Consider the following 55,522-nt stretch of genomic DNA (forward strand, 5'->3'; position numbering starts at 1 on the left):
TTTGACCAGGCGCTCTCGACCGAGCGGCGTCAGACGGGCATTCTTGTGGATGTCCATTCGGCTCTCCCAAGGATTATTGAAGTCTCGACAACCTCAGCTTCCTCGGCCCGGGCCGGATGGACAACCTATTGAAAGCTCACATCTAGCAGGCTGCTGAAACAGGCTTTCAGGAGTACTGCCGAGCAAAATTGACCCGCCCACAGTCACCACGCCCCCTGATCCGGGGGTTGCGACTCCGGCTTCGTTTGGTTTGTTTATTTCGTTTGTTCGCAAGGAGTCCGACCTTTTCAACGGCCTGCCAGCCGACACTCAGGCCCCCTTGCGGCTCAGGCTCTTCAACGCGCGGATCGTCTCGCGCAGGCCGAGATGCAGGACCTTGTCGCGCCGGATCACGATCGCCAGCTTGCGGTAGAGACGCGGCGAGAGCGGCCGCACCACGAGGTTGGCCCGATCCGCCGCCTCGCGGACGGCGACCGCCGGCAGGATGGCGCAGCCCAGCCCCGCCTCCACCAGCCGCTTGATCGCCTCGACGCTGTCGCGAACTGCTGACCACGCTGATCAAGTGCTGCGAGGCCGGCCCCTGGCGCCAGATACTGGCCGTCATCGGCGACAGCGAGAACGCAGGCTCGACCGGGCTCCATGGCAGCCAGGGCTTCCGTCAGATCGGCAAGCTCGAGGCCGTCGGCTTCAAATTCGGCCGCTGGGTCGATTCGATCTTGATGCAGTGGCCTCTCGGGAAGGGCGACCTGGCCCTTCCCTGAAGCCTGCAGACTTACTTCTTCGCCGGCGACCAGCCGTAGATCTTCTGCAGCGAGCCGCCCATCAGCGTTGCACGATCGCTGTCGGACAGGCGATCGGTGACGCGGAAGGCATCGACGCCCTCCTTGTAGGTGAGCAGCGCCACGGCGCGGGTCCAGTCGGTGCCCCACATGCAGCGATCCAGGGTGAAGGCATCGAAGATGCGGCCCAGCGGATCCCAGATGTCCTTGTAGGGAAACTTCTCGTGGCTGAGCGTGCAGGCGCCGGTGATCTTCACCACGACATTGTCGTGCGCAGCCAGCGCCAGCAGCTTCGGCAGCTCATGCCACGGGTCCTGCGGGGCCGGCGGCGCCATCGGCTGTTCCAGGCCGAGATGATCGATCACCAAGGTGGTGTTCGGGTTGCGCTTGGCGAGTTCGGCGACCTGCTCCAGCCGGCCGCGCGCCATCAGGTTGACCGGCAGATCATGTTTGGCTGCGGCAGCCAGCACGCGGTTGATGCCGGCATCGGCCGCGTCGGTCGAAATCTCCGGCGTGAACATGATGCGGATGGCGACCGTGCCGTCCATCGCCGCCCAGTCGGCGATCGTTCCCTCGACCTTGGGATCGTTGGCATTGACGGGCTTGATGACGCCGAACCGGCCGGGATGCGCCTTCTGCACGCCCACGGCGTAGCTCTCGTCCCAGCGGTACATCGTATAAACCGAGACCAGAAGGGCGCCGTCGACGCCGACCTCGTCCATTGCCTTGATCATGTCCTCGGCGGTGACCTCGGGCGGGCCCGCCAGCACGGCCGTCCACGGGCGGCCCGGGTGATTGCGCTCGTAGCAGTGAACCTGGGCGTCGATCGTCGGCATGCGCTTCTCCCGTGGTGAGTTGACCGACGGTACCGCCGCCCCTGCAATTGTCATCGAAATTCGCAGACACCGCCCACCATGCGGTACGATTCCCGCGGGTCGGCTGCCCGGTTCTCCGATAGGCTTGTCCGTCTCTTCTTTCTCAGGCGGTTCGGAAATGGCTTTTCAACACTCCGGCAGATGTGCCGGTCCCCAGGTACGGCAGGCATGACCGTCGAAGCCGTGCGCGCCTTCTTGTCGGCGCATGCGCCTGATCTCGAAGTCGTCGAACTGGAGGCCAGCACCGCCACCGTCGAAATGGCGGCGCGGGGCCACGGCGTCGCGCCGGCGCAGATCGCCAAGACGCTGTCGCTGCGCATCAAGGATCGCACCCTGCTGGTCGTCACCTCTGGTGACGCGCGGCTGAACAATCGCAGGATCAAGGACGTGCTGGGCGGCAAGCCGCGTATGCTGACCGCCGACGAGGTCGTCTCCCTCACGGGCCATCCGGTGGGCGGTGTCTGCCCGTTCGGCCTGGCGACGCCGCTCCCGGTCTATTGCGATGTCTCGCTGAAGGAATTCGACGAGGTCGTTCCCGCCGCCGGATCGATCAACTCGGCCGTACGCATCGCACCCGAGCGCATGGCCGCCTTGGTGAACGCCGAATGGATCGACGTCTGCGACCGACGGGAGCCCGCATGAGGGTTTTCAGCGCCATCGCGGTCCAGGGCGTCGTGGAGCCGCTGATCCCTGCCTTCGAGAAGGCGCACGGCTGCACGCTCGACGTCACCTGGGCAACGGCGCCCCTGCTCCTGAAGCGGCTGCAGGCCGGCAAGACGGCGGATGCGCTGATCCTCAATCGAGCGACGACCGACACGCTGCTCGCCACGGGCGGGATCGTCGCCGGATCGGATGTCGTCATCGCCAGCTCCGCTACGGCCATCGCCGTGAAAGCAGGTGCGCCGAAGCCCGACATCTCAACGCCCGAAGCGCTGAAGCGCGCGCTGCTGGAGGCCCGGGCGATTTCCTATACCGACCCCGCGGCGGGCGGTGCGAGCGGGATCTATTTCGCGAAGCTGCTGGAACGCCTGGGCATCGCGGACGCGATCAACGCAAAGACCAGATTTCCGCCGCCCTCGGGCTACGCGGGCATGTTCCTGCCGACCGGCGAAGCCGACCTCGCCGTCCAGCAGGTGCCGGAGCTGCTGCATGTTCCCGGCGTCGAGATCGTCGGGCCGCTGCCCGGCGACCTGCATATGGTCACGGTGTTCGTGGCCGGCATTCCGTCCGACAGCGCTCAGCCGGTGTTGGCCACGGCGCTGATCGAAAGCCTGCGCACGCCCGAGGCGAAGGCGCTCTTCCGGGCGAAGGGATTGGAGCCGGGCTGAGCCGCCTCAGGCCTTCAAGACCTTCTGCTCTTCCAGACGGTCGGTGGCCGGCGGCGGGGTGCGCGAGAGTGCGGCGATCTCGGCGCGCAGCTCCGGCGTCATGTCGACGTTCACCGACGCGAGCGAGTCCTTCAGCTGGTCGATATTGCGCGCGCCGATGATGGGCGCGGTGATCGCCGGATGCGCCCCCACCCAGGCGATGGCGGCGCTGACCGGGTGTAGTCCCTTCTGCCGGCAGAGCGCGACGTACTTCTCGGCCGTCTCGAAGGCCCATTCCTCGCCGTATCGCGCCTCGTACATCTTGTTGGTGTTGAGCCGGCCAGAAGCATGCCCAGAATACTTGCCCGACAGGAGACCGGCCGCCGCCGGACTGTAGGGGATGACGCCGATGCCGTTGGCCGCCGCCATCGGCAGCAGCTCGACCTCGGCCTGGCGCTTCACCAGATTGTACATCGGCTGAATGACCTGCAGCCGCGCCCAGTCGTTGCGCTCCTGGATGTCGACAGCACGCTGGGTCTGCCAGGCCGACCAGTTGCTGACCGCGGGATAGATCACCTTGCCCGAGCGCACAAGGTCCTCGAGGCCGCGCATCATCTCGTCGATCGGCGTCACCGGATCGAAGCGATGCAGGAACAGCACGTCGATCCGGTCGGTCTGCAGCCGGCGCAGGCTGGCCTCGACGGCCTGCACGACATGGCGGCGGTTGGCACCGCCTGCGTTCACGTCGGGACCCGTCTTGTTGAAGCACTTGGTGCTGATCACCAGGTCGTCGCGATGATCCTTCGCCAGCCGGCCGAGAATCTCCTCGGACCTGCCCTTGTTGTACTCGTTGGCCGTGTCGAAGAAGTTGATCCCGGCGTCGCGCACCGCCTTGTACATCGAAGCCGAAGTGGCCTCGTCGGCGTCGCCGCCGAAGGACATCGTGCCGAAGCAGAGTTGGGAGACGTGGATGCCGGTGCGGCCGAGGAGCTTGGTTTTCATGGCTGCCTTCTAGCATGCGGCGACACGGTTCCGTAGCCGCCATGGAAAACGCTGCGACTTGGCTCTATGAGAAGCCCGTCAATTTTCAGCAGGATGCGTCGTGGCGAGAAAGACAATCGCGAAGAAACCGAAATCCGCTGCCGCGCGGCGCAGGAAGGCCAGCCGTCCCAACCTGGCGGAACGCATTCTCGATGTCGCCGAGGAACTGTTCGGGCGCGTCGGCTATGGCGGCGCGACCACACGAGCCATCGCCAGCCGCGCCCGCGTGAACGTGGGTCAGCTCCACTATTACTTCGAGTCCAAGCGCGCGATCTTCGAGGCGGTTGTGGCGCGGCATGGTACCGAGGTAACCGAGCGGCGGCGCCAGCTCCTGCAGGAGGCAGAGGCCCGCTATCCGCGCGGCATCGTTCCGCTCGACGTGCTGGTCGATGCGCTGGTCCGCCCGCTGCTGATGGCCGAGCCGCGGGCCGGCGGGCGGCGGACTTCGATGCAGATGCATGCGCGCCTGTTCACCGATCCCGACGATACCGCCAGCATGGTGCGCGCCGACATCTACGACGAGACCAATGCACTCTATGTCGCCGCCATCCGGCGCGCCCTGCCGAAGATCCCGGCGAAGACGCTCTACTGGCGCTACTATTTCATGATGGGCGCCTACGTCTGGACGCTGCTTCAGCCCGGCCGCCTGGAGGCGATCTCCCAGGGAAGCTGCGATCCCGCGGACATGGAAGCCGCCATCCGCGAGATCGTGCCCTTTGTCTGCGCGGGCCTCGCCGCGCCGGCGGGGCGCTAGGCCGGCTTTACGCGGCTCTTCAAGCGGCAGCGGCATTTGTCGAACTGGTGGAGTTCCACCATGTTGCCGCACGGGTCCTTGAGGAACAGCTGTTCGGCGTCGGGGCCGGTCGCGCCCTTGAGCGACCAGTAGTCCGCGCCAAGCCGGTCGAGCTCTGCCTTGGTCTCGACGATGTTCTCGACGGCCAGCGCGACATGCGGCGCGGTCGGATCCTTGCCCGGCCCCTGGGCGAAGGGCGACGGCAGGTCGCCGCCGATCAGGTGGATCTGCCCCACTTCTCCGATGTTGATCCACATGCCCGGAATGCCAGGGATCTCCGGCCGTCCGGTGTCGTGCTCGAGGCCCAGCACGCCGGTATAGAAATTCTTCAGATCTTCGATCGTCTTGTCGCCGGCGCCGATCCGCACGCCCTGATGATGAAGTTCGAGCACCTTGATTGCCATGTCCGCTCCTCCCGAGAGCTGTTTTGTTGAGGCGAAGTATCGTGGTCGCACACGACATGGTCAATCGACCAACAACTTAGGTCACTTGACCTGACCGCATGACACAAGCATCGTTGCGGCAAGAACAAGCGCCGAGGCGCCGGGAGGAATTCGATATGCGGACCAAGCGGGCCGCCGACTGGACACCGTCGGCGACGTTGCCCAACACGCCGGTCTCGTTCACGGGCGTCAGCTACGCGGAAATGCTCGACCGCGCCCGCGCGCTGGTGCCGGCGATCGCCGCCCGGGCCGGGGACTGCGAGAAGCTGCGCCGACTGCCCGACGACACCGAGCGCGACCTCCACCGCACCGGCCTCTTCCGCATGGTCCAGCCGGCGCGCGTCGGCGGCGCCGATCTCGATGTCGGCATCCTGGTCGACACCTGCGCGGAGATCGCGCGCGTCTGCCCGTCGACCGCCTGGAACCTCGGCAATCTCTCCAGCCATCACTGGATGCTGGGCTACTTCCACCCTGAAGCACAGGACGAGATCTGGGACGCCTCGCCCGACGTGCTGATCGCCACCTCGCTCATCTTCCCGGCGGGACGCGGCCGCAAGGTGGAGGGCGGCTACGAGATCTCGGGGCGCTGGCCGCTTTCCTCCGGCGTCGACAATTCCGACTGGAACATGCTGGGCTTCATGCTGCGCGAGCGCGACGACGGCCCGCCCGTCGACCAGCGCTTCGCGCTCGTCCATCGCTCGCAGTACGAGATCATCGATACGTGGCATGCCGTCGGTCTCTCGGGGACCGGCTCGAAGGACGTCGAGATCAGGAACCTCTACGTGCCGGAGTTTCGCACGATCTCGGCCCGGTCGATGAACGGCAAGCCGCACGCCGGCTCCACCGTCAATCCCTCGCCTCTGTTCCGGCTGCCCATGCTCGCCCTCGGCCCCTACGTCCTTTCGGGCGTGATGCTGGGCTGTGCCCAAGGCGCCTACGATACGGTTGTGGGCGCGGCCCGCACCCGGAACGCGACGACGACAGGGCAACCCTTCGGCGCGAGCCAGGCCGTACAGATCAAGGTCGCAGAGGCGAGCGTCCGCATCGACACGGCCGAAGTGCTGATGCGCCGGGCCTGCGAGCATGCGATGGCGGCGGCCCGCGCAGGCACTGACGCCGTCCATGAAGATAAACTGCGCTACCGGCGCGACGCTTTCTTCTCCGCCCGTCTTTGTCTCGAGGCAGTCGACATCCTGATGGGTATCGCCGGATCGAGCGGTCTCTACCTCAGCGGCCCGATGCAGCGCCTGTTCCGCGATGCGCACGCAGCCAATGCCCACGTCATGTTCTCGACCGACGTCCAGGGTGCATTGTTCGGGCAACACGAACTCGGCATGGCCGGGCCACCGCCGCTGCTCTGACGCACTGGCGGCCATAAAGAAGCTCAACGTGTGGGAGGAAAGAAAAATGTCATTGTCATCGTTCATCGCAAGGTTGGCGGGCGCCACGGCGCTGGTCGGCCTCTCGGCCCTGTCGGTCCAGGCGCAAACCTCCGGTGAGCCGGTCAAGATCGGCGCGATCGTTTCCGCCACCGGCGCCGGCGCCGGCCTCGGCGTGCCCGAGCGCAATGGCCTGCTGCTGGCCGAGAAGGACATCAACGCCAAGGGCGGCATCAAGGGCCGTCCGATCAAGTTCATCGTCGAGGACGACGCCTCCAATCCCGACACGGCGCTCAGCAAGGCGAACGACCTGATCTTCGGCCAGAAGGTCCAGGCCCTGCTCGGCCCCTCCCTCACCGCCAGCACCGTCGCGGTCGGCGGGGTGACGCACGCCAACAAGATCCCGCAGATCGCCTTCACCGGCATCGGGCCGGCGGTCGAGCGCGAGCGCAAGTGCGTGGCGCACGTCCTGCCGCCGCAGCGACTCAACGCGACCGCGCTGCTCGAATACGCCAAGAGCATCAAGGCGACCAAGGTCGGCGTGCTGCACGATGCCGGTTACGGCAACGTCGTCATGGCCGAGTTGAAGCCGCTCGCCGACAAGTACGGCGTCAAGCTGGTCGCGATCGAGAAGTTCGAGATCGGCGCCACCGACACCACCACCCAGGCCGCCAAGGTGAAGGCTTCGCAGCCCGACGCGGTGTTCATCATCGCCACCTCGGCCACGCCGTTCCGCAACGTCAAGCAGATCCAGATCACCCAGCCGGTGATCGCCGCGATCGGCTCCTCGTCCTACGAGTACGTGAACGCGATGGGACCGGCCGCCGACAACATCGTGATCCCCGAGTTCGTCGTCGGAGAGGACCCGCTGCCGCACCAGAAGGACTTCGTCGAGCTCTACAAGAAGACCTACAACTCAACGCCGAAGAACTACGAAGCGGCGGCCTGGGATGCCGCCCACATCATCGCCGCCGCCCTCAACAAGGCCGGCGCCGACGCCACCGGCGAGAAGCTCTGCGAGGCCATGAAGGCGCCGTACACCGGCGTGCTCGCCAGCTACAACTTCTCGGCCGACGACATGACCGGCATCCCGATCTCGAGCTTCATCTTCTCGAAGCTGGTCGGCGGCAAATACACCCGCACGCCGTTCCGCGTCGCACAGTAGCGCTCATAGGCGGCGCAGGTCCCCTAACGGATCCTGCGCCGCTCCTTCTTTTGCGCGGAAGCATTCCTTCATGACACTCAGCCTGATCCTTCAGGCGCTCTTCGCGGGCGTGACGAACGGTATCGTCTACGCGCTCGTCGGCATGGGCCTGTCCGCCATCTTCAAGGGCAGCCGCGTGATCAACGCCATGCAGGGCGAGTTTGCCGTCATCGGCGCCATGACCACCGTGCTGCTGCTGACCAGGACGGGCTGGCCCTATGCCGCCGCCATCGCCGGCGGAGCCGTTGCGGGCGCCCTGGTCGGCGCCTTCATCGAGGTGGCCTTCGTGCGCTACATGGCCAAGAAGAATGCGAGCGAGGACAGCTTCCTGCTGCTCACCATCGGCCTCGCCCTCACCCTGTCGGCCAGCGTGCTGTTCTTCATCGGCCGCGACGGCCACCTGCTCCCGCCGCTCGGCGGCGCGGGCGTGCTGATCATCCTCGACGCCGTGATCCAATTCCACGCGCTGTGGCTGATCGCCATCGGCATTGGCGCCACCTTGGCGCTGCGCGCCTTCTATCACCGCACCACGATCGGCCTTTCCATGATGGCGGCCTCGATCGACGCCGACGGCGCGGCCACCACCGGCATCAATGTCTCGCGCATGCGCACCTATACCTTCGTCCTGGGCGGGCTGCTTGGCGCGCTGGGCGGCATCCTCGTGACGCCGCTGATCGGCGTCGACTACCAGCTCGGGCTCAACCTCACCCTCAAGGGCTTCGCCGCCGCCGTCCTGGGCGGGCTCACCAACCCGCTCGGCGCCGCCGTGGGCGGGCTCACGCTGGGCCTGGTCGAGTCACTCGCCATCATCGGGATCTCGTCGAGCTACAAGGACGTCGTCGCCTTCTCCGTGCTGATCGTCATCATGATCCTGATGCCGCAAGGCATTCTCGGCCGCGCCGGCCGGCGGGGAGGCTGAGCGCATGAACCCGCGCACCCTCCTCTGGCTCGCCATCGGCCTCGTGGTCTGGGCCGTGCTGCCCTTCGTTGTGCCGCGCTACATGGCCGATCTTCTCGTGTTTACCGGCATCTACACGGTGGCAGGCCTCGGCATCGGGCTGCTGCTCGGCCATTGCGGCATCGTCAATCTGGCGCAGGCGACATTCTATGGCCTGGGCGCCTATGCCAGCGCCTACTGCACGGTGATGATGGGCCTGCCCAGCATCGTGGGCTTCCTCGTCGGCGCCGCCATCAGCATGGTGCTGGCCTATGTCATCGGCCGGCCGATCCTGCGCCTCACCGGCTACTTCCTGGCGCTCGGCACGCTTGCCCTCAGCGCCATCGCGAGTGCCCTGTTCTTCGAGTGGGACTGGCTGACCGGCGGCACCCTGGGCATCGGTGGCATTCCCAAGCTCGACCTGTTCGGCTTCCTGCTCGACCGGCCCTCGCGCTACTACTTCTTCGTCTGGATCGTGGCCTTTGCCTGCATGGCCGTGGCGCGCAACCTGGTCGACAGCCGCACCGGCCTCATGCTGCGGGCCATGCGCGACTCCAGCACCGCCGCGGCGGCTCTCTCGATCGACCTGCAGGCGCTGCGCACCAAGGTCTTCGTGGTCTGCGCGCTGTTCGGCAGCCTGGCCGGCAGCCTGTTCGCCCACCACGCCTCGTTCGTCAGCACGCAGAGCTTCACCGTCGACCGCTCGATCAGCTTCCTGCTGATCCCGGTGATCGGCGGCGCGACCTCGATCCCCGGCATCGTCGTCGGCGCACTGTTCGTCACCTTCCTGCCCGAGCTTCTGAGCAAGCTGGGCGACATCCACCAGATCCTGTTCGGCCTGGCCCTCGTCGCCGTCGTCGTCCTGATGCCGGAAGGGCTGGTGGGCGCGTTCGGCAAGCTGCGGGCGCGGCTCGCCAAACGGGGCAGCGGCCATGGTTGAGCCCCTCCTCGCCCTCCGGGAAGTCGGCCACTCGTTCGGCGGACTTTCGGTCCTGCGTTCCGTCACCTTCGACGTGCCCGAGGGCGGCATCATCGGTCTCATCGGGCCAAACGGTTCGGGCAAGACCACCCTGTTCAACATCGTGACCGGCTATATCCGCCCGCTCGCCGGCACCGTCACCTATCGCGGCGCCGCGCTGGAGCGCGACACGATCCAGCAGCGCGGCCTGCAGGGGCTCGTGCGCACCTTCCAGACTCCGCAGGTCTTCGAACAGATGACCGTGCTGGAGAACGTCATGGTCGGCTGCACCAAGCTCACGCGCACCACCATGTTGCAGGACCTGCTGCGCACCCCGGCCGCACGCGGCCAGATGCGCGAGATCCGCGAGCGTGCCGAGGCCGCCTGCGAGCGTTTCCGGCTGGGCGCGTTGCGCGACCTGCCGGCCGCCAGCCTGACCGCCGGCCAGCGCCGCCTCCTCGAGATCGCCCGCGCCGTGGTCGGCGAGCCGCGCCTGCTGCTGCTCGACGAGCCCTCGTCCGGCCTCAACGTCCAGGAGATCGACGATCTGCGCGACTGGATCGTGCGGCTGAACGAGGAAGGCATCACCATCCTGCTGGTCTCGCACGACATGGGCCTGATGACCGTCGCCCGCACCGTGCACACGCTCTATTTCGGCGAGATCATCGCCAGCGGCGACATGGCCGCCATCCAGCGCGACCCGCGGGTCCGCGAAGTCTACCTCGGGGTCTGAGCCGTGCTGGAAGTGACCTCCCTCTCCGCCGGCTACGGCGCCCTCTCCGTCCTGCGCGACGTCTCGCTCAAGGTCGGCGACGGCGAGGCCGTGGCGCTGGTCGGCGCCAATGGCGCCGGCAAGACCACCCTCGTCCGCACGGTCTGCGGCCTGCTGCGGTCCCGAAGCGGCCGGATCGTCAAGAACGGCACCGACATCACCGCCACGCCGGCGCATGACCTGGCCAGGCACGGGCTGGCCGTGGTGCTCGAGAACCGCCGCCTGTTCGGCGAACTGTCGGTGCGCGAGAACCTGATCCTGGCCGAGACGGTCGGCCGAAAGGTGCGCGGCGCCGACCTGCGTTTCTCGTGGGACGAGGTGACGGCGCTCTTCCCGGTGGTGAAGGAGCGCATGGCCTCGCCGGTCGAACTGCTGAGCGGTGGCCAGCAGCAGATGGTGGCGATCGCCCGCGCGCTGCTGCTGCAGCCCGACCTGCTGATCATGGACGAGCCTTCGACCGGTCTCGCCCCCAAGGTGGTGAAGGACATCCTGCTGGTCATCAAGGCGCTGCGCGAGCGCGGCATGGGGTTGCTCCTGATCGAGCAGAATGTCGGCATCGCCTCGGAGATCACCGACCGCGCCTACGTCATGTCGGTCGGCAGCATCGTCCACGAGATCGGCCCCGGTGAGTGGCAGTCCTTCCTCACCGACGAGCGGCTTGTGAAGGCCTATCTCGGCTGACAGGGCCGCGCTACGCTCCCGAAAACGAACGGGGGAAACAGCGTGCAAGGCGAAGCTTCCTACGATTTCATCGTGACCGGCGCGGGTTCGGCCGGCTGCGCCGTCGCCAGCCGTCTCAGCGAGGACGGGCGCTTCTCCGTGCTGCTGCTCGAGGCCGGCCCCCGTGACACCTATCCGTGGATCCACGTGCCGCTCGGCTACCACAAGACCTTCAACAATCCGAAGGTCAACTGGATGTTCGACAGCGAGCCCGAGGCCGAGCTCAACGGCCGCATCATGTACCAGCCGCGCGGCAAGGTGCTGGGCGGCACCAGCTCGATCAACGGCATGGTCTATATGCGCGGCAATGCCGCCGACTATGACGAATGGCGCCAGCGCGGCTGCGAAGGTTGGGACTATGCGTCCGTCCTGCCCTATTTCAAGCGCGCCGAGGACCAGGAGCGCGGCGCCGACGAATTCCACGGCATAGGCGGGCCGCTGAAGGTGCAGGACCATCGCTGGAAGCCCACGCTCGCGCGCGCGATGCACGATGCGGCCGTGCAGGCCGGCATACCCGCCAATCCCGATTTCAATGGCGCCACGCAGGACGGCGTCGGCTTCTACCAGACCACCATCAACCGGGCGCGCCGTTGGTCTTCCGCCCGCGCCTATCTCGGCGCCGCCAAGGGCCGACGCAACCTCACGGTCGCCACGTCGGCACATGCGACCAGAGTGCTGATCGAACGCGGCCGCGCCATCGGAGTCGAGTATCGCACGCCCGGGGGCCTCGTCCATGCCCGCGCCAACCGCGAGGTGATCGTCTCGGGCGGCGTCTACGGCTCGCCGCAGCTCCTGATGCTGTCGGGCCTCGGCCCGGCCGAGCACCTGATGCAGCATGGCATCGGGGTCGTGCGCGACATGCCGGGCGTCGGCAGCCACCTGCACGACCATTTCAATACCTACATCGCCTATCGCTGCAGCCAGCCCGTCACCATGAACGACCTGACTCTCAGCCTGCCACGTCGCCTGATGGCCGCGGCGCAGTATGCGTTCGGCCGCACGGGGCCGCTGGCCAGCATGGGCCTGTTTGTCGGCGCGCTGGTGCGCAGCGACAAGCGGCTGGAGCGGCCCGACCTGCAGATCAACATGTTCGCCTGGGCGATCAAGGACCGGAACAAGTCCGGCATCGTCCCGCAGCCCTTCTCGGCGTTCGGTCTCAGCCCCGTCCATCTCACGCCGTCTGGCCGCGGCACAGTCCGGCTGAAGTCCGCCGATCCATTCGCGGCGCCCGAGATCAAATTCAATTTCCTGAAGAACGCCTCCGATTTCGACGCGCTGCTGCACGGCATGCGGATCTGCCGCGAGATCGCCAGCCAGCCGGCGCTGAAGCCCTTCATCGTCGAGGAGATCCTGCCCGGCGCCGGTGTGACCAGCGATGCCGACCTCAAGGCCGACATCCGCGCCCGCGGCGTCTCGAACCTGCATCCGGTCGGCACCTGTCGCATGGGCCGCGAGATCGATGCCGTGGTCGATCCGCAATTGCGCGTCCATGGCATCGCGGGGCTGCGCGTCGCCGACGCCTCGATCATGCCATCCATTGTCGCGGGCAACACCAACGCGCCTGCCATCATGATCGGCGAGAAGTGCGCAGACATGGTGCGCGCCGGCGCAACGGCCTGATGCTACTTGTTGCGAAGGCCGGGATTGAGGGCGACCGACTCGCCCGCCGCGCCGCCGGCATCGAAGGCCGTCGGTGAGATCAAACGCCCCGGCCCGGCCTCGACGGTGCGCAGTTTAAGGCCGAGCCGCTCCAGTTCGCTATCGACCACGGCAGCCTTCAGCACGACCAGCCCGCGGCCGCTGCTCCGGATCACACCGTCGCGCTCTTCCTTCATCGCGACCAGCCGGTCGGCGACGGACGCGCACATGCCCAAGGTGAAGGACGCGTTCGCGAGATGCCGCTCCTGGTGCCGGAAGCGCCTGTAGTCGGCCGAGACCTTGTAGCGACCCAGTTCGGCCCGGACCGCGCCGTCGATCAACTCGGTCAGGTAATGCGCCACCTCGACGTCGGCCGGCAGGCCGAAGAAGACGTAGCGCGCCTCGCCGGCTGCGTTCTTCTCGCGCCAGACGCGGCAGTCGCAGAACGAAGCGATGGCGCCGATGCATTCGTCGATCGGGATGCGCTTCTTCAGGTGAGTCTCAAAGACCCGCTCCTCGCACGGCGTCTCCCGGATCTCGACATCGCTCAGGGACAGTTCGTAGCGGTCGAGCAGCTCGGCCACCTTGGCCGCCGCCGCCAGCGCCTCGCCCTCGGTGCAGCCATTGTCGATGGTCTTCGCGCGCAACGCCTGAATGCGGCCTCGGAGCTTCTCGAAGGCCGAAGCGTCCGCCGCCCTCACGGCCGCACGACAGGCGGCGAGGGCGGCGTCGCGCGCTTCCGACGGAAATGCCGGTACAGCGCGAAGGCGACACCGATCGCCAGGCCGGGCAGCGCCGAGAAAATGCCGATCGACGCCGCCCCCATTTCACATCCGCCCGAATCCCCCGGCGTCCCGCAGCGCGGATCGAACAGGTGCGCGAGGGTCAGCACAGTGATCGTCACAACGATCGGCGTCGCCACCAGACCGAGCAGGCCGAAGCCCACGATCCGTCCCACAAGGCCAAGCATCAGCTCATCACCCGCCGGCTCGCCGCTTCGAAGCGCTTGCGGCGCATCTCGACTCGCGGATCATCCATCTCGGCTCCCCTCGGCTCGGGCACCCAGCCGTCGCGTCCCGGGATATAGCAGCGATTGGTCTGCAGGGGATTGCGGTTCACCAGGGGCCTCGCATGGAGCGGGTGGCGCAGGCTGCGCACCTCGTGCTCGATCTCGAACAGCGCCCGGCCTGTGGCCGGGTCCGCGATGTGCTGGAAGCGGTACTGATGCTGGTTGCTCTCCTCGGTCAGCAGGCCGCGCTCTACCAGCCCCCGATAGGGTCCGGAGAAATTCGCGACATAGACCTGGATGTGGTGGCCATCATAGGCCTCGGCGGCGGCGTCGCTTTCGCGGAAGATCAGCTCCTGGCCGATCCCGACCGAAACATGCGCCGCCGTCCCCTCGACGCGCGCGCCGGTCGCGAAGACCTCGCGATAGAAGCCGGCAATACCGCCGGCCGTGCCGCGCGGCACGTCGAACTCGACATAGGCCATGCCCAGCGTCATGCCCTCGAACCGCGAGGACGGATCGTGACAGAGGATTCGGTTGCCCCACGGACAGGTCGTCTCGACATGGTCGTCGCGCTCCACGAAGGCGAAGCACGTGTCGCCGAGCAGCGTCTTCACCCGGTCGAGCCGTTGCAGCAGGGCCTCGCGATCGGGAACCACCAGCCCGACACGCCCGCGCAGACGCTGCGCCCCGGCCATCGTCGGCAGGTGGAACTGGCTCTCCCCGGCATTGACCCACATATTGTCGATGCCGGTCATCATGTAGGGATCCCGCGTGAGGCCGAGGCCGCTCATGTAGAAGACGGTCGCCACCCCCTGGTCCGCGACCCCGAGATTGACATGCTCGAGTGCCACGATGTTGCCGACGTCCTCGGCGGCGCGGTCGTACTGTCTCACACCTGGATCGTGCATGCCCCGTCCTCCTCAACCCTGCCCAGTATAGGGGTGCGAGAGCATCCCTGACAGAAGTCGATCCGGGTCCGTCAAACCTCGATCTCGACCCCTGGGGAGCGGCCGGGCGGAGGCTCTTCGCCGTTGCGCTCGAAGGTGAAGTGATCGCGAATGTACCGGTTGAAGAGTTCGCCCTTGGAAAAGGCCGCCTTCATCGCGTCGAAGGTCTTTTCCGGGACGCCGAGATAGGTGTAGCGACGTCGCGACTGGAACACGATGTCGAGCGCACGCCGACGGCGGTCGTAATGGTAGGAGCGAATGACGGTCGAGGGCATGATTGCACAACGCCCGGCGCCCTCCCGGGATACGCAAAGGAGAAAGCCATGAATTCGGGGTCCGAAGTCAGCCTGGCCGGCGCCTTGGCGACGGGGCCGCTTCGCCCCTCCTTTCCCGTCTGGCGCCTGTTCGGCCGTTCTCTTCTATACCTCGTCGGCCAGATCCTGGTCGTCCCGGCGCCGTGGACGGCCACGGGCTATTACAGGTTCCTCTGCGAACAGGTCGCGCTGCCCGACGGTCGACGACTCCGCTTCTCGGGGCAGCCTGGCGACATCTGGTACGTCTTCATCGCGCTCGCCGTGCTGGGATGGCTTCACAATACCCGCCATCCCGGCGTGACCGCCGCGGTGATCCTGGTGACCGCACTCCTCACGGTTCCCGTGATCCGATGGTTCTGTGCAAACATTCGCACCGAGGATGGGAAGCTCCAGACGTCGTTCAACGGCGAGACCCTGGCCTATCTCGGCTGGAGCATCCTGTTTGTCGTCTCCCTCGTCACGATCATCGGCTGGGCCTGGGTGATCAAGGCGACGATGCACTGGCTCTGCCGCAGCATCGACGGCACCATCGGCTTCACCTTCACCGCCAGCGGGTCGGCGATCCTCGGCCGCACGGTGCTGCTGATCCTGCTGTGCGCCCTGATCCTCCCGATCCCTTGGGCGTTGCGCTGGTACGCCAACTGGTTTGCCAGCCAGGTCTCCGTGGTCGCGCCTAGCGCTGGCGGCTGACCCGTCGCCACAGGCCGTACAGTCCGACCCCGAATGCGAGCGTTGCGCCAATGAGGAAGCCGGTGGCGTACCCTCCGGTCAGCGAAAGCGCCGCGCTGAACAGCAGAGGCAGCACCAGCGCGCCGGCATCGCCAAAGGCCAGGACGGCGCCGGTTGTGGCGCCGATCCGGCCGACCGGCGACAGCCGCGCCACCTCCGCCAGCAGCACGCCATGCCAGCTCACGCCGGTAATGCTCAAGGCGGTGGCGATCACGGCCGCGGCCCAGGTGGGCCAGTCGGGATCGATCGACGCCGTGAGCACGGCCGCGGCGGCCATGCCAATGCCGAGGAAGGCGAGCAGGGTCGCGGGCGGCACGAAGCGTGAGGCGAGCCAGCCCCAGCCGATGCGCGCCGGGACCGCCATGACGATGGCGATGGCGAAGACCTGTCCTGCGCGCTCGAGGTCGTAGCCCAGTCCACGCACCAGATAGAGCACGAAGAAGCCGGTGAAGAGCGACTGCAGGCCGACGAAGCTGAACATCGCAACGCACAGGATGCGCAGCGCGGGGTCACGCAGGACTCCGAGCACATTGGCCCGGATGTCGGCGGGTGAAAGCGGTTGGGCGGGATTGCGATCGACGTCGAAGCCCGCCCGCAGCGGCTGCAATGCCAGCACGATCAGGAAGGAGGCCTGGGCGATGACCAGCAGCGCCACTCGCCAGCCGGCTTCGACGACCAGCGCCGGCGCCACGACGCCCGCCAGCATGAGTCCCACCGGCACGCCGCACTGCTTGATCGAAAAGACCAGCGGCGCCAGGTGCCGGGGGGCCAGCCGGCCGAGGAGGTGCGAACTGGAAGGTGTCGAAACTGCCTGCCCCAACCCGCCGATGAAGGCGCCGGCCGCAAAGAGCGGCAGCCAGCCAGCCGTCGTGATGGCGAGGCCGATGCCCAGCGCCGCCATGCCGACCTGGGTCATGCGGACCGCGCCGTAGCGCAGGATGAAGCCGCCGCAGCCCAGGGTCGTGAGGAAGGCAGCGACCGAACCGATCGCGAGATAGACACCGACCAGGGCCGCTTCGATTCCGAGATCGACCACGATGGCGGCGGCGATCAGCGGCACCGTCGACCGGCCCAGCGTTGCGAAGGTCTGCTGGATCGTCATGGCGCCGAGCGCGACGTAGAGAGGATTGGCGATGAGGCGGCTCCGGCGATGCTTCGATCGAGAGTGCCGCCCGCCGCCTAGAATGCAAACAGATTGTCGCGGAAATGCGCGTGCGTGTACGCTGTGCGAACCAGGCCGCGTCGTTGCAGCTCGGGCACCAGCCCGTCCGTAATCTCGGCGACATACCGCCGGCTGAGCGGCCCGCTGAACATGAAGCCGTCGCCGCCCACCTGCTCCATCGCTTCTTCCATCACGTCGGCGACGCGCCGGGTCGTTCCGACCACCGGGTGCTCGAAGCCGAAGCTGTAGTTGCTCGCCACCTCGCGCAAGGTGCGGCCCTGAGCCAGGAAGCGCTTCAGCGTGCCCTGCTGGCCGTTGGTCGTCAGCTCGGCCAGCGGCGCGTCGAGATCGAAGGTCGAGAAGTCGATGTCGGTCAGGCTGCCCATCATCGCGAGCGTCACCTCCGGCGCGGCCTCGCGCTGCGCCTGCCGGCGGCGCACGCGATCCTGCGCCTCCTCGTCGGTCTCGCCCAGGGTCGGCGTAACGACGAACAGCACTTTGCAGCTGCCGGGATCGCGGCCCTGTTCGGAAAGGCGCGCGCGCATGTCGTCGCGAAACGCCTTCATCTCCGCGACCGTGCCGAGAGCGGCGATCACGATATCCATATGCCGGGCGGCAAAGGCCTTGCCCTGTGGCGAGCCGCCCGCCTGGACCAGCACCGGCCGGCCCTGCGGCGGCTGCGCCGTATTGAGCGGGCCGCGCGACGAGAAGAACCGCCCCTTGAAATCGATGGCACGCACCTTGGCCGGATCGACGAAGGTGCCGCCCCTCTCGTCCATCACGATGGCGTCGGCATCCCACGACGACCAGAGCTTCGTCGCCAGTTCGACGAACTCGTCGGCCATCTCGTAGCGCAGGTCGTGTTCGAGATGCGCGTCGAGGCCGAAATTCTGCGCCGCCCGTTCCGCCGTCGACGTCACGAAGTTGCAGCCGACGCGCCCCTTCGACATCAGGTCGAGCGTCGCGATCAGGCGCGCCAGCAGGAACGGCGGATAGAAGCTGGTCGAGATGGTCGGCACGATGCCGAGGTGCGTCGTTGCCTGGGCGATCAGCGGCACCAGCGGCAGCGGGTCGTTCTTTGGCGCGCGCAGGGCCCGCTTGAGATAGAAGTCCATCGACCCGCCGTAATTGTCCGGGACGAAGACCGAGTCCTCGAGCAGCACGCAGTCGAAACAGGCGCGTTCCAGCGCCTTCGCCAGTTCGATGTGAAGATCAGGCTGCGCCCATTCGCGCGCATCGACGCCCGACCAGGGCTGGTTCCAGCCGTGCACGCCGAAACTGTTGCCGAGAAACCAGCCGAGATGGAATTGCCGTGCCGCCAAGGTGAGCCTCTCCGCCGTTGCTTCGAGCGTGGATGCAATCGACGGACCAGCTGGAAAAATTGTCGTCCTGAACGAAGTGAATGACCTAACGGATCGGGCAAAGCACTCCGTGAGTGGCGTGAGATCCTTCGCTGCGCTCCAGGGCGGGGGTTACCCCGCCCGCGATGACAGGAGGCTGACAGGCGTCAGCCCTTTACCGTCATGTCGACGGTGCGCGCCTTGTGGGCGTAGAAGTCGATCTTGGCCCACATGCGGGCCAGCGCGACTTCGTCCGCTTCCTTTTCGGTCGCGTAGGGCCCATGCCATGCCATGGTCTCGGGCACCGGCTTGTTCCAGTTGGCCCGGCGGTCCTCGATCTCATACTCGGCTTCGAACACGAACCACATACCCGGCATCGTCGGCTCCAGTTCCTTACGCGGCTTCCTTGTCCTTGCCCTCGCCCACGCGGGCGGCGAGCGAGGCGGCCATGAACTCGTCTAGGTCGCCGTCTAGCACCTTCTGGGGATCCGAACGCTCCACGTTGGTCCGCAGGTCCTTCACCATCTGGTAAGGTTGCAGCACGTAGGAGCGGATCTGGTGGCCCCAGCCAATATCGGTCTTGCTGGCCTCAGCCTCCAGGCGCTCGGCCTCGCGCTTCTGCAGCTCGACCTCGTAGAGGCGCGCCTTCAGCATCTGGATCGCCTTGGCGCGGTTCTGGTGCTGCGAGCGCTCCTGCTGCACGGCCACGGCGATGCCGGTCGGCAGATGGGTGATGCGCACCGCGGAGTCGGTCTTGTTGACGTGCTGGCCGCCCGCGCCCGACGCACGATAGGTGTCGACGCGCAGATCCTTGTCGACCAGCTCGATCTCGATATTGTCGTCGACCTCGGGATAGACCCAGACCGACGCGAACGAGGTCTGCCGCCGCGCATTGCCGTCAAACGGCGAGATGCGCACCAGCCGGTGCACACCGCTCTCGGTCTTCAGCCAGCCATAGGCGTTGGGGCCCTCGACCTTGTAGGCGCACGACTTGATGCCCGCCTCTTCGCCAGCGCTCTCCTCGAGCCAGCTCACCTTGAAGCCGCGGCGCTCGGCCCAGCGCGTATACATGCGGGCCAGCATCTCCGCCCAGTCCTGCGCCTCGGTGCCGCCGGCGCCGGCATTGATCTCGATATAGGCGTTGTTGGCGTCGGCCTCGCCCGACAGAAGCGTCTCGAGCCGTGCCGCCTTGGCCTCACCCGTGGCCTCACGCAACGCCTTCTCGCACTCGGCAATGGTGGCCTCGTCCTTCTCGGCCTCGGCCATCTCGATCAAGCCGACATTGTCGTCGACTGCCGCGCGCAGGCGCTTGATCGCACCGATCGATGCTTCGAGCCTGGTGCGCTCGCGCATCACCTTCTCGGCTTCCTTCGGATCGTTCCACAGCGCCGGATCCTCGGCGCGCGCGTTCAACTCATCGAGACGTACGACCGCACGGTCGTAGTCAAAGACGCCTCCTGAGGAGTTCGAGCGACTCCTCGATCTCGTTCACCATCGACTGGGCTTCGGCGCGCATTACGGATCCGTTTCGAACTGACTAATAGGTCTCGCCGGTGCCCGAGAGACCCGGACGCCGGGGGCTGCCCGCCTGCTGCGGGCCCTGCGTGGGGTCTATAGCGGAATATGGGGCCGACCCGTCAAGCGGTGTGACCATATAGCCTTCGGAGCCCGGCTCGGTGCCCGGCTTGAAGACCTCGTCGATCGTGCCGCCCTCGTAGCTGAAGCGGACCATGCGCAGCCCCGGCGGCACGCGGAACGGAGTCGGCGGCTTGCCCTTGAAGATCTCCCTGGCGATCGCTTCGTAGATCGGCGCGGCGTTGCCGCCGCCGGTCTCCTGCGAACCCAGCGTCCGCGGCTCGTCGAAGCCGATATAGACACCGATGGTGATGTCGGGCGTCGAGCCCAGGAACCAGTTGTCGTGTGCGTCGTTGGTCGTGCCGGTCTTGCCGGCGATCGGCCGGCCGAGCGCGGCCAGGCGTCCGGCGGTGCCGCGGGTCGTAACGCCCTGCATCATGCTGACGACCTGATAGACCGACGCCGGGTCATGGAAGGGCTTGCGCGAATCGACCAACTCGGGTGCGGCGGGCCTGGCGCTGCCTGGGGTTTCGCCACAGCCACGGCAGGTGCGCGGCTCGTGGCGATAGACCGTCCTGCCGTTGCGGTCCTGCACGCGATCGACCAGCGACGGCGTGATCTCGAGCGCACCGTTGGCCAGCATCGCATAGGCCATGGTCATGCGGAGCAGCGTCGTCTCGCCGGCGCCAAGCGCCATCGGGAGGTAAGCGCCCATCTGGTCGGTGACGCCGAATTCCTTGGCGACCTCCACCACGCGCTTCATGCCGACCTGCTGGGCCATGCGCACCGTCATCAGGTTGCGCGACAGTTCGAGGCCGCGTCGGACAGTGGTCGGTCCCAGCATGTCGCCGCCGTAGTTCTTCGGCGTCCACAGCGGCTGGCCGTAGCCCGGGTCATAGACGAACGGCGCATCGAGCACGATCGAGGCCGGCGTGAAGCCTGCATCCATCGCCGCGAGGTAGACGAACGGCTTGAAGGCCGAACCCGGCTGGCGCGCGGCCTGGACGGCGCGATTGAACTGGCTGCGCCCGTAGGACCAGCCGCCGGACATGGCCAGCACGCGGCCGGCCTGGGTGTCCATGACGACGACCCCGCCCTCGACGTTGGGGACCTGGCGCAGCGCATAGGTCTTGGGCGGATAAGGCTTGGCGTTGGCGCCGGCGGGCTTCTCGACCTTCTCGACGACGATCACGTCGCCCACCGAGACGACGTCGCGCGGCCCGCGTGGCGCGGCGCCTACCGTCTGGTTCTGCAAGGTCGGGCGAGCCCAGGTCATCTCCGCGAAGGGCACGGTGCCCTCGCCGCCGTCCGGCAGGCCAACCAGCTGGACCGACTGCGCCTCGACCTTGTTGACGACCGCAAGCTGCCACGCCGACGGACCCGCCAGCGGACGGCGCTGGACGATGCGGGCGAACTCCTCCTCCCAGACCGTCATGTCGGGAATCTTGGCGTAGGGTCCTCGCCAGCCGTGGCGTCTGTCATAGGCGATCAATCCGTCGCGCAGCGCATTGTCGGCGGCGGACTGGATGGCGGGATCGAGCGTCGTGCTGACGGTCAGGCCGCCTTCGTAGAGGCCCTTCTCGCCGTAGGCTGCCATCAGGTTGCGGCGCACTTCCTCGGCGAAGAAGTCGGCCTGCGCCACTTCGGTGGCGCTGCGGCGGCGATACTGAAGCTTCTCAGCTTTCGCGGCCTGTTCCTCGGCCGCGGTGATGTAGCCGTCCTCGGCCATGCGGTGCAGGACGTAGTCGCGCCGGGCGTAGGCTTCCTTTTCGTTGCGGTTGATGTGGTAGCGGTTCGGCGCCTTCGGCAGGGCCGCGAGATAGGCAATCTCGGACAGCGAGAGCTCGTCGAGTGACCGGTCGAAGTAATTGAGGGCGGCCTGGGCCACGCCATAGTTGCCCGAGCCGAGATAGATCTCGTTCAGATAGAGTTCGAGGATGCGCTCCTTGGAGTAGGTTTCCTCGATTCGGAACGCGAGGATGGCCTCCCGGATCTTGCGCGAAAGCGTCGCCTGGTTGGTGAGCAGGAAGTTCTTGGCGACCTGCTGGGTGAGCCCCGACGCACCCTCCGGCCGTTTGCCCGGATTGGCGACGTTGGCAATCATGGCGCGAACGACACCGATGAAGTCGATGCCCGGGTGGGTGAAGAACCGCTGGTCCTCGGCGGCGACGAAAGCTTCCAGCACGCGCCTGGGCATGGCGGCAACCGGCACGAAGACGCGCTTCTCACGTGCATACTCGGCCAGGAGCTTGCCGTCGGCGGCGTAGAGCCGGGTCAGCGTCGCCGGCTGGTAATCGGCGAGTTGCTTGTGGTCGGGCAGTCCGTGGCTGAAATGCCAGAAGAGGCCTGCGACGGTGCCGGTGCCGACGATGAGAGCGGCGGTGGCAAAAGCCAGACAGATCTTGATGAAATTGAGCACGGTCACTTTCTACGCGGCGCCCGGAAGGCCTTCAACGCCGCAGGATGTCCTCGACTTATGCCTTTCTTGTGGCGCCTGTCCCGAAATAGGCATCCACGGATGCCCTGAGCGCCCGAGCGAGCGCCAGCTGGTGCTGACGCACGGTGAGCAGCTTTTCGTCCTGTGTGTTTGACAGGTAACCGAGTTCCACCAGCGCCGCCGGGATCTCAGGCGAGGTCAGCACGGCAAAACCCGCCTGCCGATGCGTCCGCGGCAGCAGGCGGACGCCGTTGCGGGCGAAGGTGGCGACGACCGTGTCGGCCAACCGCCGGGAATCGTTCACCGTGCCGCGCTGGCTCATCGCCACCAGTGTCTGCGCCACGTTGTCCGGCTGCTCCGACAGCCTCATGCCCGAAAGCGAGGCGCCGGCGCGGTTTTCCCGAGCCGCGAGTGCGGCGGCCTCGCGGTCCGTCGCCTCCTCCGAAAGCGTGTAGACCGAGGCGCCGCGCACGTCGCGGTCGCTATGCGCGTCGGCATGCAGGGAAAGGAAGAGATCCGCCCTCGCCGCCTGGGCCCTTGCCACGCGCTCGCGCAGGGGTACGAAACTGTCGGTGGTGCGTGACAGCAGGACCCGGTAGCGATTGCCGGCCAGCAGCTCGCGGCGCAGGTCACGTGCGATTGCCAAGACGACCGTCTTCTCCTGCGTGCCGCGGCTGCCGAGCGCGCCCGGATCGCGCCCACCATGCCCCGGATCGAGGAAGACGAGCTTCGGCTTGTCCATCGGGACGGAGGGCGTCGGCTTGGACATCGACTTGGGCCGCCGCTTCGAGGGGGCTGCAAGGGCCCCGCCCGAGCCCATTCCAAGCACGCTCACGCCGGCCAGAACGGCGAGCAGATGACGGCGACGGAAGTCGGACATGGCAAACGCCAAGGGTGAAAGAGGGACGAAATGAATTGAATATTGTTAAAGCAATATCAGAATTACGCACGTAATTCCAAATATTTTCAATAGGTTAAAAGATCAAATTCACACGACACAATGTTTTGATTGTCGGCCTGTTTCTAACCCCGTATGTTGCGTCCGCGAGCAGTCGCCGTCGTTCGTAGCGCGCCTTAGGGTCGCGCTCCGACGGCAGTTTCCGAGCCAGGCTGGGCTCGCGCCCTTGCAGCAATGGGGGCGCGGCCGGTCTGCGGAGGGACTGTCAGGCAGGCGGTGGCTATCAGGAAACTCGAGGTTGGCAGGACCCTGTCGTGGTCCGGCGGCGCGAAGCTTCCCCGTCTTGGCCGGAGTTGGCCGTTCGACGGGTCGATGACGCGGCGCTCCCCTCGCACGACGGAGGCGGCATGGCCGCCGGTCGCTCGCACCGGTTGGGATCGGACGCCTCGGAGCGAGCCCATGGCAAGGCGTATGCTCATCGACGCAAGTCACCCGGAGGAGACCCGGGTCGTTGTGGTCGATGGAACGAGACTTGAAGAATTCGACTTCGAAACCGCGAGCCGCAAGCCCCTCAAGGGCAACATCTACCTCGCGAAGGTCATCCGCATAGAACCGTCGCTCCAGGCGGCGTTCGTCGAGTATGGCGGCAACCGGCACGGCTTCCTCGCCTTCTCGGAAATCCATCCCGACTATTATCAAATACCTGTCGCCGACCGCGAACGGCTGATCGCCGAGCAGCAGCGGCTTCACGCCGAAGCCGAGGAAGACGAGCCGCGGCGGAGCAACCGGATCGATCGCACCGACATCGAGGAAGCCCGCGCCGATATCATCGAAGCCGCGGCGGATGAGTTCATCAATGCGGCGGTCGTCCCTGACGAAGCCCCTGCGGCCGAGGCCGCCGCCGTCGACCCCGTTGCATCGGAGACACCCGCGCGCGAGGCCCCGGCCGTCGAGGCTGCGCCCGCCGATTCGATCGTCGCCGAAGCCGCCCCGGTCAGCGAGCCCGAGCCGCAGACGCAGCCCGCGGAAATCCCGGTCGAGCGTCTCGACGGTCCGGTTCACGTCGAAACCGCCGAAACCCCGGTTTCCGAGCCGGCAGCCATGCCCGCGATCGACGGCGAGATGACCGCTGTTGCCGAAAGTGCCGAGCAGACGGCCGAACAGTCCGTCGAGCTCAACGGCGAGGCCTCCCCGTCCGAAGCGACGGATCCGGCCGAAGCGCCGCAGCCCGACGTCACGGTCGAGACGCTGGGTGGTGACGACGTGGTCGAGGAGCGCGAGACGCGCGAGCGCCGCCGCCGCAACCCGATCCGTCAGTACAAGATCCAGGAAGTCATCAAGCGCCGGCAGATCCTGCTGGTGCAAGTCGTCAAGGAGGAGCGCGGCAACAAGGGCGCCGCCCTTACCACCTATCTCTCGCTGGCCGGCCGCTACTGCGTGCTGATGCCCAACGCCGGTCGTGGCGGCGGCATCTCGCGCAAGATCTCCAATCCGTCCGATCGCAAGCGCATGAAGGAGATCCTGAGCGACCTCGACGTGCCGCAGGGCATGGGCGTGATCCTCCGCACCGCCGGTCTCGAGCGCTCCAACATCGATATCAAGCGCGACTACGAATACCTGTCCCGGCTCTGGGATTCGATCCGCGAGATCACCATGCGCTCGACGGCGCCGGCGCTGATCTACGAGGAAGGCGATCTCATCAAGCGGTCGCTGCGCGACATCTACGACACCGACATCGCCCAGGTCCTCGTCGAGGGTGAGGCGGGCTTCCAGAGCGCCGCCGAATTCATGCGGCAGCTCGTGCCTCACCAGGCCAACAAGGTCGAGCTGTACCGGGAGCCGATTCCCCTGTTCCACCGCTATCAGGTGGAGAACCAGTTCGACGCCATGCATTCGCCGACGGTGCAGCTCCGTTCCGGCGGCTACATCGTGATCAACCCGACCGAAGCGCTGGTCGCGATCGACGTCAACTCGGGCCGTTCGACCAAGGAACGGAACATCGAGGAGACGGCGCTGCGCACCAACCTCGAAGCCGCCGAGGAGATCGCCCGCCAGGTCCGCCTGCGTGACCTCGCCGGCCTGATCGTGATCGACTTCATCGACATGGAGGAGTCGCGTCACCAGCGTCAGGTCGAGCACAAGGTGAAGGATTCGATGCGCAGCGACCGCGCCCGTATCCAGATCGGCCGCATCTCCGCCTTCGGCCTGCTCGAGATGTCCCGCCAGCGGCTGCGCCCCAGCCTGCTGGAGCATTCGACCGAGGTCTGCCCGCATTGCGCCGGCACCGGGCGCATCCGTTCGCTGGAGTCCGCCGCGCTGCACGCGCTGCGCGCCATCGAGGAGGAAGGCGTGCGTCGCCGCGCCAGCGAGATCGCCGTCAGCGTCCCGCCGAACGTCGCGCTCTACCTGCTCAACCAGAAGCGCCATTCTCTGTCGGAGATCGAGCAGCGCTACGGCTTCACGGTCATCGTCGAGGCCGACGAGGACCTACACGCTGCCGATTGCGAGATCGAGCGCGTGCGCTCGCGTCGCGAAGATCATCGCAGCGGCGAGAGGCCGGCTCCCGAGCTGGCGCGCGCCAGCTACGAGGAAACGTCGGGCGACGAGGTCTCGGCAGACGAAGCCGAAGTCAGCGAGGCCCGCGAGGGTGAGGAGCGTGACGACGAGCGCAGCTCCGGCGAGGATGGCGAAGGCCGCCCCCGCAGCCGCCGACGCCGCCGCCGGCGTCGCACCAGCAGCAGCACCAGCCGTCGTGAGGACGGCGAAAACCCCGATCAGCCGCAAGCGTCCGGCGAGGCCCGCGAAGTCGAAGCCGCGCGCACCGACGAGCAGCCCGTCAACGGCGACGACGAAGATGAGCCCGAGGACAACGCGACCGACGGCGATTCCGAGATCGCTCGCGCCGACGATGATGGTTCCGAGGCGGAAGCCGAGGGTGATCGCCCCGATGGCGAGCGCAACGGCGAAGACCGTAGCGGAAGCCGCCGCCGGCGCGGTCGCCGCGGCGGGCGCCGCCGGCGCCGCGAGCCCGGCGAAGGCGAGACCGCGCAGAGTGATGCCGAGTCTTCGGAGACCCAGACCGCCTCCCAGGGCGACGAGCTTGCCCGGAACGGTCACGACACGAGCGAGCCAACCGGTAGCCACGAGCCACCGCCCTCGCCGCCGACGCCGCTGGAAAGCATGCCAGTCGAGCACACGCCGATGGAGCGCGCGCCCTACGATCCCGGCCCGCCGGTGAACGTAGAAGCGGCCCCGCCGCCTCCTCAGCCAGCACCGGAACCAGAGCCCGTGGTCGCCTCGGCTCCGCAGCCGATCGCCGTCCCCGAGCCGGAACCGGTCCCCACGCCTCCGCCGCCGCCGGTCCCCGTGATCGACGCGCCGCCAGAGAAGCCCAAGCGCGGCTGGTGGCGCCGCTAGGCGGGACCCCGACCATGCGTCGCCGCTCCCTGATCGCCGGCGCATTCGCGCTGCCGATCAGCGGCGCGGCAACCGCGGATTCCTTTCCAAACGGCCCGTTCCGGATCATCGTGCCGTTCGGACCGGGGTCGGCCACCGACCAGAGCGCGCGCCACGTGGCCGAGGGGCTGAACAAGGCCTTCGGTGTTCCGGCCGTCGTCGAGAACAAGCCTGGCGCCAGCGGGGCGATCGCGGCCGAAGTCGCCGCCAAGGCGAAGCCGGACGGCCAGACCATCTTCGTCTGCTCCAACACCGCGGCGGCTTCGAACGTCGCGCTGTTCAAGTCCCTGCCCTACGACCCGCTGAAGAGTTTCGAGCCGGTCACAATCATTGGCCGTGCGCCGGTGTTCATGATCGTCAACCCGAAGATCGAGGCGCAGACGGCACAGGAGTTCGTGGCCCTGTGCAAGCGCCAGCCGGGCCGGATCAATTTCGGCTCCGGCAGCGCCTCGACCCGCATTTCGGGCGAGCTGCTCAAGGCCAAGGCCGGCATCGACATGCTGCACGTGCCCTACAAGAGCACGCCCGCGGCGCTGCAGGACACGATGGCCGGCCACGTCCAGATGTGCTTCGCCGATCCGGTGACCAGCCTGCCCCAGGTCAAGGCCGGCACCGTGCGCTGCCTCGGCGTCGGCAGCCGCGGCCGCTACAAGCTCACGCCCGACATTCCCACCCTCATCGAACAGGGCATCCCCGATTTCGAGCTGATGACCTGGACCGGCATCCTCATGCCGCGCGGCGTGCCGCAGCCGGTCATGGCGAAGCTGCGCGAGGCCATGCTCAAGGCCATCACCGATCCCGCCTATGTCGAGCGTCAGGCCCAGGGCGGCTCGGAGATCGCGCCCTGCTCCCCCGACGAGATGCGCCGGATCATGGTCGCCGAGATCGAGCTCTAGCGTGAGATGATGAAGGTCGCCGGCATCGAGCCGGAGTGACACGGCGGCCGGGAGCGCCGAGGCATCGCACCTCGGTTGCTGGCCTTCGCGGCAAAGCATCTGCCATACTTCGGCGATGCAGCATTCCGAATCGTCTCATTCGCCCGTCGACATTGCCATCGTCGGCGGCGGCGCCAGCGGCGTGCTGCTCGCTGCACAGCTCGTCCGCAAGGGCCGCCTGCGCGTCGCCCTGATCGAGCGCGACGCCCATCCGGGACTGGGGATCGCCTATTCGACGCACTGCCTCGGCCACCTCCTCAATGTCCGCGCCAGCGACATGACGGCCCTCGCCGACGAGCCCGACCACTTCGTGCAATGGCTGACGCGCGACGGCCGCGGCTTCGGACCAACCGATTTCGTTCCCCGCGCCATCTACGGCCAGTACCTCCAGGACCTGCTGGCCGATGCCGTCCGGCGTTCCGACGGCCGCCTCCAGGTGATCCGGGGCGACGTCGTCGCCGTTCGCCACAAGCAAGACGGTGTCGAAGTAGACATCCAGGACCATGTCCCGCTCCGGGCCCGCAAGGCCGTCCTGGCGACCGGGCATCGCCCGCCCTCGAAGGATTCCGGCGCCTATCACGGCAATCCCTGGCACGACGAGGCCATCGCCGGCCTCGCACCCGATGCGTCAGTCCTGCTGATCGGCACCAGCCTGACGATGATCGACGTGCTGATCTCGTTGCTGGAGCACGGTCACAAGGCCCCCATCGTCGCGCTGTCGCGGCGCGGGCTGGTGCCGCATTGCCACCCTCCCGCTCCCGTCCCGTCGCCGAAGCTCGACACCAGCGATCTCTTCGCCGGTAGCCTTTCCCAGCGCATGGCGCGGTTCCGCGGCATAGTCCGCGCCGGTGTCGAATGGCCCGGCCTCATGCAGCTTCTTCGGCCACACAACAACGAACTCTGGCATGGGCTGGACCTCGACCAGCGGCGGCGCTTCCTGCGCCACCTCCGGCCGTGGTGGGATATCCATCGGCACCGTGTCGCGCCGCAGATCCGTGAGCAGATCGACGCCGCCCGGGCGCGCGGGCAGCTTTCGATCATCTCGGGCCGGATCGAGATCGGCCGCACGACGGACAACGAGGTCGCCGTCACCATCATCCGTCGCGGGTCGACAGAGCGTGAACAGCACAGCTTCGACCGCGTCATCGACTGCCGTGGCCCGCGCAACGAGGTCGAAATGCAGGTACCGCTGCATGCCCAGTTGGTGAAGGACGGAAAGCTGCGATCCGATGCGCTCAACCAGGGTCTCGACGTCGCGGTCGACGATGCACTGATCGGACGGGACGGCACGCCGTCGGACCGCCTCTTCGTCCTCGGCCCTCCGACCCGCGGCCGCTACACCGAGATCGTGGCGATCCCGGATATCCGCCTGCAGGTGGCGGACGTCGCCAATGGGCTGATCGCCGCCCTGCAAGAGCCATCTGGCCTTGTCGATAGTCCGCCCGCATAATTCCAGAATGGGACGCCGACCCGCCAAGGCCGCGGCCAAGCCGGCCGAGAAGACCTCCTTGCATCTCCGGATCGATTTCGGCGGCGAACGCTCGATCGGCCCCGGCAAGGTCCGGCTGCTCGAGCTGATCAACGAGACTGGATCGATCTCGGCCGCGGGGCGGGCCCTTGCGATGTCCTACCGCCAGGCCTGGCTGCTGGTCGACGAAATGAACCAGATGTTCCGCGAACCCGTGGTGACCGCCCAAACCGGCGGCGGCGGCGGCGGCGGCACGGCGGTCACGGAAACCGGCAACGACATCGTGCGGCTCTATCGCGAGATGGAGCGACGGGCCTACGGAGCCTCGTCGCCGGAAATCCGGTCGCTGGCGCGCCTGCTCACCCCTCCGGACGGCAAGCTCCACTAGCCCTCGGGGATGCCTGCGTGAACCGCCGAGAATCGTAGGCAGCGACGCGGCAGGTGCTACTTCAGTACCGTGAAGCCATGCTTCTCGAAGAACGGGCTTGCCGCTGGCATCTTGAGATAGTCGACCAAGGCCTGCGCATCAGGGTTGGTCGAGCTGGCCAGCAGCGCCATCGGATAGATAATCGCGGGATGCGAATCGGCCGGAAAGGCGCCGACGATGCGCACCGCTGGATCGGAGGCCGCATCGGTCTTGTAGACGATGCCGAGCGGCGCCTCGCCGCGGGACACCAGTGTCAGCGCCATGCGGACATTCTCGGCCTGCGCCACACGGTCGGAGACCGACGACCAGACGCCGAGGTACTCCAGCGCCGCCTTGCCATATCTGCCCGCTGGCACCGCGTCGACGTTGCCCATGGCGAGGCGGCCGTCCTTGCCTAGCGCGCCGCGCAGGTTGAAGCTCTTGTCGATCCTGAGGTCGATCCTGGAGTCCTTGCCGGCGACAAGGACGATCTCGTTGCCGAGGAAGTTCGAGCGGCTCGCCGATTTGATGAGCTTGCGCTCCGCGACATAGTCCATCCACGGCACGTCGGCCGAAATGAAGATGTCGGCCGGAATGCCGCCCTCGATCTGCCGGGCCAGCGCCGAGCTGGCGGCGTAGGAAATCCTCGTGGCCTTGCCGGTCTGCCTGGTCCAGGCGGCGGACGCCTCGTCCAGCGCGTTCTTTAGGCTGGCGGCGGCAAGAATGACGACATCCTTGCCCTGCGCGGCGGCCTGTTGCGCGAGTCCGCCCGCCGAAAGGATGAACGGGACCGTCGCGAGGGCAGACGTGAATGCGCGACGGGTACCCAGCATGAAACGCTCCAGCGGCAGATCAGGGTCGATATATCCCATTGGATATAGCGACAGGCCGTCGACTACGCCATGGGTCTCTCCGGCTACCTCAATGGAGCAAGACAACACGAGGCTACAGCCCGGGATTCCCGGACTGCAAGTGCCCGCTCGGCGTCACGCCCTGCCGAAGTCGGCGGCGCGATGGCTACCAGTCCTGGTCTGCCGCACCGGTCGATCAGGCTGCGTCAGGCGGCGTAGCGGCTTTCGCTGAGCGCCGGCCACAGCTCGTCCTTACCGGCCCTGGCGTAGGATTCGCCGATCTTCTCGCCCCAGAAGCTCTCACTGCCGAAGTCGCGGCGCCACACCCAGAGCCTGCGCGTGTAGTGATGCAGGATGTGCTCGTGGGTGAAGCCCATGGCACCCATCGACTGGTGCGAGAGGGCCGCGATCCGGTGCGCGAAATCGGAGCCCTGGGTCTTGGCGGCGGCGATCGAGAAGCTGCCCCCCTTCTCCAGCCCGCCCTCGTCGGCGTCGCGCGCCGCGGACTCTGCCGAGGCGATGGTTGCGGCCACGTAGCTCGCCAGCTCGGCCAACATGTGCTGGATCGCCTGGAACGTCGAGATCGGCCGACCAAACTGGACGCGTTGCTTGCAGTATTCGGTCGCCGTCGCCAGCACCTTGTCGGCGGCACCCGCCATCTGCATGGTGCGGGCGAGTGCGGCGAGTTCGAGTGCACGCTCTGCGCTGATCGGTGTAGCCGCTGAGAATTCGGGCGTCGCACCGTCGAACGTCACGGTGCCGTAAGGTTCGCCGGCGTGGCTCGGCGTGTCCTCGATCGCGACCGCCTCGCGTGGCACGACGACCAGCGTCGACGTGCCACCCGCCGTGACGATCGAGACGAAGCGCTCGGCGACACCCGCGAAGGGTACGCGGGCGACCTTGCCGGAGACACGATTGCCCTGGAACGACAGCTCGCCCAGCGCCACCGTCGACGGGCCGCCGGCGGGCTTGCCGCCCGCGGCCGCGACCAGCAGGTTGGCGAGCGCGGTCTCGGCGACCGGCACGGGCACGGCATACTCGCCGGCCACCCGCAGCAGCGCCATCAGGTCGGCCAGCGTTCCGCCGACCCCGCCCTGTTCCTCAGGCACGGCGATCAGCGGCAGGCCCATCTCCTCGATCTCCTTCCAGAGATCGGCGGGCCATACGCCCTTCTCGACGCCGTTCACGATGTCCTTGCCGGCGCGCTCGGCGAAGAAGCGGCTGGCGGTTTCCAGCAGCATGTCACGGGTATCGCGGTCCATGATCGTCCTCCTTCAGCGCAGACCGAGGCCGCGGGCGACGATGCCGCGCAGGACCTGAGTGGTGCCGCCCTGGATGGTGTAGCTCGGCGCCATCATCGACGCGTACTGGGCGACGTCGAGGAAATCGGCGAGATCGTCCTCAGTGGTAGCGTCGGATTCGGCCAGCGTGCGCGCGATCTCGGGCAGGTCCTGCTGGTAGATCGTGCCGAGATCCTTCACCAGCGACGCCTCGATGGCCGGTGACTTGCCGCCCTGCATCATGCCGGCGACGGCGGTCGACATCTGCCTCAGGGTCCACAGGCGTGCGATCAGGCGGCCCAGGATGGCGCTCGTGCGCTTGGCTGGCTGGCGGCCGAGCACCCGTACCAGTTCGCGCAGCACGTAGACGTTCTGCATGAAGCGTTCGGGACCCGAGCGCTCGAAAGCCAGCTCGCTCGTGACCTGCAGCCAGCCGTCGCCCTCGTTGCCGATCAGGCAATCCTCGGGGATGAAGGCGTCCGAGAAGGTCACCTCGTTCCAGTCGTGTCGGCCGGCAAGGTTGATGATCGGCCGAATGGTGACGCCCGGGGTCTTGAGGTCGACCAGGAGCTGGCTCAGTCCCTTATGGCGATCGCCGTGCTGCCCCGAGGTGCGCACCAGCGTGATGCAGTAGTGGTTGCGATGCGCGCCCGACGTCCAGACCTTGGTGCCGTTGACGCGGAAGCCGCCGGGCACCGGCTCGGCGCGGGTGCGCACGGAGGCCAGATCGGAGCCGGAGTCGGGTTCGCTCATGCCGATGCTGAAGTAGCACTCGCCGCGCACGATGCGCGGCAGGATGGCCTGGCGCTGCTGTTCCGTGCCGAACTTGAGCAGCAGCGGCCCTGATTGGCGATCGGCGACCCAGTGCGAGCCGGCCGGCGCGCTGTTTCCGAGAAGCTCCTCGGTCACGACCAGGCGGTCGAGGAAGGAGCGCTCAGCACCGCCATACTGTTTGGGCCAGGTGATGCCGAGCCAGCCCTTGGCACCCAGCGCCCTGCTGAACTCGGGCGACGGCGTGTTCCAGCTCGCGAAGCGATCTTCGGACTGGATCTTGGGCAGCGTCTCCTTGAGGAACGCGCGAACCTCCCCGCGCAAGGCCTCGGCCTCGGCGGGCAGGTGGAATGGCGGGAATTCGAGCTTGGGAATGGACATCATCATCTCGATGGTTGGATGCCTCATCTGTGTCGGCTAATCCTGTGCCGCGCAACCCGGGAGTTTCGAGGGTCGAATGCCCCGCCGTCCACCACGCCTGCCGCCGCTCTTGGCGGAATTCGACGATGACGAACGCGACGCCGTCCTGGCCGCGAACCGCGCCTTCTACAAAGCCTTCAACGATCGCGACGCCGCTGCCATGGACCAGATCTGGGCACCCACCGGATCGGTGATCTGCCTGCATCCCGGCCAGGCCGCCCTCCTCGAGCGCGCGGAGATCATGGCGAGCTGGCGCGCCATCATGAAGCACCCCGAGGCACCCCGCGTGCGCTGCACCGAGGAATGGGTCGTCGGCCGGCCGGGCCTCGCGCTCGTGATCTGCCGCGAAGTCCTGCGCAATGGCCAGCTCATGGCCAGCAACCTCTACGTTCGCCTGGCCGACGGGTGGCACATGGCAAGCCACCATTCCGGCCCTGTGCCGCCGGTCGCGACCGAACGCGCGACGCCGCCCGCCTCAGCGATTCCGGCGCGGGACCGGCGCAGGCTGCACTAGCGGGAGATGGGGCCGCCGGCGCGCAGCAGCGGCTTCAGCCGACTGTAGGGAATGTCGACCGTGTAGGGCCCGGCCGAGTAAGGACCGACCTCGTACTGGTTGAAATAGATCTGCAGCTTGTCGGCCTGCCAGCAGAAATGGCCGCTGGTGTTGACCGTCTTGGTGAGCTTGTTGGGCTGCAGCGCATCCTCGAAGCCGGGATTGTCGACGAACTGCTTCTTGAGATCCGCGCCGACGGTTGCGACCACCTCCTGAAGCCATGGCGCGCCGGGAGCAAATACCCCTTCGGGCGTGACAGCCTTGCCTGTACGCAGGTCGACGAGCGTGCAACTCGTGCTGCCATAACCATGGGCGCCGCCGGTGAACGCCCAGAAGGTCAGTGCGACGGTGATGACATCGGGGTCGGGGCGAAAGAGCGAATAGCTCTGCAAGGCCTGCCATTCCTGCTCACGATCAAGGCCGGCATCGGCCGTCGGCGTCGTTTCGCGTGCAGCCTTCGTGGCCGCCTCGGCATAGGCACGATTGACGGAGGTGAAGTCGGCCGTCGTGCCGGCGAACCGCGGGTAGCGAAGATCGATCGAATAGGTCACCTTGCCGACCTTCCCGCTCCGCTCGATCGACTGGTCCTCGATGAAGGGATAGGGACCCGCGGCCGACGCCTTGAGGTCGGCGATGCGATCAGCGTAACGCGTCTTCAGGCAGCGCCCGATGACATCGGGATCGTCGTTCGGCACGCAGGCTCGATTTCGGTCAACGATCCAGCGGAGCTGGCTCTTTTCCAGACTCGCCTTCGCCGATCCATTCAGTTTGGCGAGGAGTGCCGTGTAAAGGCCTGACAACTCGCGGTCGGCTTTCGCCATGACCGGGTCCTTGCAGATCGCCCGCTCCGCCCCGTTGGACGCCTTGGCGCAGTCGAAGCTCGGGCCGGTTTGCGCCAGGGCAGCAATGGGGAGCAGTGCGACCACTGCCGCGACCGCAAGCCCCCTCACACCCGCCTCCATCGCTTGAGGCGACGCACGGCCTCCTCCATCTCCGCGGTGGAGCCGGCGAAGGAGATGCGCAAGGTGCCGGCCCCGCGCGCGCGGTCGAAGTCGACGCCCGGCGTCGTCGCCACACCGGCCTCCCGCAGCATGCGGCTGCAGAAGTCGCGGCTGTCGTTGGTGAGGTGCGAGACGTCGGCATAGATGTAGAAGGCGCCCTGGGCCGGCGTCAGCCGGTCGAGGCCTGCCGCGGGAAGGCCTGCCATCAGCAGGTCGCGGTTGGTGCGGTAGCGCTTCACGTGGCCGTCGAGTTCTTCGCGGCAGTCGAAAGCCGCCAGAGCCGCATACTGGCTGAGCGTCGGCACCGAGATGAAGAAGTTCTGCGCGAGCCGCTCGATCGGCCGAACCATGTCAGGCGGCACGACCAGCCAGCCCACCCGCCATCCGGTCATGGAGAAATACTTGGAGAAGCTGTTCACCACGATTGCCGTGTCGGACACCTCGGCTGCCGAGTGGGTTTCGCCCTCATAGACGATGCCATGATAGATCTCGTCGGAGATCAGCCGCACGCCGTTGGCATTGCACCAGTCGGCCAACGCCTTCAGTTCGCCGCGCGTGACCATTGTGCCGGTCGGATTGGAGGGGCTCGCCACGATCAGCCCGTCGAGGGGACCGGCTTTCTCGAGGGCCGCGACCGTGGGCTGGAAACGATCGGCCGCCGAGGTTGGCAGGTCGACCGCCTCGAGATTGAGCGCCGCCAGGATGTTGCGGTAGGCCGGATAGCCGGGGGCCGCCAGCGCCACGCGGTCGCCGGCATCGAAGCTCGCGAGAAAGGCCAGCGGAAAGCCACCGGAGGAGCCCGTCGTGACGATGACACGCTCAGGGGAAACCTCGGCGCCGTAGGTCTCGCCATAATATCGGGCGATGCGCTCGCGCAGCGCCGGCATGCCCAGCGCGGCGACGTAGCCGATCCTGTCTGCGTCGAGGGCCGCATGCGCCGCCGCGAGCGCACCCTTCGGGGCCGGCGTGCTCGGCTGCCCGACCTCGAGATGGATCACCACGTCACCCGCCGCTTCCTTCTCGGCAGCGGCGGCCATCACGTCCATGACGATGAAGGGATCGACGCCGGCCGAGCGGCGCGAGAGCTTGCCTGCCATGTCGCTGTCTATTGAGCGATCATCGAGAGGCCGGCACCGGCGGGATCCGCTCCCGTCCGACAGGCTTCAGGCCTGCCACGCAGACCCGAGGGGCAGGCGATGGCGTTCACGAAGCCACCCTGTGCTCGGCGATCTGCCAGGACCGCCGCCAGATTGCGACTGCTTTCGATGACCTCACGCGCCACGTACCCGACGGCCTGGGCGGCTGTCGGTCCGCCGCCACCCGCACCGGCAAAGGTGAACTCGCCATTGCCGGGATTGGCGATGATCATCGGACTGACCGAAGCCGCCTCGGGATTGGGCGAGCCCAGCATGATGCCACTGCCGGGGACCACGACGCGCGCGCCGAAGAGCTGCCCCATCGAGACCGCACAGGCAGCCGCCCCGCCCTTGCTGTCGACGGCGGCGAAGCCTGCGAAGCCACCGGAATCGACCGGCATGCCGCCGGCCGGCTGCTGCCCGTTCCAGCCTGCGAGGACCGACGAGCCGGCCGCTGGCGACGGCGCGACATAGACGCGGCTGCGATAGTGACTGACCGACATCGGCGCCGACGAGATCGGCACCGCCGAACGCAACGTATCGAGGGGCAGGCTGCCGCCGGCCTGCGAAACCTGTTCGGAAAAGGTGCGCGCCAGGGCGCCCTGGAAGAATTCCGCTCCGCCGCGCTGGCGAATGCCGCCCAGCACCGTAGCGAGTTCCGGCTGGGTGAGAAGCGCGCCCTCCGAGACGCTGCCGAAGATCCGACGTGCCTCGGCGTCTGCACCCAGCAGAGAACCGCCCGCCTGCAGGTCGCGCGCCAACGCACGCGACACCTGGAAGCCGAAACGCGCCAGGCGCTCGGCCGGCGACACCGTCTGCTCCCAGCGCAGCTGGCCGTGACGGACATGCATCAGGGTGATGGCGCGCACACCATTCGGCACGGAGAAGGGCGTACCCTTGACGGCCCCGGGCGCCGCCACGGGAGGAAACACGAAGGCTTCGGATTGCTTCGTCTTGTCATTGTGGACGACGCACGCCCCGGACGCACCGAGCGAGGCCGCCGACGGCAGCGTCACAGAGAGTGCAAAGTACATCGCGACGGCGGCATCGGTGGCGTTTCCGCCGGCGCCCAGAATATCGCGCCCGACCTCGGCCGCTCGGCTTTCCTCGGCCGTGGTGGCGGCAAAGCTGCTGCCCTTGCTGACGATCGATGCGCCTCTCCGGTTTTCCGGCAGGCCGGCGGGGTTTTCGGCATTCTCGGCGCGATCCCGCGCGCGGTCCGTCTCACTAAAGCCACAACCGGCCAGCAAGAAAACCCCGATCAGGGCTGCGTTGCGCAATTGACGCGGTCGCCGCCCGTTTCTAGCTTGCCTGAGCCCCGTGCCGACCTTGTTCAAACGCATCACCACCCTCTTATGTCTGACGCTCTTCGCGCTGGCACCGTTTCGTGCCGCGACGGCTCAGCAAGGTCAACGCCTCAATCTGATCCGTGACGCCGAGATCGAGAGCACGATCCGGACCTTCACGATCCCGATCTGGAAGGCGGCCGGTCTCGACCCCAACGGCGTCGAGATCATGCTCGTCCAGGATGGATCGCTCAACGCCTTCGTCGCCGGTGGTCAGCGCATCTTCATCAACACCGGCCTGATCATGCGGACCGAACGGCCGAACCAGTTGATCGGCGTCTTGGCCCATGAGAGCGGGCACATCGCCGGCGGGCACCTCGCCCGCATGCAGGAGGAACTGCGCAGCCTTTCCACCCTTCAGATCCTGGAGACGATCCTGGCGGGCGGCGCCATGGCTGGGGGAGTCGCGGGCGGCGCCGGCGCCGGCGGCAGCGGCGGCGGCCATGGCGGCGGCACCGGGCGACCGATGGCGCCGGGGTCGCTGATGTCTTTCCTCAAGTACACGCAGACGCAGGAAAGCGCGGCCGACCAGGCGGCGATCACCTATCTGCAGCGCACCGGCCAGTCGCCCAAGGGCACGATCGAGTTCCTGCGGTACCTGCAGCGAGAGGAGAAGCTCGCGATCAACCGCCGCGACCCCTATCTCACCACCCACCCGCTGACACCGGAGCGCATTTCCGCCTTCGAGCAGGCCGCGGCGAACTCGCCCTATGCCAACACGCCCGACTCGCCGCAATTCCTGATGCTGCACCAGCGCATGGTGGCAAAGCTCTATGGATTCGTCGCCCCCGATACGGCCCTGCAGCGCTACGGTGAAGCCGACCGATCACTCCCGGCGCGTTATGCCCGCGCCATCGCGCTCTATCGCAAGGGCGCGCTCGGCTCGGCCCTGCTGACGATCGACGGATTGTTGAAGGAGTATCCCAACGACCCGTACTTCCACGAAGTGCGGGCCCAGATGCTCTACGAGAACGGCCGCGCTGCCGAAGCGATCCCGTCCTATCGCCGGGCCGTGCAGCTCGCACCGGCGGCGGCGATCCTGAAGATCGACCTCGCGCGTGCGCTGCTCGACGTCAACAATCCCGACAATATCCGGGAGGCGATGCGCAACCTCAACCTGGCTTCGCAGCAGGAGGCCGGAAGCTTCGAGCTCTGGCGCCTCATGGCATCGGGCTACTCCCAACTCAACGATCAGGGTATGACCTCCCTCGCACGGGCCGAGATGGCGGCACTTCGTGGCCAGCGTGCCGAAGCCCAGGCCCATGCGGAGGCGGCTTCGCGTCAACTCCCCGCCGGGACGCCGTCCTGGCAGCGGGCGCAGGATCTCAAGGCCTATATCAACAGCCGGCCCCGCAAGTAGCCGACTCTGGAGAACACACGATATGCGTTCAATTCTACTGGCTCTCATGGCTGGCCTGATCGTCGTCGGCGCCGTTGTCGCAACCCGCACGAGCCTGTCCCGGGTCGCGACCGCCCCGGCCGCGTCCAGCGCTCCGGACGTCGCGGCTGCCGCCGCCGTTCCGGCCGACCTCGGAAAGAGCATCCGCGCCTATCTGATGGCCAATCCGGAAGTGCTGGTCGAGGCCATGCAGGAACTCGAGCGCAAGCAGGATACGCAGCGCGATGCCGTGGCGGCGAAGGCGATCGGCCAGAGCGAGGCCGAGCTGTTCCGCGACGCCGACAGTCCCACGGGTGGCAATCCCGCGGGCGACGTCACCATCGTCGAGTTCAACGACTATCAGTGCCCCTACTGCAAGCGCGCCCACCAGGCGGTGAAGTCGGTCACCGGGGCCGACGGCAAAGTGAAGATCATCTACAAGGACCTGCCGATCCTCGGCGAGCCGTCGCGAATCGCCGCCCTGGCCGCGCTCGCTTCGGTGAAGCAGGGCAAGCACCAGGCGCTGCACAATGCGCTGATGGAATTCAACGGCAAGCTCGACCGCGAGAAGATCCTGCAGACCGCCGCCTCGGTCGGCATCGACGTCGCCCAGCTCGAGAAGGACATGGAAGATCCCAGGCTGAAGCAGATCATCGACCGCAACATGGCGCTTGCCGCCGCGCTGGGCGTGCGCGGCACGCCGGCCTTCGTCATCGGCAAGCAGTTCGTGCCGGGCGCGGTCGACGCCGAGTCGCTGAAGGCCCTGATCGCCGACGCCCGGAAGAACTAGCGGGACACCGTCGCGGTCAAGCCGAGCGCATTCACGAGGTCTGCGCCCGGCTTCAGGAGGTAGTCGAGCTTTTCCAGGCCCAGCGCCGGCTGCGGCGCGGCGTCGAGGGTCAGCACGCCGCCCTGCTCGACGAAGCGGGCGACCCCGTCGAGAACCTTCGACATATCCTGGGTGATCAGCACGCCAGGCGGCTGATAGCGCCGGATCTCGGTCGCCAGTGCCGCGCGCTCTGCCGCTACCGGCTGGCCGCTGAGCCGCGCCTTCGCTTGGAGGCTGCGCTGAAGCAGACTCTTGTCGACGACCACCAGCCTGGCCGAGGCCAGCGCCGCCTTGGTGCCCAGCAGGCCAAAGGGGTCGGCCTCGTCGATTGTTCTCCAGAACTCGTCATCGACGTCGATGAGCCGTGCGGCCAAAGTGATATCGACCAGGTCGGGACCGTTCAGCTTGCAATCCTCGACCTTCAGCGCATGGCGGGCGCGATCCTCGACGGTGCTGCAGTCGAAGCCCAGCCGCACCTCCTTCACGTTCATCGACTGCAGGAGCATGCGCATGCCGAGCGCCTCGACGCTGCGCAACGAGGGTGCCAGAACGAAATCCTCGACGCGCAGGCGCGAGCGGCCGACGTCGCCGCTTTCACGCCTGGTCTCGGTCGAAACGCTGCCCAGCGACAGGCCGTATCGGGTCATGAGATCGCCGCCAAATCCGGACATGCGCCCCTCAGCCATGGGAACCCGGCCGATCGGCATCCCCGGCTCCCAGTCGAGCGACGAGGCCAAGGCAATGGGCCGGCGGAGGTCGATGCCGCGCGCCGTGGTCTCTGCGACGGTGACGCCCGCCATCCGTGCGCCTGCCGGCTTGACCTGCCAGTCCTTCATTTCGAGCGAGTCGATCAGTCCGCGCACGTACCCCGTCACGGTGAGCCGGGCCACGCTCTGGGTCATCAGTTCCAAGGACGTATAGGAGAAGCCGCTCTGCTCCAGGCGGTCCACCGAAAGCACCCCCAGCAGACGGGCCATCATCACTTCGTTGCGGAACGGTCCCTCATAGGTCGAGTCATATCGCGGGAGATCGATATTGGTGCCGGTCAACTCGCCGATCGTCCAGGAATTGCCGGCGTCGGGTTGGGCCAACCGGAAATTGCGCAGGTAGAGCCGTGCGACATGAAGGGGATCGCCCCAGTTCAGGCCGCGCAACGGCAGGCGTCCCTGCAGCAACTCGTCCAGTGGCCAGGCCAGCCCGGATGCCTGCCATTCGTCGACCCTCAGTTCGCCGTTCGGTCCGCCCGCCACGTTGCTCAAAGCGATGCTGCGGTCGAGCAGCCCGACTGTGACCATCTCGACCTGAACGCCGTTCTGCGCGAGGCCGGCCTTGAGACGAGACGCCGCGAAGCCCTCGGCAAACGGGATTGCTGCGGCCCCGATCCCGATCAGGGCCAGGACGGCGCCGAGAGCGACGACGGACTTCCTCACGGTTCGGCATCCGGCTGCTTCGAAGGCTGCGCCGCATCGAAGGCAGGATGCTTCATGCAGGCATCGTGGATGCGCTGGATGGCCGGATAGCGCTTCATGTCGACCTTGAACCTCAGGGCGTTGAAGACCTGCGGCACCAGGCACATGTCGGCCATCGTAGGCGTGTCGCCATGGCTGAAGGTGCTGCCATCCCGCTGCGCCAGCGTCGCCTCGTAGGAATCGAAGCCGGTTTCGATCCAATGCCGCGACCAGGCAAAGGCGCTTTCCTCGGTCTGATCGAATTTCTGGCGCAGATAGGCCATCACCCGCAGGTTCTGGATGGGATGGATGTCCGCACTCACGATCAGCGACAGAGCCCGCACCCGGGCCCGGCCGACCGGCTCCCTGGGAAGCAGCGGCGGCTCGGGATGCGTCTCCTCCAGATACTCCATGATGGCCAGCGACTGGGTCAGCACGGCCCCATCGTCCAGCACCAGCGCCGGCACGAGCTTCTGCGGATTGAGCGCGGCATAGTCAGCCGACGATTGCTCGCCCCTCCTTAGATGCCGCGACGCATGTTCGACGGCAATGCCCTTGAGATTGAGCGCAATGCGCACACGAAACGCCGCCGAGGACCGAAAATAGCCGATGAGCTTCATGACCGCCTCCGCGGCCACTCTAGCACGGCTCAGGCGGGCGGCGTGTAGCGCACGACCTTCTGATCGATCGCCCCGAAGATCGACTTGCCGGCGCGATCGAACATCTCGATGCGGATGTGATCCCCGAAGCTCATGAACGGCGTTACGGGCTTGCCGCCATCGATCGTCTCGCGCACGCGCCGCTCGGCGATACAGGAGCAGCCGACGGCAGCATCGCGGTTCGCCACCGTCCCCGAGCCGACGATGGTCCCCGCCTCCAGGTGCCGTGTGCGCGCGGCGTGCGCAATCAGCTGGCCAAAATCGAACGTGAGGTCCGTCGCGGCGTTCGGATGCCCGAACTCCTTTCCATTGAGCGTGGAGATCAGCGGCCGGTCGAGCCGCGCGCCGTTCCAGTCGTCGCCGAGTTCGTCCGGCGTCACGGCAACGGGAGCAAAGGCCGTCGCAGGCTTGCCGTGGAAGAAGCCGAAGCCTTTTGCGAGTTCGCCCACGATGACGTTGCGCAGCGACACATCGTTCAGGATCGTGACCAGCTTGATGTGCTTTCGCGCCGCTTCCGGCGAAATGCCCATCGGCACGTCGTCGACGATTACACCGATCTCGCCCTCGAAGTCGATGCCCCAGGCCTCGTCGGCCATCTCGATCTCGTCGTTGGGCCCGATGAAGGAATCCGAGCCGCCCTGGTACATCAGCGGGTCGGTCCAGAAGGACGGCGGCATCTCGACGCCGCGCGCCTTGCGTACCAGTTCGACATGCACGACGTAGGCCGAGCCGTCGGCCCACTGGTAGGCGCGCGGCAGCGGTGCCGCCAGCGCCGTCGTGTCGAGCTCGAACGAGCCCACGGCCTTGTCGTCCTCGAGCTGCTCGGCCAGCGCCCGCAGCTTGGGCGCAATCGTCGCCCAGTCGTCGAACGCCTTCTGCATCGTCGGCGCCACCGTGGTGGCCCGGACGCCGCGCGTCAGGTCGCGATTCACCACGATCAGCGTGCCGTCGCGGCCGCCTTCCTTGAGCGATCCCAGTTTCATTGTGGCGTCTTCCCTATTCCGCAGCCTGTTTCATGTCCGGCGGCCGCCAGGACTTCACATACCCCTCGAACTCGACACCGGCCGGCATCGCCGCGACGTCGAGCGCATCGCGTGTATCGATCATCACCGCGACCTCGTCGGTTTCGGTCTTGCCGCCCTTGGTCGCGGCATCGAAGGCCTTGGGGTGCGGCCCGTGGGTGAAGCCGGTGGGATGGACCGTCATCATGCCGGGATGGATGTTGTCTCGGCTGAAGAAGCTGCCCTTGTGATAGAAGATCACTTCCTCGAAATCGTCGTTGTTGTGGAAGAACGGCAGGCGCAGCGCCTCCGGGTCGCTCTCGAACGGCCGCGGCACGAAAGTGCAGACGACGAACCGGCCGGTCGCCCAGGTCGTATGCGCCGACGGCGGCAGATGCGCGCGATGGCTCATCAGCGGCCGCAGGTCGCGCCAGTTGATGCGAACGACGCTGAGATCGCCGTGCCAGCCCACCGCATCGAGCGGATTGAAGGGGTAGGTCACGGTCGAAAGCGCGTTGCGCCGTTTCACCGAGACCTTCCAGGTGCGCTCGTCCTGCTGGGCGCGGAAGGCCTCGTCGATACGCGGCGTGTCGAGCATTGCCGGATCGAAGATCGCGTGGCGGCCGACCAGCCCCTTCTCCGGCAGGGTGAAATGATCGTTCGTCGCCTCGATCATCAGCGACACGGTGGGCCTCGCGGGCTCCAGGCGCCACATGGTCCCGCGCGGGATGACGAGATAGTCGCCCTCGACATAGTCGAGATGCCCGTAGTCGCAGAAGAGCGCGCCGTTACCCTCGTGGATGAAAAGAAGCTGATCGCCGTCGCTGTTGCGGGCCAGCTCCCGCATCGGCTCCTCCAGCCGCCAGTAGCGCATCTGCATGTGGCTGTTGTCCATGACGAGCTCGGCTTCCCAGGGATTGGTCCGGGCCGTCGCCAGCTTGTTCAGATCGAGCGCGCGCGGGCGGATCGGGCCGTCGAATTCGACCCAGTCGGTCGGCTTGTGCCTGTGGTGGAACTGCGCGGAGGGGCCGAAGAAGCCCTCCTTGCTGATCTCGCGCTCATAGGTGCCTTCGGGCAGCCGGACATGTGCCTGTCGTGAGGCGGTGCCCTCGATCTGGCGAAGCGGAATCCAGTTCTTGGCCATGGTTTCCTCCGTTGTTCGTTTCTAGGCCTTGAGTACGCCGCGGCGGATCTGGTCGAGTTCGATCGATTCGAACAGCGCGCGGAAGTTGCCCTCGCCGAAGCCCTCGTTGCCGCGGCGCTGGATGATCTCGAAGAAGATCGGGCCGATCACCGTCTGGGTGAAGATCTGCAGCAATAGGCCACCGCCCTTGGTCGGCGCGCCGTCGATCAGGATGCGATCGGCGGACATCCGCTGGAGGTTCTCGCCATGGCCCGGCAGGCGTGTATCGACCTGTTCGTAATAGGTGTCAGGCACATCCTGGAACGGCACGCCCTTGAGCTTGAGTGCCTCGACCGACTCGTAGATGTCGCCGGTGCCGAGCGCGATGTGCTGGATGCCCTCGCCGTGATAGGCGGAAAGGTATTCCTGAATCTGCGACTTGTCGTCGGAGCTTTCGTTGATCGGGATGCGGATCTTGCCACAGGGGCTGGTCATCGCCTTGGACTTGAGGCCGGTCAGCTTGCCCTCGATGTCGAAGTAGCGGATCTCGCGGAAATTGAAGAGCCGTTCGTAGAAGTCGGCCCACTCGGCCATGCGGCCGCGATGCACGTTATGGGTCAGGTGGTCGATGTAGGTCAGGCCGACGCCCTTGGGATTGCGGTCGACACCCGGCAGATACTCGAAGTCGACATCGTAGATCGAGCCGCGCTCGCCGTAACGATCCACGAGATAGAGCAGCGAATCGCCGATACCCTTTATCGCCGGGATGTTGAGTTCCATCGGCCCGACCTTGCCCTCGACGCCCCAGGCGCCGAGCGAGAGCGCGCGCTTGTAGGCAGCACCGGCATTCTTCACGCGGAACGCGATGGCGCAGACACTCGGTCCGTGCACGCGCGCGAAGCCCTGGGCGAAGCTCTCCTTCTCCCCGTTGACGATGAAATTCACGTCGCCCTGGCGGAAGAGCGAGACGTCCTTGGAGCGATGCTTCGCCACCTTGGTGAAGCCCATGCTCTCGAACAGGGCGCCGAGCGCCGCGGGATCGGGGGCCGTGTATTCGACGAACTCGAACCCGTCGGTGCCCATCGGGTTCACTGCGTCGATCTCCAGGATCTTGGCTTCGCTGACACTTGCCATGTTTGACCTCCCGGCTGAATTAGTTTCAAATGTAACTATTATGTCGAGCGAAGTGCAAGTCCTCGAACTGGAGAAATTCCTTCCCTACCGCCTGTCCGTCCTGGCCCAGCTGGTCAGCGAGTCACTGCACGATCTATACGCCGGCCCCTATGGCCTCAGCGTTACGCAATGGCGTGTGATGGCGGCGCTGGGGCGGTTCGCCCCCCTCACCGCCTCCGATGTGGGTCAGCGTATCGTCATGGACAAGGTGGCGGTCAGCCGAGCCGTCGCCGGCCTGATGAGGCGCGGCCTTGTCGAACGGTCTGCCGATCTCGACGACCGCCGCCGAGCCTCCCTGCATCTCACGCCGAAAGGCCGCGCGATGCATGCGGATATCGTGCCCATGGCCCTGAAATTCGAAGCCGAACTCTACCAAGCCCTGTCCGCCGAGGAGCGCCAGACCCTCAACGGCTTGTGTGAACGCCTGTTCGCCCATGCCAAGCTGTTGAGAAACCGCCCCTGAGGGCGCCTTGTGGCCCCGACTCCCCATGCTATAACGCCCGCCTCTTATGATTCTGGGAGGCAGGATTGGCTAAGGCCGCCCAGCGCCCACCGGTGAAGCCGGTGCTGGTGCTCAATGGGCCCAATCTAAACATGCTGGGCAAGCGTCAGCCGGAGATTTACGGCCGCGAGACGCTGGCGGACGTCGAGGCGGCGTGCCGCGTCGAGGCGGCGCGCCTCGGTCTCGAGGTCGAGTTCGCCCAGAGCAACCACGAGGGCGTGCTGGTCGACCACATCCAGGCCGCGCGCGATGGCAACTCCGGCATCGTCATCAATGCCGGGGCCTATACCCATACGTCCGTGGCCCTGCTCGACGCGCTGAACGCCGCCGAGCTGCCGGCCATCGAGGTCCATCTTTCCAACATCTACAAGCGTGAGAGATTCCGCCATCATTCCTACATCAGCCCGGCCGCGGTCGGAGTGATCGCGGGTCTCGGCTCTCAAGGCTATCTCCTTGCCCTCCAGGCGCTGGCGCGTCTGCTGGCACGCTGACCAACATCGGGAGCGTTTCTCCATGGCAAAGTTCGAGCTGGACACGGAGTTCGTCCGCAAGCTGGCGACGATCCTCGAGGAAACCAACCTCGGCGAGATCGAATTGGCCGATGGCGAGCGGCGCGTCCGCGTCGCCCGCCCGACCGCCCCTGTTGTGCAGGCCGCACCGGTCGCGATGGCGGCAGCGCCCGCTGCCGCGGCAGCATCCATCGCCGCAACCGGCAGTGCCCCGGCCGCGGCGGGCGACCTCTCCAAGCATCCAGGTGTCGTGAAGTCGCCGATGGTGGGCACGGCCTATCTGGCACCGGAGCCCGGCAAGCCGAATTTCGTCTCCGTGGGCGACAAGGTGAATGCCGGCCAGACGCTGCTGATCATCGAGGCGATGAAGACATTCAATCCGATCAAGGCGCCCAAAGCCGGTACCGTCATGCAGGTCCTGATCGAGAATGCCCTGCCTGTGGAGTTCGGCGAACCGCTGATGATCGTCGAGTGAAGGCCTCGGCGCCGATGTTCGACAAGGTCCTGATCGCCAATCGCGGCGAGATCGCCCTCCGCATCCATCGCGCCTGCCGCGAGATGGGCATCCAGACGGTCGCGGTCCATTCGACCGCCGACAGCGACGCGATGCATGTACGGCTGGCCGACGAATCGGTCTGCATCGGACCGCCGGCGGCGCGCGACAGTTATCTCAACATTCCCGCGATCCTGTCGGCCGCGACAATCGCCGGCGCCGATGCCATCCATCCCGGCTACGGGTTCCTGTCGGAGAATGCCCGCTTCGCCGAAGCGGTCGAGGCGCACGGTTTCACCTTCATCGGCCCGACGTCGCAGCACATCGCCATGATGGGCGACAAGATCGTGGCCAAGCAGACCGCCAAGGACCTCGGCCTGCCGCTGGTCCCCGGTTCGCCCGGCCCGGTCGAATCGATCGAGGAAGTGATCGAGCTGGGCGGCAAGATCGGGTGGCCGGTCCTGATCAAGGCCGTTGCCGGCGGTGGCGGACGCGGCATGAAGGTCGTGGAGAATGCGGAGGCCGCCGCGGAGGCCTTCTCCCTCGCACGCACCGAAGCCAAGGCCGCATTCAGCAACGACGCCGTCTATCTCGAAAAGTACCTTCCCCGGCCGCGCCATATCGAGATCCAGGTGCTGGGCGACGGACTGGGCGCCGGGATTCATCTCGGCGAACGCGACTGCTCGCTGCAGCGCCGGCACCAGAAGGTGCTCGAGGAAGCACCGTCGCCGGCCCTCAATGCCGAACAGCGCAACAGGATCGGCGAACTCGCCGCCGATGCCGTCCGAAAGCTCAAGTATCGCGGCGCCGGCACGATGGAGTTTCTGTATCAGGATGGCGAATTCTACTTCATCGAGATGAACACCCGCCTGCAGGTCGAGCACCCGATCACCGAGGCGGTGACCGGTATCGACCTGGTGCGCGAGCAGATCCGCATAGCCTCCGGTGCCCCCCTGGGGCTCACGCAGAAGGACATAGTAATCCAGGGCCATGCCATCGAGTGCCGGATCAACGCCGAGAATCCCGAGACGTTCGTGCCCTGCCCCGGCCTCGTCACCGAGTATCACGCGCCCGGCGGCCTGGGCGTGCGCGTCGATTCCGGCCTCTATGCCGGCTACTCGATCCCGCCCTACTACGATTCGATGGTCGCCAAGCTGATCGTGAACGGCAGCAGCCGCAACGAATGCCTGATGCGCCTGCGGCGCTCGCTCGAGGAATTCGTGATCGGCGGCATCGACACCACGATCCCGCTACACCGGCGCATCATCGGCGAGCAGGCCTTCATCGACGGCGACTACGACATCCACTGGCTGGAGAAGCTGGTCGGCCTCAAGAAATAGCGCCGGCATGCTGGAGATCACCCCGGACCTCCTGCTGCAGGCCTATCGCATCGGCGTCTTTCCCATGGGAGAGAGCCGCGACGATCCCAAGCTCTACTGGCTCGATCCGCGCCTGCGCGCGGTGCTGCCGCTCGATGGCTTCCATCTTTCGCATCGGCTGGCGCGCACGGTCCGCGGCGGCCACTTCGAGGTGAGCGCCGATACCGCCTTTGCGGACACGGTGCGGGCCTGCGCCGAGCCGCGCCCGGGCCATCCGGAAAGCTGGATCAACGAGCCGATCGTCGCCCTTTACACGGAGTTGCACGCCCGCGGCCATGCCCACAGCCTGGAGTGCCGCGTGGACGGCCGGCTGGTGGGTGGGCTCTACGGCGTCTCGATCGGAGCCGCCTTCTTCGGCGAGAGCATGTTCAGTCGCGAGCGGGATGCCTCGAAGGTGGCGCTCGTCCATCTGGTGGCGCGGCTGATCCGAGGCGGCTTCGCCCTGCTCGACTGCCAGTTCATGACCGAGCACCTGCGCAGCTTCGGTGCGATCGAGATCCCACGGGACGATTTCAAGGCGCGGCTGGCCGAGGCGATCGACCGGCCGGCGACTTTTCAGCGTGAGCTGGGCGGCGCGGACCCCTGCGCCATCGTGCAGGAGAGCACGCGCAGATCGTAGACGCCGTGGTCGAGCGCCGACAGCGACGGTGTCGAGGCAAACATCCAGCCAGCGAACAGCTTCTCCTCCGCCTGACCGGGCTTGTGGTCGATGATGGTGAGATAGGCTACGGATTCAGGGGGTGCCTCGGGTACGTTCACCAGGCAATCGCCGACGGTGATCTCGAGCGTGCCGAAGCGCGTCGACTTTCCGACCGGCGCGTAGAAGCGCTGGGTGCGGGCGGTCACCTTGTCCAGCCCCTGCAGCTCGGCCGACCGTATGCCCGGACCGTCGGGCACCGGCCGAAGATTGGCATTGCCCGGACGTTGCGGCGGTTGCTGCGCGGGTGGAAGTGGTGTTTGCGCCGACGCCGTGCCGATACCGGCTGCCAGGACGGCAAACACGATCAGCCCGCGCATGCTCAATCCTTGGCGCGGGGCGGCGTCAACCCGTCGATCAGCTCGTGAAGCGCCTGCTTGATCTGCGCGGCGTCGCATCCCATCAGAACTCCGTCCTCCAGCGCGTCGGCGCAGAGGGTTTCGATTTCCTGGATGTTCTGGTTCAGGACTTTGATCTTTTCGAGGCACGACACTGGCTTGCCGTCGGGTTGCCGCCAGACCGGCGGTTCCTTCGAGGAATGGGCGCCCATCACTTGCTTCCCGTGCCGCCGAACATGAACTTGGCAATCAGCTCGGTGAGCGGGATCGAATCCTGCGTCTGCTCGATCTCCCCGCCGCTCTTCAGCATCGTCTTGTCGCCCCCGGGCTCGAGCACGACCACCATGCCGCCCAGCAGCGACTCGCTCACGATCTTGGCGTGCGTGTCCGCCGGCAGATTTACGTTCGATGCGATACCGAGGCGCACGACGGCCTGATAGGTCTTCGGATCCAGGCTGAACGAGGTGACGCTGCCGACCTTCACGCCGCTCAAGGTCACGTCCGCACCACGCTTCAGCCCGTCGATGCGCCCAAACCGGGCGACGAGCTCGTAGCCATCCGGCCCGGCGCGGTCGGATTTGGAAAAGGCATAGACGACGAAGGCGCCGGCCACCACCAGCACCAGCGCGCCCACGATCGTCTCGACAACGTTACGGCCCACGCTCATGCCCTCTGCTCGCTGCCTGCCGCGTCAGCCTGGCCGCCAGGCCTCGTAAACCGGCTTCGGCTTCTCGCCTTCCGACAGCGCATGGCCCGGAGGCCTGTAGGCATGATCGGTTCCCGTGAGATTGGGAAGATGTTCCTTCTGCCACGGCTTGCGCGGTACGCCGCCGACGGGCGGCGGTTCGGCGAGCGTGTAATGCAGCCAACCATGCCATTCGGGAGGAACTCGCGATGCCTCGGCGACGCCGTTGTACATGACCCAACGCTTGCGCCGCATTCCAGGGACGAGGCGCCTGTCCTGAAAGTAGCGGTTTCCTTCCGCATCCGTGCCGACGAGTTCGCCGCGCATCTTCGTGAAGAGCCAGGTGCCGATGATCATGAACCAACCACTTCGTAGGGTAATGCGCGCTTGTACGCGGGCGCTTCAATGCGTGCAACGCGACGCGAACCAGTCTCGATTCGAGTCAACCAGTGGCATGTTAAGGATGCGAATCCGCAAACTGTTGCGATCTTGCATCATCTAGTATCATCAACACCCTGGTCTACAAAATATAGTTGCACGCACAAGATTTTGTAATTTACTATCCTCTCGTGCCCATATGTGCGTGTTCGATCTTGTATCGAACGCCCCCCGAGACAGGGACGAAATTCACGGGATCGGGCACGGGGGATCGTCGATGCGCTTCGAGCGTCGGTATACGCAAGTAGGAAAATCGCCATTCGCGGGAGTGGCCTTTCGTGTTGCCGACTCCGAAATCCGCAATCCGGACGGCTCGATCGTTTTCCGGTTGAAGAACATCGACGTACCGGCCGACTGGTCCCAGGTCGCTTCCGACGTCCTCGCCCAGAAGTATTTCCGTCGCGCCGGCGTTCCTGCGCGCATGATCCGCGTCGCCGAAGCCGACATGCCCGAATGGCTATGGCGGTCGATCCCCGACGAGGTCGCTCTGGCCGCAATGCCGGAAGCCGATCGCTTCGGCAGCGAAACCAGCGCACGCCAGGTTTTTCATCGCATGGCCGGCGCGTGGACCTATTGGGGCTGGAAGGGCGGCTACTTCGACAGCGAGGAGGACGCCCGCTCTTTCTACGACGAGCAGTGCTTCATGCTCGCGGCGCAGATCTGCGCGCCGAACTCGCCGCAATGGTTCAATACCGGACTGCACTGGGCGTACGGAATTGACGGCCCCGGACAGGGCCACTGGTTCGTCGATCATCTCGATGGCCGAGCCTATCCGTCTGCCTCTGCCTATGAGCGGCCGCAGCCACACGCCTGCTTCATCCAGAGCGTCGCCGACGATCTGGTGAACGAAGGCGGCATCATGGATCTGTGGATCCGCGAGGCCCGTCTCTTCAAGTACGGCTCCGGCACCGGCTCCAACTTCTCGCGCGTGCGCGGCGAGAACGAGCAGCTCTCCGGCGGCGGTGCGTCATCGGGACTGATGTCGTTCCTCAAGATCGGTGACCGAGCGGCCGGCGCGATCAAATCAGGAGGCACGACGCGTCGCGCAGCGAAGATGGTGACGGTCGACATAGACCATCCTGATATCGAGGATTTCATCTCCTGGAAGATGCTCGAGGAGCAGAAGGTGGCCGCCCTGGTCGCCGGCTCCCGCCTCGCCAGCCGCCATTTGAACGCCGTCATGCAGGCCTGCCTCGAGGGCGGCGAGGACGAAGCCGCGTTCGATCCGCGGCAGAATCCGACGCTGCGGCGCGAGATCGTTGCGGCCCGGCAGGCCGAGCTGCCGGAGAACTACATCCAGCGGGTCATCCAGTTCGCGCGTCAGGGGTATCGGCACATCGAATTCCCGGCGTTCGACACGGATTGGGAATCGGAGGCCTATGCCTCGGTCTCCGGCCAGAACGCCAACAACTCGGTGCGCGTCAGCGATGCGTTCCTGCGCGCGGTCGAGGAAGACCAGCCGTGGGCGCTGACCGCGCGTACGACCGGCAAGGTGACCCGCACGATCGGTGCCCGCCTTCTGTGGGATCAGATCGCCGAGGCCGCCTGGCATTCGGCCGATCCCGGCGTACAGTTCGACACCACGATCAACGACTGGCACACCTGCCCGGCGTCGGGACGCATCAACGCCTCGAATCCGTGCTCGGAGTACATGTTCCTCGACGACACGGCGTGCAATCTCGCCTCGTTGAACCTCATGCGGTTCCGGCGCGAGGACGGCTCGATCGATGTCGACGCGCTGGAGCATGCAAGCCGCTTGTGGACCGTGGTCCTCGAAATCTCAGTGATGATGGCGCAGTACCCGTCGCGCCGCATCGCCGAGCTTTCGTACCGCTACCGCACCTTGGGGCTGGGCTACGCCAATCTCGGCGCCCTTCTGATGGCGTCGGGCCTGGGCTACGACAGCGCCAGGGGCAGGGCCATCGCCGGCGCCGTCACGGCAATCATGACCGGTACTGCCTACGCCACCTCGGCGGAGATGGCGGGCCTGATGGGCGCCTTCCCCGGCTTCGAAGCCAATCGCGAACCCATGCTGCGGGTCATCCGCAACCATCGCCGGACAGCGCACGGTGCGCAGGCCCCCTATGAAAGCCTGTCCATCGCGCCGCAGGCTCTCGACGCGGCCAATTGCAGGGACGGCCGGCTCGTTGCCGCCGCCCGCCGGGCCTGGGACCGCGCGCTGCAACTGGGCGAACAGCATGGCTATCGCAACGCCCAGGTCTCCGTCATCGCCCCCACCGGCACGATCGGGCTGGTGATGGATTGCGACACCACCGGCATCGAGCCCGACTTCGCGCTGGTGAAGTTCAAGAAGCTGGCCGGCGGCGGCTACTTCAAGATCATCAACCAGACCGTCCCGCTGGCACTGCGGACGCTGGGTTACGACGAGGCCGTGATCACGCGCATCGTCGACCATGCCGTGGGCCACGGCTCGCTGGCCGCGGCGCCCGCCATCAACCACGAGAGCCTGTCGGCGCGCGGCTTCGACGCCGCGACCCTGAAGCGGATCGACCAGGCGATCGTCACCGCCTTCGACATCCGCTTCGCCTTCTCCCGCTACACCTTGGGCGACGCTTTCTGCCGCGAGGCGCTCGGCCTCGACGACGAAACGCTGTCCGATCCGAAGCTCGACATCCTCTCGCGCCTCGGCTTCTCGCGCAGTGACATCGCAGCAGCGAACATCCATGCCTGCGGTACGATGAGCGTCGAAGGCGCCCGCGATCTCAGGAGCGAACATCTTTCCGTGTTCGATTGTGCGAATCCCTGTGGACGAGATGGCACACGCTTCTTGTCTGCGGAGAGTCACATACGCATGATGGCTGCAGCACAACCCTTCGTATCGGGCGCCATCTCCAAAACCATCAACATGCCCAACGCAGCGACGGTTGAGGATTGCCGCAAGGCCTATGAGACCTCCTGGAAGCTCGGATTGAAAGCGAACGCCCTCTATCGGGATGGATCCAAACTGTCGCAGCCGCTTTCCGCGATGGCTTTGGGCGACGACGTCGCCGCCAACGACGATCTCGCTGACCTGTCGCCGGCCGCGCGTGTACCGGTCATCGCCGAACGGATCGTGGAGCGCATCGTCGAACGCGAAGTCAGAGCCGGCCGCGAGCGTCTGCCGCAGCGTCGCAAGGGCTACACGCAGAAGGCCGTCGTGGGCGGCCACAAGGTCTATCTGAGGACCGGCGAGTACGAGGATGGCCGTGTCGGCGAGATTTTCGTCGACATGCACAAGGAAGGCGCGGCGTTCCGCAGCCTGATGAACAACTTCGCCATCGCGATCTCGATCGGGCTGCAGTACGGCGTGCCGCTTGAGGAATTCGTCGAGGCCTACACCTTCACTCGCTTCGAGCCGTCCGGCCTGGTGGAGGGCAACGACGCCATCAAGATGTCGACGTCGGTGCTCGACTATATCTTCCGCGAACTCGCGATCTCCTATCTGGGACGCAACGACCTCAGCCACGTCGAGCAGGCGGACCTCCGCCCCGACGGCGTCGGCCGCGGCGAGGTTCAGGGCGAACTGCCCTCGCACGGTACGAATGCCGCCGAGGCGGCAGCCGCTGCGGTGAGCCGCATCGCCAGCGTGGGCTACGTGCGCAGCAATCTTTACGTGATGAATGGCAGGACTGCCGGCAATGCCGCGATCGCCGATGAGGCGTTCGCCGGTGCCGCCCTGCCCAACGGACTGACGGACGGACCAGCCGTCGCTTCGGCGCCCATCGCCAAGGCGGCCGTCGTCAGCGTCGCGCTCGGAGAGGCACCCTCCTCACCCCTGGGACTGGCCGTCGAGGCCAGGCTCAAGGGCTTCGAGGGGGATGCGTGTCCGGAATGCGGCAACTTCACCATGGTCCGCAACGGGACGTGCCTCAAATGCACGACCTGCGGCGGGACCACCGGCTGCAGTTGAGCATGCGTGGCGTAGCGTACCGGCGTACCCCCGGGGCCTCGCGGTTGGGGACCCTATAGCTAACCATAGGAGACAGTTATGGCTGCTAAGAAGAAAGTTGCGAAGAAGAAGGCTGTAAAGAAGAAGAAGCAGTAATTAGGAAAGGGCGGAGGTCAAAGGCGACTTTGACCCCTCTAACAACGCCTTTCGGCTTCCGCGTGGGTGCCCTCTCTCAGGGCCCCACCGGAAGCCCCCTAAATAGAAGACGAGCCTGAAGCCGTTCCGACGCTTTCGTTTGGGAAGCGGGAAGGCGAAACTAGTCAAAGCGTCCGGCGACTTCGGTCTGCCGGACTTTTTTCTTTCCGGCTTGAACCGGGTGCGGTTTCGCCCTACATGCCGGAGATGAATACTGACCGGTCAGTCAATAGCGGTGCGGCCACCTCGACCCGCGTACGGCGGCCAGAGGATCGGGCGTCGGAAATCGCCCGCGCAGCCCTTGAACTCTTCGTCACCCGGGGATTCGCCGCGACCAAGCTCGAGGACGTTGCCAAAGAGGCGTCGGTCAGCAAAGGGCTCCCTTACCTCTACTTCAAGAACAAGGAAGAGCTGTTCAAGGCGGTGATCTCCGAGGCCATTGCCGGCCCTCTGGCGGCGGCCAATGATGTGATCGACCACTTCGAGGGCAGCAGCGAGGAACTCCTCTGCGCGCTGGTCGACGGCTTCCGCGCCTTCGAGGAGACGCCGGCCGGTGGCGTGGTGAAGCTGATCCTGGCCGAGGCCGGCAACTTCCCCGACGTCGCCAAGTTCTACTGCACGCACTTCGACGTGCGAGGCCGCGACCTCTTCATCCGTACCTTGCGCCGCGGCGTAGAGAGCGGCGAATTCCGGCCCCTCCCCGACCTCGAAACCACCGCCATCATCATCCTGCAGCCGCTTGCCATGTTCTCGGTGTGGAAGCGTTCGCTCGCTCCGTTCGACCCCGGAAAAGTCGACGGCGACCAATTCTATACCGCCTATCTCGACTTCGTTCTCAAAGGGCTACGGCCATGAAGACCAGCACCAAGTTCGTCATCGCCATCGTCGGCGCCGCTGTCGTTCTGGGAGGCGGCGCATTTGCGTGGAAGAACGGCAAGGGGACAGCGGCGGCCGGCAACGGCCCGGTCGCCACCAAGGCTGCCGACCGTCCCCTGGAACTGATCCCGGCAGAGGTCCACACGATCAAGCCGCGCGGCCTGGTCGATGTGGTGCGCTTCACCGGCACCACCCAGCCGATCGACCAGACCATCGTGAAGGGCCGCGTTTCCGGCCGCCTGGCCGAGGTGCTCGTCCGCGAAGGTGACCGTGTCACCGAAGGCCAGGTGCTCGCGCGCTTCGAAACGACCGAGTTGCAGGCCAAGATGAACGAGCGGCAGTCCGCCCTCGAGGCCGCGCGGGCCGACGCGCGCTGGACCGCCCGTGACCGCTCAGACAAGGAGACGCTGGCGAACCGCAACATCGTCTCGCAGTCGGCCGCCGACCAGGCGCGCGCGACAGCCGAGAATCGTGCCTCCATGGTGGCCGTTGCGGAGGCCCAGCTCGATGTCGCGCGCAAGAACCTTGCCGATGCCGAGGTCAAAGCGCCCTTCGACGGCGTCGTGGGCGAGCGCATCGCCAATCAGGGCGAGTCGCTGCCGATCGACGGCAAGATCCTCGCCCTTCTCGACACCAGCCACGTCGAGATCGCGGCGCAGATGCCGGCCGCCGACGTCATCCGCATGAAGGTGGGCCAGACAGCCCAGGTCAATCTCGAAGGCTTCGGCGATCGCGTCTTCAGCGGCAAGATCACGCGTATCAGTCCGACCACGCAGCCGGGCTCGCGCTCGATCCCGGTCTATGTCGAGATCGTCGACCGCCACGAGGCGCTGCGCGGCGGCCTGTTCGGTACGGGCACCGTCACCGTGGCGGAGAAGGGTCATGCCCTGGCCGTGCCGTCCTCGGCGATGCGCAAGGACGACCAGGGCGACTACGTGCTGATCGTCGAGAACGGCATACTCGTGCGCAAGCCGGTGGGCGCCGTCCGCACCTGGTCGCGCGGCGAACTGGTCGAGGTTAAGGGTCTGGA

General features: G+C 66.5%; 54 protein-coding genes and 1 pseudogene (1 of these 55 cut by a window edge). 26 read left to right on the forward strand and 29 right to left on the reverse strand.

From position 1 onward, the window contains the following. Window positions 1-309: 309 nt before the first annotated feature. Both Q7V45_RS11700 and Q7V45_RS11705 read right to left on the reverse strand, forming a co-directional pair. Window positions 310-525: pseudogene (locus Q7V45_RS11700) on the reverse strand (LysR substrate-binding domain-containing protein); the annotation flags it as partial. A 247-nt stretch (window positions 526-772) separates the two neighbouring features. Next, entirely contained in the window at window positions 773-1,615 is an 843-nt protein-coding gene (locus Q7V45_RS11705; protein ID WP_304851976.1) for an amidohydrolase, read from the reverse strand. A 207-nt stretch (window positions 1,616-1,822) separates the two neighbouring features. Here Q7V45_RS11705 and Q7V45_RS11710 point away from each other — a divergent pair, with 207 nt between their 5' ends. After that, window positions 1,823-2,296, forward strand: a complete 474-nt coding sequence (locus Q7V45_RS11710; RefSeq protein WP_304851980.1) for a YbaK/EbsC family protein — start codon at window positions 1,823-1,825, stop codon at window positions 2,294-2,296. Beyond that, the gene (locus tag Q7V45_RS11715) at window positions 2,293-2,982 is read left to right on the forward strand and encodes a substrate-binding domain-containing protein (protein ID WP_304851983.1); all 690 of its coding nucleotides are present in this window, start codon (window positions 2,293-2,295) and stop codon (window positions 2,980-2,982) included. The genes Q7V45_RS11710 and Q7V45_RS11715 overlap by 4 nt, the downstream gene beginning before the upstream one ends. Before the next feature lie 6 nt (window positions 2,983-2,988). Here the strand turns inward: Q7V45_RS11715 and Q7V45_RS11720 are convergent, their stop codons facing one another. After that, window positions 2,989-3,963, reverse strand: coding sequence for an aldo/keto reductase (locus Q7V45_RS11720; protein ID WP_304851986.1), 975 nt, complete (start codon window positions 3,961-3,963; stop codon window positions 2,989-2,991). A gap of 100 nt (window positions 3,964-4,063) precedes the next feature. Here Q7V45_RS11720 and Q7V45_RS11725 point away from each other — a divergent pair, with 100 nt between their 5' ends. Further along, entirely contained in the window at window positions 4,064-4,756 is a 693-nt protein-coding gene (locus Q7V45_RS11725) for a TetR/AcrR family transcriptional regulator (RefSeq protein WP_304851989.1), read from the forward strand. On the opposite strand, the gene Q7V45_RS11730 is transcribed toward Q7V45_RS11725, so the two are convergent. Further along, window positions 4,753-5,199 (reverse strand): VOC family protein, encoded by a 447-nt coding sequence (locus Q7V45_RS11730; protein WP_304851993.1) that lies wholly within the window; start codon window positions 5,197-5,199, stop codon window positions 4,753-4,755. The genes Q7V45_RS11725 and Q7V45_RS11730 overlap by 4 nt on opposite strands. Window positions 5,200-5,354: 155 nt before the next feature. Here Q7V45_RS11730 and Q7V45_RS11735 point away from each other — a divergent pair, with 155 nt between their 5' ends. The 7 genes from Q7V45_RS11735 (at window position 5,355) to Q7V45_RS11765 (ending at window position 12,828) form a co-directional block, all read left to right on the forward strand. Continuing rightward, the gene (locus Q7V45_RS11735; protein WP_304851996.1) at window positions 5,355-6,599 is read left to right on the forward strand and encodes an acyl-CoA dehydrogenase family protein; all 1,245 of its coding nucleotides are present in this window, start codon (window positions 5,355-5,357) and stop codon (window positions 6,597-6,599) included. A gap of 46 nt (window positions 6,600-6,645) precedes the next feature. Next, window positions 6,646-7,782 (forward strand): ABC transporter substrate-binding protein, encoded by a 1,137-nt coding sequence (locus Q7V45_RS11740; protein WP_304851999.1) that lies wholly within the window; start codon window positions 6,646-6,648, stop codon window positions 7,780-7,782. Window positions 7,783-7,852: 70 nt separating this feature from the next. Continuing rightward, on the forward strand, window positions 7,853-8,740 hold the full coding sequence (locus Q7V45_RS11745; protein WP_304852003.1) for a branched-chain amino acid ABC transporter permease: 888 nt from the start codon (window positions 7,853-7,855) through the stop codon (window positions 8,738-8,740). 4 nt (window positions 8,741-8,744) lie between these two features. Next, window positions 8,745-9,698, forward strand: coding sequence for a branched-chain amino acid ABC transporter permease (locus tag Q7V45_RS11750; protein WP_304852007.1), 954 nt, complete (start codon window positions 8,745-8,747; stop codon window positions 9,696-9,698). Continuing rightward, window positions 9,691-10,449 (forward strand): ABC transporter ATP-binding protein, encoded by a 759-nt coding sequence (locus Q7V45_RS11755; RefSeq protein ID WP_304852010.1) that lies wholly within the window; start codon window positions 9,691-9,693, stop codon window positions 10,447-10,449. Before Q7V45_RS11750 ends, Q7V45_RS11755 begins: the two co-directional genes overlap by 8 nt. 3 nt (window positions 10,450-10,452) lie before the next feature. Next, window positions 10,453-11,169, forward strand: coding sequence for an ABC transporter ATP-binding protein (locus Q7V45_RS11760; RefSeq protein WP_304852013.1), 717 nt, complete (start codon window positions 10,453-10,455; stop codon window positions 11,167-11,169). Window positions 11,170-11,211: 42 nt separating this feature from the next. Then, a complete protein-coding gene (locus Q7V45_RS11765; protein WP_304852016.1) occupies window positions 11,212-12,828 on the forward strand; it encodes a GMC family oxidoreductase in 1,617 nt (538 codons plus the stop codon). A 2-nt stretch (window positions 12,829-12,830) separates the two neighbouring features. Here Q7V45_RS11765 and Q7V45_RS11770 read toward each other — a convergent pair whose 3' ends face one another. The 4 genes from Q7V45_RS11770 to Q7V45_RS11785 all read right to left on the reverse strand — a co-directional run bounded on the left by Q7V45_RS11770 (window position 12,831) and on the right by Q7V45_RS11785 (window position 15,077). Then, window positions 12,831-13,547, reverse strand: a complete 717-nt coding sequence (locus Q7V45_RS11770; protein WP_304852019.1) for a DUF2786 domain-containing protein — start codon at window positions 13,545-13,547, stop codon at window positions 12,831-12,833. Then, window positions 13,544-13,816, reverse strand: coding sequence for a hypothetical protein (locus tag Q7V45_RS11775; RefSeq protein ID WP_304852022.1), 273 nt, complete (start codon window positions 13,814-13,816; stop codon window positions 13,544-13,546). Before Q7V45_RS11775 ends, Q7V45_RS11770 begins: the two co-directional genes overlap by 4 nt. Then, window positions 13,816-14,763, reverse strand: coding sequence for a hypothetical protein (locus Q7V45_RS11780; RefSeq protein ID WP_304852026.1), 948 nt, complete (start codon window positions 14,761-14,763; stop codon window positions 13,816-13,818). The genes Q7V45_RS11775 and Q7V45_RS11780 overlap by 1 nt, the downstream gene beginning before the upstream one ends. 71 nt (window positions 14,764-14,834) lie before the next feature. Beyond that, entirely contained in the window at window positions 14,835-15,077 is a 243-nt protein-coding gene (locus Q7V45_RS11785; RefSeq protein ID WP_304852029.1) for a KTSC domain-containing protein, read from the reverse strand. Window positions 15,078-15,125: 48 nt separating this feature from the next. Here Q7V45_RS11785 and Q7V45_RS11790 point away from each other — a divergent pair, with 48 nt between their 5' ends. After that, window positions 15,126-15,806: a hypothetical protein gene (locus Q7V45_RS11790; RefSeq protein ID WP_304852032.1), complete on the forward strand. Its 681-nt coding sequence runs from the start codon at window positions 15,126-15,128 to the stop codon at window positions 15,804-15,806. Here the strand turns inward: Q7V45_RS11790 and Q7V45_RS11795 are convergent. The 6 genes from Q7V45_RS11795 to Q7V45_RS11820 all read right to left on the reverse strand — a co-directional run bounded on the left by Q7V45_RS11795 (window position 15,790) and on the right by Q7V45_RS11820 (window position 23,239). Continuing rightward, on the reverse strand, window positions 15,790-16,947 hold the full coding sequence (locus Q7V45_RS11795) for an MFS transporter (RefSeq protein WP_304852035.1): 1,158 nt from the start codon (window positions 16,945-16,947) through the stop codon (window positions 15,790-15,792). The genes Q7V45_RS11790 and Q7V45_RS11795 overlap by 17 nt on opposite strands. 77 nt (window positions 16,948-17,024) lie before the next feature. Then, window positions 17,025-18,329 carry an NtaA/DmoA family FMN-dependent monooxygenase gene (locus Q7V45_RS11800; protein WP_304852038.1) on the reverse strand — a complete coding sequence of 435 codons (1,305 nt, stop codon included), beginning with the start codon at window positions 18,327-18,329 and terminating at the stop codon, window positions 17,025-17,027. 185 nt (window positions 18,330-18,514) lie between these two features. Further along, window positions 18,515-18,724, reverse strand: coding sequence for a hypothetical protein (locus Q7V45_RS11805; protein WP_304852042.1), 210 nt, complete (start codon window positions 18,722-18,724; stop codon window positions 18,515-18,517). 16 nt (window positions 18,725-18,740) lie between these two features. After that, a protein-coding gene (prfB, locus tag Q7V45_RS11810) for a peptide chain release factor 2 (protein ID WP_304852045.1) occupies window positions 18,741-19,863 on the reverse strand; the annotation gives its coding sequence in 2 pieces (ribosomal slippage) (window positions 18,741-19,793 and window positions 19,795-19,863; 1,122 coding nt in all). Between the two features lie 21 nt (window positions 19,864-19,884). Beyond that, entirely contained in the window at window positions 19,885-22,341 is a 2,457-nt protein-coding gene (locus Q7V45_RS11815; protein WP_304852047.1) for a penicillin-binding protein 1A, read from the reverse strand. 55 nt (window positions 22,342-22,396) lie between these two features. Then, window positions 22,397-23,239 carry an N-acetylmuramoyl-L-alanine amidase gene (locus Q7V45_RS11820; protein WP_304852050.1) on the reverse strand — a complete coding sequence of 281 codons (843 nt, stop codon included), beginning with the start codon at window positions 23,237-23,239 and terminating at the stop codon, window positions 22,397-22,399. 477 nt (window positions 23,240-23,716) lie between these two features. Here Q7V45_RS11820 and Q7V45_RS11825 point away from each other — a divergent pair, with 477 nt between their 5' ends. From Q7V45_RS11825 to Q7V45_RS11840, 4 genes are all read left to right on the forward strand, one after another. Beyond that, the gene (locus Q7V45_RS11825; protein ID WP_304852054.1) at window positions 23,717-26,674 is read left to right on the forward strand and encodes an Rne/Rng family ribonuclease; all 2,958 of its coding nucleotides are present in this window, start codon (window positions 23,717-23,719) and stop codon (window positions 26,672-26,674) included. Between the two features lie 14 nt (window positions 26,675-26,688). Next, the gene (locus Q7V45_RS11830; protein ID WP_304852056.1) at window positions 26,689-27,609 is read left to right on the forward strand and encodes a tripartite tricarboxylate transporter substrate binding protein; all 921 of its coding nucleotides are present in this window, start codon (window positions 26,689-26,691) and stop codon (window positions 27,607-27,609) included. 115 nt (window positions 27,610-27,724) lie between these two features. Further along, window positions 27,725-29,098 (forward strand): FAD/NAD(P)-binding protein, encoded by a 1,374-nt coding sequence (locus tag Q7V45_RS11835; RefSeq protein ID WP_304852059.1) that lies wholly within the window; start codon window positions 27,725-27,727, stop codon window positions 29,096-29,098. A gap of 7 nt (window positions 29,099-29,105) precedes the next feature. Then, window positions 29,106-29,504 (forward strand): winged helix-turn-helix domain-containing protein, encoded by a 399-nt coding sequence (locus tag Q7V45_RS11840; RefSeq protein ID WP_304852062.1) that lies wholly within the window; start codon window positions 29,106-29,108, stop codon window positions 29,502-29,504. Between the two features lie 56 nt (window positions 29,505-29,560). Here Q7V45_RS11840 and modA read toward each other — a convergent pair whose 3' ends face one another. From modA to Q7V45_RS11855, 3 genes are all read right to left on the reverse strand, one after another. Continuing rightward, entirely contained in the window at window positions 29,561-30,355 is a 795-nt protein-coding gene (modA, locus tag Q7V45_RS11845; protein ID WP_304852065.1) for a molybdate ABC transporter substrate-binding protein, read from the reverse strand. A gap of 224 nt (window positions 30,356-30,579) precedes the next feature. After that, complete coding sequence (locus tag Q7V45_RS11850; protein WP_304852068.1) at window positions 30,580-31,635, reverse strand: acyl-CoA dehydrogenase family protein; 1,056 nt, start codon at window positions 31,633-31,635, stop codon at window positions 30,580-30,582. A gap of 12 nt (window positions 31,636-31,647) precedes the next feature. Continuing rightward, window positions 31,648-32,832: an acyl-CoA dehydrogenase family protein gene (locus tag Q7V45_RS11855; protein WP_370692592.1), complete on the reverse strand. Its 1,185-nt coding sequence runs from the start codon at window positions 32,830-32,832 to the stop codon at window positions 31,648-31,650. Window positions 32,833-32,881: 49 nt separating this feature from the next. Here Q7V45_RS11855 and Q7V45_RS11860 point away from each other — a divergent pair, with 49 nt between their 5' ends. Then, on the forward strand, window positions 32,882-33,358 hold the full coding sequence (locus Q7V45_RS11860) for a nuclear transport factor 2 family protein (protein WP_304852071.1): 477 nt from the start codon (window positions 32,882-32,884) through the stop codon (window positions 33,356-33,358). On the opposite strand, the gene Q7V45_RS11865 is transcribed toward Q7V45_RS11860, so the two are convergent. From Q7V45_RS11865 to Q7V45_RS11875, 3 genes are read right to left on the reverse strand one after another with little or no spacing between them, the layout of a single operon-like run. Beyond that, window positions 33,355-34,347: a DUF3298 domain-containing protein gene (locus Q7V45_RS11865; protein WP_304852075.1), complete on the reverse strand. Its 993-nt coding sequence runs from the start codon at window positions 34,345-34,347 to the stop codon at window positions 33,355-33,357. The two genes, Q7V45_RS11860 and Q7V45_RS11865, sit on opposite strands and share 4 nt — an antisense overlap. After that, window positions 34,344-35,495, reverse strand: coding sequence for a pyridoxal phosphate-dependent aminotransferase (locus Q7V45_RS11870; RefSeq protein WP_304852078.1), 1,152 nt, complete (start codon window positions 35,493-35,495; stop codon window positions 34,344-34,346). The genes Q7V45_RS11865 and Q7V45_RS11870 overlap by 4 nt, the downstream gene beginning before the upstream one ends. A gap of 8 nt (window positions 35,496-35,503) precedes the next feature. Continuing rightward, entirely contained in the window at window positions 35,504-36,814 is a 1,311-nt protein-coding gene (locus tag Q7V45_RS11875; RefSeq protein WP_304852082.1) for a gamma-glutamyltransferase, read from the reverse strand. A gap of 40 nt (window positions 36,815-36,854) precedes the next feature. Between Q7V45_RS11875 and Q7V45_RS11880 the strand changes: the two genes are divergently transcribed. After that, window positions 36,855-38,240 carry a M48 family metalloprotease gene (locus Q7V45_RS11880; protein WP_304852085.1) on the forward strand — a complete coding sequence of 462 codons (1,386 nt, stop codon included), beginning with the start codon at window positions 36,855-36,857 and terminating at the stop codon, window positions 38,238-38,240. Window positions 38,241-38,262: 22 nt separating this feature from the next. Further along, a complete protein-coding gene (locus Q7V45_RS11885; RefSeq protein WP_304852088.1) occupies window positions 38,263-39,048 on the forward strand; it encodes a DsbA family protein in 786 nt (261 codons plus the stop codon). Here the strand turns inward: Q7V45_RS11885 and Q7V45_RS11890 are convergent. From Q7V45_RS11890 to hppD, 5 genes are read right to left on the reverse strand one after another with little or no spacing between them, the layout of a single operon-like run. Beyond that, window positions 39,045-40,517, reverse strand: coding sequence for a hypothetical protein (locus Q7V45_RS11890; protein WP_304852091.1), 1,473 nt, complete (start codon window positions 40,515-40,517; stop codon window positions 39,045-39,047). The genes Q7V45_RS11885 and Q7V45_RS11890 overlap by 4 nt on opposite strands. Beyond that, window positions 40,514-41,155, reverse strand: coding sequence for a maleylacetoacetate isomerase (gene maiA / locus Q7V45_RS11895; protein WP_304852094.1), 642 nt, complete (start codon window positions 41,153-41,155; stop codon window positions 40,514-40,516). Before maiA ends, Q7V45_RS11890 begins: the two co-directional genes overlap by 4 nt. Window positions 41,156-41,184: 29 nt before the next feature. Continuing rightward, a complete protein-coding gene (locus Q7V45_RS11900; RefSeq protein WP_304852097.1) occupies window positions 41,185-42,177 on the reverse strand; it encodes a fumarylacetoacetate hydrolase family protein in 993 nt (330 codons plus the stop codon). Window positions 42,178-42,190: 13 nt separating this feature from the next. After that, on the reverse strand, window positions 42,191-43,339 hold the full coding sequence (locus Q7V45_RS11905) for a homogentisate 1,2-dioxygenase (RefSeq protein ID WP_304852099.1): 1,149 nt from the start codon (window positions 43,337-43,339) through the stop codon (window positions 42,191-42,193). A 21-nt stretch (window positions 43,340-43,360) separates the two neighbouring features. Further along, on the reverse strand, window positions 43,361-44,452 hold the full coding sequence (hppD, locus tag Q7V45_RS11910) for a 4-hydroxyphenylpyruvate dioxygenase (RefSeq protein WP_304852101.1): 1,092 nt from the start codon (window positions 44,450-44,452) through the stop codon (window positions 43,361-43,363). A 40-nt stretch (window positions 44,453-44,492) separates the two neighbouring features. Here hppD and Q7V45_RS11915 point away from each other — a divergent pair, with 40 nt between their 5' ends. The 5 genes from Q7V45_RS11915 to aat all read left to right on the forward strand — a co-directional run bounded on the left by Q7V45_RS11915 (window position 44,493) and on the right by aat (window position 47,993). Beyond that, entirely contained in the window at window positions 44,493-44,954 is a 462-nt protein-coding gene (locus Q7V45_RS11915) for a MarR family winged helix-turn-helix transcriptional regulator (protein WP_304852104.1), read from the forward strand. A 65-nt stretch (window positions 44,955-45,019) separates the two neighbouring features. Continuing rightward, window positions 45,020-45,484, forward strand: a complete 465-nt coding sequence (gene aroQ, locus Q7V45_RS11920; protein ID WP_304852106.1) for a type II 3-dehydroquinate dehydratase — start codon at window positions 45,020-45,022, stop codon at window positions 45,482-45,484. A gap of 22 nt (window positions 45,485-45,506) precedes the next feature. Then, a complete protein-coding gene (accB, locus tag Q7V45_RS11925) occupies window positions 45,507-45,977 on the forward strand; it encodes an acetyl-CoA carboxylase biotin carboxyl carrier protein (protein WP_304852108.1) in 471 nt (156 codons plus the stop codon). Window positions 45,978-45,991: 14 nt separating this feature from the next. Further along, window positions 45,992-47,335 (forward strand): acetyl-CoA carboxylase biotin carboxylase subunit, encoded by a 1,344-nt coding sequence (gene accC / locus Q7V45_RS11930; protein ID WP_304852232.1) that lies wholly within the window; start codon window positions 45,992-45,994, stop codon window positions 47,333-47,335. A 7-nt stretch (window positions 47,336-47,342) separates the two neighbouring features. After that, a complete protein-coding gene (gene aat / locus Q7V45_RS11935; protein WP_304852111.1) occupies window positions 47,343-47,993 on the forward strand; it encodes a leucyl/phenylalanyl-tRNA--protein transferase in 651 nt (216 codons plus the stop codon). On the opposite strand, the gene Q7V45_RS11940 is transcribed toward aat, so the two are convergent. From Q7V45_RS11940 to Q7V45_RS11955, 4 genes are read right to left on the reverse strand one after another with little or no spacing between them, the layout of a single operon-like run. Then, window positions 47,930-48,391 (reverse strand): DUF2155 domain-containing protein, encoded by a 462-nt coding sequence (locus Q7V45_RS11940; RefSeq protein WP_304852113.1) that lies wholly within the window; start codon window positions 48,389-48,391, stop codon window positions 47,930-47,932. The genes aat and Q7V45_RS11940 overlap by 64 nt on opposite strands. A 2-nt stretch (window positions 48,392-48,393) precedes the next feature. Next, window positions 48,394-48,621 (reverse strand): hypothetical protein, encoded by a 228-nt coding sequence (locus Q7V45_RS11945; RefSeq protein WP_304852115.1) that lies wholly within the window; start codon window positions 48,619-48,621, stop codon window positions 48,394-48,396. Next, on the reverse strand, window positions 48,621-49,076 hold the full coding sequence (gene mlaD / locus Q7V45_RS11950) for an outer membrane lipid asymmetry maintenance protein MlaD (RefSeq protein ID WP_304852117.1): 456 nt from the start codon (window positions 49,074-49,076) through the stop codon (window positions 48,621-48,623). Before mlaD ends, Q7V45_RS11945 begins: the two co-directional genes overlap by 1 nt. Before the next feature lie 24 nt (window positions 49,077-49,100). Then, window positions 49,101-49,451, reverse strand: a complete 351-nt coding sequence (locus tag Q7V45_RS11955; RefSeq protein ID WP_304852119.1) for an NADH:ubiquinone oxidoreductase subunit NDUFA12 — start codon at window positions 49,449-49,451, stop codon at window positions 49,101-49,103. Between the two features lie 298 nt (window positions 49,452-49,749). Between Q7V45_RS11955 and Q7V45_RS11960 the strand changes: the two genes are divergently transcribed. The 3 genes from Q7V45_RS11960 to Q7V45_RS11970 form a co-directional block, all read left to right on the forward strand. Beyond that, a complete protein-coding gene (locus tag Q7V45_RS11960; protein WP_304852121.1) occupies window positions 49,750-53,442 on the forward strand; it encodes a vitamin B12-dependent ribonucleotide reductase in 3,693 nt (1,230 codons plus the stop codon). A gap of 372 nt (window positions 53,443-53,814) precedes the next feature. Beyond that, window positions 53,815-54,471 (forward strand): TetR/AcrR family transcriptional regulator, encoded by a 657-nt coding sequence (locus Q7V45_RS11965; protein ID WP_304852124.1) that lies wholly within the window; start codon window positions 53,815-53,817, stop codon window positions 54,469-54,471. Beyond that, on the forward strand, window positions 54,468-55,522 hold the 5' portion of the coding sequence (locus Q7V45_RS11970; protein WP_304852126.1) for an efflux RND transporter periplasmic adaptor subunit. It continues 79 nt past the right edge of the window; only the first 1,055 of its 1,134 coding nucleotides appear in the window; the start codon lies at window positions 54,468-54,470; the stop codon falls past the right edge of the window. The genes Q7V45_RS11965 and Q7V45_RS11970 overlap by 4 nt, the downstream gene beginning before the upstream one ends.

Source organism: Reyranella sp., assembly GCF_030651995.1.
Lineage (GTDB): Bacteria > Pseudomonadota > Alphaproteobacteria > Reyranellales > Reyranellaceae > Reyranella.

Bases quoted from the DNA above. Each gene is read 5' to 3' on its own strand.
- Q7V45_RS11705 (WP_304851976.1), bottom strand. From the start codon at position 1,615: ATGCCGACGATCGACGCCCAGGTTCACTGCTACGAGCGCAATCACCCG.
- Q7V45_RS11710 (WP_304851980.1), top strand. From the start codon at position 1,823: ATGACCGTCGAAGCCGTGCGCGCCTTCTTGTCGGCGCATGCGCCTGAT.
- Q7V45_RS11715 (WP_304851983.1), top strand. From the start codon at position 2,293: ATGAGGGTTTTCAGCGCCATCGCGGTCCAGGGCGTCGTGGAGCCGCTG.
- Q7V45_RS11720 (WP_304851986.1), bottom strand. From the start codon at position 3,963: ATGAAAACCAAGCTCCTCGGCCGCACCGGCATCCACGTCTCCCAACTC.
- Q7V45_RS11730 (WP_304851993.1), bottom strand. From the start codon at position 5,199: ATGGCAATCAAGGTGCTCGAACTTCATCATCAGGGCGTGCGGATCGGC.
- Q7V45_RS11735 (WP_304851996.1), top strand. From the start codon at position 5,355: ATGCGGACCAAGCGGGCCGCCGACTGGACACCGTCGGCGACGTTGCCC.
- Q7V45_RS11740 (WP_304851999.1), top strand. From the start codon at position 6,646: ATGTCATTGTCATCGTTCATCGCAAGGTTGGCGGGCGCCACGGCGCTG.
- Q7V45_RS11745 (WP_304852003.1), top strand. From the start codon at position 7,853: ATGACACTCAGCCTGATCCTTCAGGCGCTCTTCGCGGGCGTGACGAAC.
- Q7V45_RS11750 (WP_304852007.1), top strand. From the start codon at position 8,745: ATGAACCCGCGCACCCTCCTCTGGCTCGCCATCGGCCTCGTGGTCTGG.
- Q7V45_RS11755 (WP_304852010.1), top strand. From the start codon at position 9,691: ATGGTTGAGCCCCTCCTCGCCCTCCGGGAAGTCGGCCACTCGTTCGGC.
- Q7V45_RS11775 (WP_304852022.1), bottom strand. From the start codon at position 13,816: ATGCTTGGCCTTGTGGGACGGATCGTGGGCTTCGGCCTGCTCGGTCTG.
- Q7V45_RS11780 (WP_304852026.1), bottom strand. From the start codon at position 14,763: ATGCACGATCCAGGTGTGAGACAGTACGACCGCGCCGCCGAGGACGTC.
- Q7V45_RS11785 (WP_304852029.1), bottom strand. From the start codon at position 15,077: ATGCCCTCGACCGTCATTCGCTCCTACCATTACGACCGCCGTCGGCGT.
- Q7V45_RS11790 (WP_304852032.1), top strand. From the start codon at position 15,126: ATGAATTCGGGGTCCGAAGTCAGCCTGGCCGGCGCCTTGGCGACGGGG.
- Q7V45_RS11795 (WP_304852035.1), bottom strand. From the start codon at position 16,947: ATGACGATCCAGCAGACCTTCGCAACGCTGGGCCGGTCGACGGTGCCG.
- Q7V45_RS11805 (WP_304852042.1), bottom strand. From the start codon at position 18,724: ATGCCGGGTATGTGGTTCGTGTTCGAAGCCGAGTATGAGATCGAGGAC.
- Q7V45_RS11820 (WP_304852050.1), bottom strand. From the start codon at position 23,239: ATGTCCGACTTCCGTCGCCGTCATCTGCTCGCCGTTCTGGCCGGCGTG.
- Q7V45_RS11825 (WP_304852054.1), top strand. From the start codon at position 23,717: ATGGCAAGGCGTATGCTCATCGACGCAAGTCACCCGGAGGAGACCCGG.
- Q7V45_RS11830 (WP_304852056.1), top strand. From the start codon at position 26,689: ATGCGTCGCCGCTCCCTGATCGCCGGCGCATTCGCGCTGCCGATCAGC.
- Q7V45_RS11835 (WP_304852059.1), top strand. From the start codon at position 27,725: ATGCAGCATTCCGAATCGTCTCATTCGCCCGTCGACATTGCCATCGTC.
- Q7V45_RS11840 (WP_304852062.1), top strand. From the start codon at position 29,106: ATGGGACGCCGACCCGCCAAGGCCGCGGCCAAGCCGGCCGAGAAGACC.
- modA (WP_304852065.1), bottom strand. From the start codon at position 30,355: ATGCTGGGTACCCGTCGCGCATTCACGTCTGCCCTCGCGACGGTCCCG.
- Q7V45_RS11850 (WP_304852068.1), bottom strand. From the start codon at position 31,635: ATGGACCGCGATACCCGTGACATGCTGCTGGAAACCGCCAGCCGCTTC.
- Q7V45_RS11855 (WP_370692592.1), bottom strand. From the start codon at position 32,832: ATGAGGCATCCAACCATCGAGATGATGATGTCCATTCCCAAGCTCGAA.
- Q7V45_RS11860 (WP_304852071.1), top strand. From the start codon at position 32,882: ATGCCCCGCCGTCCACCACGCCTGCCGCCGCTCTTGGCGGAATTCGAC.
- Q7V45_RS11870 (WP_304852078.1), bottom strand. From the start codon at position 35,495: ATGGCAGGCAAGCTCTCGCGCCGCTCGGCCGGCGTCGATCCCTTCATC.
- Q7V45_RS11885 (WP_304852088.1), top strand. From the start codon at position 38,263: ATGCGTTCAATTCTACTGGCTCTCATGGCTGGCCTGATCGTCGTCGGC.
- maiA (WP_304852094.1), bottom strand. From the start codon at position 41,155: ATGAAGCTCATCGGCTATTTTCGGTCCTCGGCGGCGTTTCGTGTGCGC.
- Q7V45_RS11900 (WP_304852097.1), bottom strand. From the start codon at position 42,177: ATGAAACTGGGATCGCTCAAGGAAGGCGGCCGCGACGGCACGCTGATC.
- Q7V45_RS11905 (WP_304852099.1), bottom strand. From the start codon at position 43,339: ATGGCCAAGAACTGGATTCCGCTTCGCCAGATCGAGGGCACCGCCTCA.
- hppD (WP_304852101.1), bottom strand. From the start codon at position 44,452: ATGGCAAGTGTCAGCGAAGCCAAGATCCTGGAGATCGACGCAGTGAAC.
- Q7V45_RS11915 (WP_304852104.1), top strand. From the start codon at position 44,493: ATGTCGAGCGAAGTGCAAGTCCTCGAACTGGAGAAATTCCTTCCCTAC.
- accB (WP_304852108.1), top strand. From the start codon at position 45,507: ATGGCAAAGTTCGAGCTGGACACGGAGTTCGTCCGCAAGCTGGCGACG.
- accC (WP_304852232.1), top strand. From the start codon at position 45,992: ATGTTCGACAAGGTCCTGATCGCCAATCGCGGCGAGATCGCCCTCCGC.
- aat (WP_304852111.1), top strand. From the start codon at position 47,343: ATGCTGGAGATCACCCCGGACCTCCTGCTGCAGGCCTATCGCATCGGC.
- Q7V45_RS11940 (WP_304852113.1), bottom strand. From the start codon at position 48,391: ATGCGCGGGCTGATCGTGTTTGCCGTCCTGGCAGCCGGTATCGGCACG.
- Q7V45_RS11945 (WP_304852115.1), bottom strand. From the start codon at position 48,621: ATGGGCGCCCATTCCTCGAAGGAACCGCCGGTCTGGCGGCAACCCGAC.
- mlaD (WP_304852117.1), bottom strand. From the start codon at position 49,076: ATGAGCGTGGGCCGTAACGTTGTCGAGACGATCGTGGGCGCGCTGGTG.
- Q7V45_RS11955 (WP_304852119.1), bottom strand. From the start codon at position 49,451: ATGATCATCGGCACCTGGCTCTTCACGAAGATGCGCGGCGAACTCGTC.
- Q7V45_RS11960 (WP_304852121.1), top strand. From the start codon at position 49,750: ATGCGCTTCGAGCGTCGGTATACGCAAGTAGGAAAATCGCCATTCGCG.
- Q7V45_RS11965 (WP_304852124.1), top strand. From the start codon at position 53,815: ATGCCGGAGATGAATACTGACCGGTCAGTCAATAGCGGTGCGGCCACC.